Below are 56,189 nucleotides of genomic sequence, written 5' to 3' on the forward strand. Positions count from 1 at the left end.
CATCGCCGATCATCCGCCCCATGCGCTCCTTCATCTCGCGCGCGGCCTTGTTGGTGAAGGTGACCGCGAGGATTTCCGAAGGCCATGCCAACCGTTCGGCGATGATATGCGCGAGGCGCGCAGTTAGCGCCGCCGTCTTGCCCGTGCCTGCACCTGCGAGAACCAAAACGGGGCCCTCGGTGGTCAGTACGGCTTCTCGCTGCGGCGGATTTAATCCTTCGAGCCAGAGATATTGCGGGGCAGGCGGGTTGTGAGTCACGCGCGAACGATTAGGGAACATGGGCGGCGGGGGCAATGCACTTTTCCGCTTTCCTTTGCGTGCGGGCGATGCCAGCAATGGCGGCATGACACAGTGGACAATGCAGGGCGCATCGCATAAACGCATTCTCGGCGCGGCGATGGCAGGGACAGCGGTCGAATTTTACGACTTCTACATTTTCGCGACGGCGGCCTCGCTGGTTTTCGGGCCGTTGTTCTTCCCGACGTCCAGTCCCGAAGCGCAATTGCTGCAAAGCTGGCTGACCTTCGCGCTGGCCTTCATCGCAAGGCCGGTGGGGGCGCTGGTGTTTGGCCATTATGGAGACCGGATCGGACGCAAGGCGACGCTCGTCTGGTCGTTGATGATCATGGGGGTTTCGACCTTCCTCATTGCGTTCCTGCCCAGCTATGCCGTTGCTGGCTGGATCGCTCCCTTGCTGCTGTGCATCCTGCGCTTTGGCCAAGGCTTTGGGCTTGGCGGCGAATGGGGCGGGGCGGCGTTGCTCGCGGTTGAAAATGCGCCTGAGGGCAAGAAGGCACGCTATGGCATGTTCCCGCAACTGGGCGCGCCGGTAGGGTTCATTCTGTCGAATGGCTTGTTCCTGATATTGGGCCTGATCCTTTCGGACGCCGATTTCCGCGAATGGGGCTGGCGCATTCCTTTTCTGTTGAGCGCTGCGCTCGTGGGGATTGGCCTGTGGGTGAGGCTGAAGCTCACCGAGACTCCGGCTTTCGCCGCTTCCCTGGAAGAAGCCCCTCCGCCTAAAGTGCCGGTGGCCGAGGTGGTGCGCACGCATCCGTTGCAGCTTTTTGGCGGCACCTTTGCGGCCATAGCTTGTTTCGCGATCTTCTATCTCTCGACCGCCTTCGCGCTGGGCTACGGCACAACCAAGCTGGGCATGGCGCGTGAGGATTTCCTTGGCGTGCAGCTGGTCGCGATCCTGTTCATGGCAGCGGGCATCATCGTCTCAGGCTATTGGGCAGACCGGACACGCCCGGCTTTTGTGTTAAGCTGGGGTTGTGCTGCGATGTTTGTCGCCAGTTTCACCACCGCGCCATGGCTTGGCAGTGGTAACCTGTTCCTGACCGGTGTGTATCTGTCTCTGCTGCTGTTCGTGATGGGGCTGGTTTACGGCCCGCTGGGTGCATGGCTGCCAGGCCTGTTCCCGGCGCGGGTCCGCTATACCGGCGCGTCGATCTGCTTTAACGCGGCGGGGATACTTGGCGGGGCGCTGGCGCCCAATATCGCGCTCCAACTATCGGAGCAGGGCCTTGAATATGTGGGTTACTATCTCGCTGTGATTGCCGTGCTTAGCCTGTTCGGCTTGCTACTTCTGAAATCGCGCGACGAGGCGGCCGTCTAGTATAGCCAGACCAATTGCTATCAACGCTGCCCCGACAATCTGCCCGCCCGACAGGCTTTCGCCAAGGAAGGCGATGCCAAGGATAACGGCGAGGATTGGCATGAGGAATGCCACCAACTGTGCATTCGATGCCCCCGAACGGTCGATCAGCCGGAAGTAGAGCGTATAGGCCAGCGCTGTCGAAAATAGCGCCAGCGTCAATCCCGCCAAGGTGGAATCAAGGCGCGGCGTGGCCATTGTCCAGGGCTGGTCGACCAGCACGACGACCGGCACCATCATCAACGCAGCCATCATCGTTTGACCGGTTGCAACCGCCATCGGTGTCAATTCGGTCTGCGACAGGCGTCGGCCATAGATGGCGGCAAAGCTGTAGAAGATGGTCGAGATCATGCAGGCAATCTGCGCGAGCAGGTTATTCGAAAGCCCCTTCATTGCTTCCGGACCGACCATGACGACAATTCCCGCCATGCCAATGAGCACGCCAAGGATGCGGGCAGGGGTGGCCTTTTCATCGCTGGTCAGGAAATGTGCGGTGATCACGCCCCAAAGCGGGGTGGTGGCGTTGAGGATCGAGGCGTAGCCGCTGTCGAGATATTGCTGGCCCCAGAAGAACAGGATGAAGGGCAGGGCGCAATTGAGCGCACCCACCACCGCAAGCAAGCCCCAGACGCGCGCTTCGCTCGGCAGGCGTTGACCCATTAGCCGCATCGCAATCCACATCGGCGGAACGGCGAGCACCAGGCGCATGAACACAAGAGTGATGGGCGGATAGCTGCGCAAACCAACCTCGATCAGAAAGAAGGCGCCGCCCCAAAGGATCGAAAGGATTCCGATCAGCAGCCAGCCTGTGCCATCCAGTTTCGGGCTTTGCGTCATTCAACCGTGCTTTCAGGCCGCAGCAGGGTTATCCGCGCCTTGCCAATATCGCGGATGGTATCGATCTCGAAACCCTTCACTTCGGTGTCTTCGCGATTGCCGGTTTCGATGCTGATAAGCGCGCCCGGAGCAATCCAACCCAGCCTTGCAAGTTTGTCGAGGGCAACTGAACCGGCGCCGGTGCCATAAGGCGGATCCATAAGGATCAGATCAAATGGTTTGCGCGCCGGACCCAGCATCAATGCCGATCCACGGCGGACTTCGCTTTGCGAACCTGCCCCCAATTTGGCGATGTTGCTTTCCAGCGCCTCCAGCGCCGCACGGTCTTGCTCCACGAAAACGCAATAAGCCGCCCCACGCGAAAGCGCCTCCAGCCCCAGCGCGCCCGAACCAGAAAACAGGTCGAGCACTTGCAGGCCCTCGAACGACCCAAGGCGGCTGGTGAGCATCGAAAACAGCGTTTCGCGCGTTCGGTCTGCGGTTGGGCGCGTGGTATCGCCTTTGGGTGCAACCAAAGGTCGTGAACGCCATGTCCCCGAAATGATCCTCATGCTTTCAGTGTATTCCGGAAATTGATCAGGTCGACGCGGCGAATTTCGTGCACTGCTCCTACAGGAAGGTCGGCCAGTTCAAACGGGCCATAGCGGGTGCGGATCAGGCGGCTTACCTCCAGCCCGAAATGTTCGAGCACGCGGCGGACTTCCCGATTCTTGCCCTCGGTCAGCGTCATTTCCAGCCAGCCGTTGCGACCGGTGCGCCGTTCGAGATTGGCATCGATCTTGCCATAGCGGACGCCGTCAATCTCGATGCCGTGGATCAGTTCCTCGAGCTGCGCCTGGCTGATATCGCCAAATGCGCGCGCGCGGTAAGTGCGTTCCACGCCTGTCGAGGGAAGCTCCATCTGGCGTTTGAATTCACCATCATTGGTAAGCAGAAGCAACCCTTCGGTATTAAGGTCGAGCCGCCCGATCGGCATCAGGCGTGGCAGATCCTTGGGCAGGATATCGTAAATCGTCTTTCGGCCCGAAAAATCGCGTTCGGCGGTTAGGCAGTTGGCGGGCTTGTGGAACAAATAGAGCTTGGTCGGCTCTGGCTGTTTCACCGGCTGGCCATCGACTGCGACGCCATGCAGCGATTTGAGCAAGGTCGCCGGTGTTTCCACCTTTTCGCCGTTCAGCGTGATGCGTCCGTCGGCAATCATGCGCTCAATTTCGCGGCGCGATGCGACACCGGCGCGAGCGAGCAGTTTGGCAATGCGCTCTTCGCCGTCCTTGCGCTCCAGTGCGCCCTTTGATTGGGCATCGTCGCGCTGCGGTTTGGGCTTGCGCGGTTTATCCCATTTGAGGCGAACAGGCTTTGACGCCGCTGCGCGCGGGGCGGGCTTGCCCGATGCCGGACGCTTCGAAGGCGCGCCTTTTGCAGGCGGGCGTTTGGAGGGTGGTTGAGCCATAGGCGCGCCATGCCCGAGTTGGTTCCAAAAGTCACGAGGCGGTTGCATCGGGGCTGTTAAAGACATTGGCGGTTCAGGAATTTGGCGTTAGTCAGACGAGCAATATATTCGGGGAGGTCGCATGTCGGTTGATTTAATCCGCTTCATCATTTTTGCGGCCGTGCTGATTGGCTTGGTGGCGATTGCACTGACCAGCAAGACATTCCGTCCCTATATTCGCAAAGCCCCGCTCGTGGCATTCCTGCTTGGCATTTCGAGCGGGTTCCCCCTTACCTTGCTGGTCGCAACGATGACCTTCTGGTTGGCCAAGGTCGGGATTGATACCGCGACCATCGGCTTCGCCGTCGCGCTTGGCATTCCTTACACAATCAAATTTCTGTGGGCACCGCTTGTCGACAAACTGCATCTGCCGTTCCTGACCAAGACATTCGGCCAACGGCGTGGCTGGCTGTTCTTTATCCAGGCTTTGCTGTTCGTTTCGGTGTGGCAGCTGGGGGCAAGCAACCCGCAGCCAGGGCAGTTGGGAACCTTTGCCATTTGGGCGCTAATCACAGCATTTCTATCGGCGACACAGGATATCGTTATCGATGCGTATCGTATCGAAATCCTTGATGAAGAAGAGTTTGCGCACGGCACCGCGACCAATCAGTTCGGTTATCGCACTGGCAATCTGATTGCGGGCGCAGGCACAATCTATTTTGCCTCTGCTGAGGGGCTGGGGCTAGGCTGGGCAACCGCTTATGGCCTAACCGCATTCTGCATCATTCCGGCGATCATCGGCGCGCTCTGGATTGGGCCGGGGCGCTTCGTTGATCGGTTTGAGCATGTTTCAGGCATGAAGCCCGGCCAATGGCTGACCGAGGCTGTGGTCAATCCGTTCCGCGAGTTTCTGACGCGTCACGGTGCCTTTATCATTCTCGGCTTTGTATTGGTGTACAAGGTTGGCGATGCAATGGGGCAGGCCATGCTCAGCCCGATGATCGTCGATCTCGGCTTTGCCGATCTGGACTATATTTCCGCCAACAAGCTTTGGGGCTTTGGCGCGCTGATCGTCGGGTCGGCCCTTGGCGCGCCATTCATTCTGTGGCTTGGTATGGGAAGGGCACTGCTCATTTCCGGCCTGATGATGATGTTTTCGAACACCATGTTCATGATCCTTGCAGCGACCGGCAACAATTATTGGATGCTGGTTGCGGCCATCGTCACGGAGAACATGACAAGCGGCATCGGCCTGACTGTATTCACCACTTATCTCTCGGGCCTGTCCAGCATCGCCTATACCGCAACGCAGTTTGCGCTGCTGTCCTCTTTCGCCGGGGTAGGGCGCACCTTCATGGCGGGGCCAGCGGGCATCATCGCAGAAAAGGTTGGCTGGGTCGGCTTTTGGGGTTTCACAGTGGTCGCAGCGATACCGGGCATGATCCTGCTATGGGTGCTATGGAGCAAGGGATATGTCGTCCAGAATATTCGGCAGACCGAAGGCGTCGACGAAAAAGCACTGAAGGAACCGGTGGGTGGCTTGCGGATCGCAGGGTTCCTGTTGGTGGTTGTCGGGCTCGTCGGCGTGCTTCTGTCACAACCTCTGGAGCTGGCGAGCAACATCACCGCGATATTCGCCGCAGTATTGGTAGTTGGCGGATTGCTGGCGTGGAAAGGCAAGCCCGCGAAGGCGGCCTAATCCAGTTCCAGCGGATGAGCGAGGTCGGCAAAGGCCGATTGCACCGCCTGCGCCGCCCCTAAAGCGCCCAGGCTGTCGGCTGTTCCCAGTACGGTGCGCAGCTGCAGCGCGGCGTTCTGCATATCGCTTTCAGACGTGGCTATCGCATCGAGTAAGCGTGCCTCGTCGAGCGTCATGCGCGGGCAGCAACAGCCGGCAATGTTGATCCTGCGTTGTGATGTGCGCACTGTCTCCGCGATGAATGCGCGGAGCATCACCAGCGGCCGCATATAGGACATTCCAAACGTGCCCAGCATGGCGTTTGCAGCGTGCGCATCATGCATGCCATGGGCACCCATTCGACGGATGCAATAGAGCAGCAGCCGGCGGTTGTCGTCGACAGGGCAGGCGAAGGGCAGGGCGGCAGATGCGAGAGGCAGGATGGGTTGCACGGTGAATCTCCTTGTCACCGATGCAAGTCACCATAAATGCTATTGCAAGTCAATCGCAATAAAGTTGCTAATTCGGGATTTGCCCATTCGCTTTCAACACTTCGCCCGCAAGGTAAAGCGATCCGCAGATCAGCACCTTTCTGGGTTGGCGGTCCGTCGCCAAGTGATCGATGCAATCTGCAACAGAGGGTGATGAGCGAGTCTCGCTGATACCCACATCGGTGCGCACCCATGAACACAGGTCTTCGGGCGCATGATGTTCATGGCCGGGGATTGGCACCGCTTGGAAGGATGTAATTTTTGATGAAATGGGTTTCAGAAAACCCATCGCATCCTTGTTCTTGAGCATGCCGCAGATCACATCGACGTTGGCGACCTTGTCGAGTGCCTTGGCCAGCGCATTGCCTGCGTCAGGATTATGTCCGCCATCGAGCCAGACCTCACTGCCAACTGGCAGCCGATCAACCAATGGCCCCGGTGACAGCAATTGCATGCGCGCCGGCCAGCGGGTGGTTTGCATCGCCTTCGCCATGGCCTCGCGCGGGATCGATATAAGCGACTGATGCATGATCATCGCGATGGCCAAGGCGGCGTTATCCGATTGGTGCCGTCCGGCCATGGTCGGTAACGGCACCCAGACTTGTTCAAAACCATCCTGGTAATGAAGCTGGCCATCCGAAATTTCGGCCTCCCAATCCTTGCGCCTGATCGTCGGAATGGCGCCTGCGCGGTTAGCCTGCTCGACAACGCTTTGTTGCATCGATGGCGAATAAGCCTGGGTAACCAGCGGCACACCATATTTGGCAATCCCGGCCTTTTCGAACGCAATTCGATCAAGCGGCTCCATTTGCGGAATGCCCTCTTCGGGCGCCAACAGGAACCCTTCATGGTCCAGACCCAGTGATGCGATTCCGCAAACGGCGGGCTTGCGGATGATGTTGGTGGCATCGAGCCGACCGCCAAGGCCAACCTCGATCACGCAAGCATCGGCAGGCGTTCGCGAGAAGGCGAGGAAAGCGGCTGCGCTTGTCACCTCAAAAAAACTCGCCTGCAAGCCTTCGGCATGGTCGAGCACTTCGGATAGCAATGCAGCGAGCGCGTCGTCCCCGATCAGCTTGCCCGCAACCCTGATGCGCTCGTTAAAGCGGACGAGGTGGGGGCTCGAATAGACATGGCATTTCAGCCCTGCTGCTTCAATCGCGCCACGCAGGAAGGCGCAGGTCGATCCCTTGCCGTTGGTCCCTGCGACATGGAATACAGGCGGCAGATTGTCTTGCGGATTCCCCAATCGCGCGCACAGCGCACTGATCCGCTCCAGCCCCAGCGTATCGCGCCCGGGCGAGAGCGCCGTCAGTCGGTCAAGTTGCGCCTGGACGGCCGGGTGATCGGACTTTGCGTGGTCAGCCAAGGTCGCGAACTAGGCCGCCTTTTTGCCAGCGGTCAGGTAATCGATTAGGCGCGCCAGCGTCGCTTTCAACTCATGCCGGTGCGTCACCATGTCGACCATGCCATGGTCAAGGAGGTACTCGGCACGCTGGAAACCTTCGGGCAGCTTTTCACGGATCGTCTGTTCGATCACGCGCTGGCCAGCAAAGCCAATAAGCGCGCCGGGTTCGGCAATCTGGATATCGCCGAGCATCGCATAGCTTGCGGTGACGCCTCCCGTGGTCGGGTCAGTCAGCACGACGATATAAGGCAGCCCAGCCTCGCGCAGCATCTGAATGGCGACGGTGGTGCGCGGCATCTGCATCAGGCTGAGAATGCCTTCCTGCATGCGGGCGCCGCCGGCAGCGGTGAAGATGATATAAGGGCATTTGGCCTTCAGCGCTTCCTGCGCGGCGGCGATGAAGGCTTCGCCCACCGCCATGCCCATCGATCCGCCCATGAAGGCGAAATCCTGCACGCTGACGACAGCGGTGTGGCCGTTGATCTTGCCCCGCGCGCTAACCATCGCGTCTTGCTCACCTGTTGCAGCGCGGGCGGCCTTGATGCGGTCGGGATATTTCTTGCTGTCCTTGAACTTCAGCGGATCGTCAACCACGCGCGGCATGGGCAGGACGGTGAAGCTGTCGGCATCGAAAATCGCAGCAAAACGCTCCGCCGGACCGATGCGGCCGTGGAAATCACATTTGGGGCAGACCGACTGGTTTTCCTCATATTCCTTAAGGAAAATCATCGTGTTGCAGCCCTTGCACTTGTGCCACAATGTTTCCGCCGTCTCGCGCTTGGCGATGAAGGGGATGGCGTTGCGGACGCGGGTGACCCAGTTCATGGTTTAGCCTCTTGCTGCTTTGATTGCGTTCGCCAAGCTTGCCACATAATCGCGCACCGGGCCAGCGGCATCGCGGCCATGTTCGGCGATGATTTCGACGATGGCAGAGCCGACCACGACCCCATCGGCAACCTTGGCGATCGCGGCGGCCTGTTCGGGGGTGCGCACACCGAAGCCAACAGCGACGGGGATGTCGGTTGCGGCCTTGAAGCGCGCGACGGCATCCTCGATGCTCGCTTGCGCGGCCTGTTGCAGCCCGGTGATGCCCGCGACCGAGACATAATAGAGAAAGCCGCTGGAGCCATCGAGCACGGCAGGCAGGCGCGCCGCATCGGTGGTGGGGGTGGCGAGGCGGATCAGGTCAACACCCGCGGCGCGCAGCGCAGGGCCGAGCTCGACATCTTCCTCTGGCGGGATATCGACGCAAATCACGCCATCCACGCCTGCCTTGACGCATTGGTCCGCAAACCATTCGGGCCCGCGGATCGTCATCGGATTGGCATAGCCCATCAACACCAGCGGTACGTTCGGGTGCCGCGCGCGGAAGGCGGTGGCGATGGCGAAGATATCCGCCGTCGTCGTTCCCGCCTCAAGACTGCGGATATTGGCCTTCTGGATCGCGGGACCATCGGCCATCGGATCGGTAAAGGGCATGCCGAGTTCGATGACATCTGCGCCACCCGCCACGAGCGCGTCGAGATTGGCGGCGGTATCGCCATCGCCCGCGGTGATGAAGGTGACGAGGGCTGCGCGATCGGCAGGGAAGGCGGAACTAAGTCGGCTCACATCTTCTCTCCGAGAGCCTCAGCCACGGTGAAGATATCCTTGTCTCCACGTCCGCAAAGATTGGCGAGGATGATCCGGTCGCGGTCCATCTTTGCTGCCTCGCGTGCCACAGCGGCAATCGCGTGCGAAGGCTCCAGCGCGGGAATGATGCCTTCGGTACGGCAGAGCAACTGAAAGCCTTCGAGTGCCTCGGTGTCGGTCACGCTGTCATAGCGCACACGGCCGATTTCCTTCAGCCAGCTATGCTCCGGCCCGATGCCGGGATAGTCGAGACCGGCGCTGATCGAATGCGCCTCGGCGATCTGGCCGTCTTCGTCCTGCAGCAAATAGGTTTTGTTGCCGTGGAGGATGCCGGGGCGTCCGCCTGCAAGGCTGGCGGCATGCTCCTTTGTCAAGCCATGCCCCGCCGCTTCAATGCCCAGCATTTCGACGCTGGCATCGTCGAGGAAGGGGTGGAACAGCCCGATGGCATTCGACCCACCACCGATCGCTGCGACCAGCATGTCGGGCAGGCGACCAGTGCGTTCGAGCATTTGCGCACGCGCTTCCTTGCCGATCACGCTTTGGAAATCACGGACCAGTTCGGGATAGGGATGCGGGCCTGCGGCGGTGCCGATGATGTAGAAAGTGTCGTGCACATTGGCGACCCAATCGCGCAGCGCCTCATTCATCGCATCTTTAAGCGTGTTTGCCCCGCTGGTGACCGGGATCACCTCGGCGCCGAGCAGCTTCATGCGGAACACATTGGGTTGCTGCCGTTCGACATCCTTTGCGCCCATATAGATGACGCAAGGCAGGCCAAAGCGCGCGCAGACAGTGGCCGTCGCAACGCCATGCTGCCCCGCGCCGGTCTCGGCAATGATCCGCGTTTTGCCCATACGGATGGCGAGCAGGATCTGGCCGATGCAATTGTTGATCTTGTGCGCGCCGGTATGGTTCAGTTCATCGCGCTTGAACCAGATTTGCGCGCCTTTCCCCGCGGGCGCATCCTTGCGCAGCTCTTCGGTCAGCCGCTCGGCATAATAAAGCGGGGAGGGGCGGCCGACATAATGTTTGAGTAGGTCGTCAAGCTGCGCGTGGAATTCGGGGTCGGCCTGCGCCGCACGATATTCCCGCTCCAGATCGAGGATCAGCGGCATCAGCGTTTCGGCGACATAGCGGCCGCCAAACTGGCCAAAATGCCCGCGCTCGTCAGGCTGGTTCATGAAGGAGTTCAGATTTGTATCAGGCTTTGTCATAATCGCGGACCGCTTGGCAGAAGGCCGCAATCTTGTCCACATCCTTGACACCGGGAGCGCTTTCGACACCTGAAGAAACATCAACCAACGGCGCGCGCGTAGTGCGAAGCGCCTCTGTGACATTGTCGGGCGCCAGCCCACCGGCGAGTCCCCAGGGCGTGCGATGTTCGAAATGGCTCAACAGCGACCAGTCGACGCGGGTGCCGGTGCCGCCAGGAAGCGCTTGCGCCGGGGCATCGAACAAAAACCGGTCGGTGACGCCCGCGAAGCGATCCAAATTCACAAGCGTCTGCCTGTCTTTCAGGCCGATCGCCTTCCAGATTTCGGCCTCGCTATGCTCGCGAACAAGCTTGAGCCACTCGGGCGTTTCGGTGCCATGAAATTGAACGACATCCGGGCGCACCATGTTCAGCGCCTTGTCGGTCAGTTCCGGATCGGCGTTGACCAAGAGCAGCACGACTTTGAGGCTCGGCGGCGTACGCATCCGAAGGGCCGCAGCGAGTTCAAGGCTCACATGGCGAGGGCTTTTTTCGAAATGCACAAGGCCGATATGCGTCGCCCCTGCCTTTGCAGCGGCATTGATGGCGGCCTCATTTGAAAGGCCGCAGATTTTGATCAGGGTTTGCATTGTGGACCGGCCTTAAAGCGTCCCCACAATCGCCCGCGCCGCTGCATCGGGATCCTCCGCCTTAGTGATCGGGCGACCTATCACCAACACGCTGGCACCATCGTCGCGCGCCTGGCGCGGCGTTACGATGCGTTTCTGGTCGGCGGTGCTGGCACCGGCAGGGCGTAGACCGGGGACGACGAAAAATCCGTCCTTCCATGCCTTGCGCGCCGATTTCACCTCATGGCCAGAGCAGACAATGCCATCGAGCCCTGCCTCCTGCGCCAATGCAGCGAGGCGTTCGACCTGCGTGTGTGGGTCGTCAGGCACGCCAACGCGATTGAGATCGTGATCGTCTAAGCTGGTCAGCACGGTCACCCCGACAACCTTTGTATGCGTTCCTGCCGCAGCCTTGGCATCTTCCATCATCGCGCGTCCGCCGCTGGCGTGAATGGTGACAATCGCCGGTTCCAGCGTTTTGATCGCCTGCATCGCCTTGGCTACGGTATTGGGAATGTCATGCAGTTTCAGGTCGAGGAAAATAGGAAGGCCCAGTTTCTGCACCTCATGTACGCCATGGTGCCCGTTGGCACAAAAGAATTCGAGGCCGAGTTTCACCCCGCCGACATGCGCCTTCACCTTGCGCACAAGATCGAGCGCATCATCAAGCAGGGGCGTGTCGATCGCGACATAGACCGGATTGCTCATAGCGCTTTCTCCGGTGTGGTGGTCGCGGTTGGGAAGTTGGCAGCCATCGTCTTGGCACCGCTTTCCAGCGTAGCGATCCGGCGCGTCAGTCGATATCGCATCGCACGGTGCCAGATCCACAGCGGAAAGAAACCGAGCAAAAAGCTCGCGCCAATAACCGCAGGCAGTTTGCTATCGAGCCAGAGGCCGTTCCACAATTTCATCGATACCGGATGCCAGTTGTTGACTGCGAATACCGCGAAGCCAACGAGGAAAATCACCCAGAACAAGGTTTTGAGGAACGACATTCGCAGCTTCTCCTTCGTCTGTTTGTTCGCAGCTTAAGGGAAGGGGGGCAAGGATTCCAGCCCCCTTGCAACCGAAATCGGTTTACCCAAAAACCCGCGCGAAAATCGTATCCACATGCTTCAGATGATAGCCGAGGTCGAACTTTTCTTCGATTTCCTGTGGGCTGAGCGCCTTGGTCACATCCGGATCGGCTTTGAGGAGTTCGAGCAGCGACAATTGCCCATCCGATTCCCAAACCTTCATCGCGTTGCGCTGGACGAGGACATAGCTGTCTTCGCGGCTTACGCCGGCTTGGGTGAGTGCAAGCAGCACGCGCTGCGAGTGGACAAGGCCGCCCATCTTGTCCAAATTCTTCTGCATGCGTTCCGGATAGACAAGCAGCTTGTCCACCACGCCAGTCAAACGACCGAGCGCAAAGTCGAGCGTGATCGTGGCATCTGGGCCGATATAACGCTCGACCGAGCTGTGGCTGATATCGCGTTCATGCCAAAGCGCGACATTTTCCATTGCAGGCACAGCATAGCTGCGTACCATGCGGGCAAGACCGGTGAGGTTTTCGGTCAGCACCGGGTTGCGCTTGTGCGGCATCGCCGAAGAGCCCTTTTGGCCGGGGGAGAAATATTCCTCCGCCTCCAATACTTCGGTACGCTGCAGGTGGCGGATTTCGACGGCGACACGCTCGATCGAGGAAGCAATCACGCCCAAAGTCGCAAAGAACATGGCGTGGCGGTCACGCGGGATCACCTGCGTTGAAACCGGCTCAACCGAAAGCCCCAACTTTGCCGCTACATGCTCTTCAACGCGCGGGTCGATATTGGCAAAGGTGCCAACCGCCCCCGAAATCGCACAGGTTGCGACATCCGTGCGCGCGGCGATCAGCCGATCCTTGCAGCGCGAAAATTCGGCATAGGCTTCGGCCATTTTCAACCCGAAGGTTACGGGTTCCGCGTGTATGCCATGGCTACGGCCAATGCAGGGCGTCATCTTATGTTCGAACGCGCGACGCTTGATGGCTTCCAGAAGCGCATCGAGATCAGCGAGCAGTATGTCAGACGCACGCGCCAACTGCACCGCAAGGCAGGTGTCTAGCACGTCGGAGCTGGTCATCCCCTGGTGCATGAAGCGGGCTTCATCGCCTACTTGCTCCGCTACCCAGGTCAGGAAGGCGATGACATCATGTTTGGTCACCGCTTCGATTGCGTCAATGGCTGCAACATCGATGGAGGGGTTTGTTGCCCACCATTTCCAAAGTGCATCCGCCGCCGATTTCGGAACAACGCCAAGATTGGCAAGCGCTTCGGTCGCATGCGCCTCAATCTCGAACCAGATCTTGAAGCGGTTTTCCGGTTCCCAAATGGCAACCATATCTGGGCGGGCGTAACGGGGGACCATGTGCGGACTTTCTGCGGCAAGAAGTGGAGTCGCCCGCGCCGTTAGCAGGCAGGCGGCATAGCGTCAAAAGCACAAAGAAAAAGGGCGGCGCAATCGCACCGCCCTTTTCCATGAACAATATGTTGCCGATCAGAAGTCGTACGAAACACGTCCGTACAGGAAACGACCGCTGAAGCCGAAGGGCGACTGCGAACTGTAAGGCAGGAACGAGTTGTTGAAGCCGTAATTCACCCCATCAACCGTACCGAAAGGCAGGCGATCGGGATAGACGTCGAACAGGTTGTTCGCACCAATGGCAAGCGAGAGCTTTTCCGTCGGTTTCACGCGAAGCTCGAGATCGGTAACCCATTTTGGCGAAAGGAAGATATCGCCTGGTACGTCACCCGGCTTGAGTGCGATGTTGTTGTTATTTGCTGCGGTCGAGAAGCTGCTTGGCAGGAACACCTCACCATAGCGGTTTGTACGCAGAGTCAGGCCGAACATGTCATAATCCCAATCGAGGCTGAAGTTCAGCTTGTTCTTGGGTTGGCCGTCGGTCAGGCGATAGCTTTCCTGACGGGCGAACAGGCGCTGCGCGGTGAAGCCCGAGAAGACACGGCGATCAGTTATTTTGGTATCATTCAGGTTGTAGCCGGCGCTCAATCGAACCGTGCCCATTCCAAAATCGGGGACACGATAACTTGCAACTATGTCGAGGCCTTCGGTTTTAGTGTCGATGCCGTTGATGAAAAAGCGGGCTGAGGTGACACCTGTAATGCCAGCCGCAGCTAAAGTATCGGTCACGTCACGAACTGTCGACGAGAGATTTTGCAGGTTCTCGGTCAGCGTGATGCGGTCTTCGATCTTGATGTTGTAATAGTCGACTGTCAGGCTCAGACCCTCAAGCATAGTGAAAGTAAAACCACCACCAATGTTGACCGATTTTTCAGGCTTGAGCGGTTCTGCTCCCAAGGCGATTGCAACAGGTGAGGAAACCGGGAACGTACCAATTTCAATCAGCACGCCGCCGACATTGTTCGTTGAGGTGGTTGCGAAAGACTGCTGCGCCAAGCTCGGCGCGCGAAATCCGGTCGAGATCGAGCCACGGAGTGCAAGGCCGTCAATTGGTTCGAAGCGAGCGGCTGCCTTGCCGTTCACTGTGTCCCCGAAATCGCTGTAATGCTCGTAACGACCAGCCAGCTGCAAAGTGAAGCTGCTGGTCAAGTCGGCATCAAGTTCGACATAAGCGGCGTAGCTGTCGCGTGATTCATCGGTTGCGTTGCTCGGGCGGAATCCCGGGAACACCTGAGAGCCGCCAGCGGCGCCAAACGGAGCAGCAGAGAAGGGCCCGTTTATGTAGCTTTGCACTTCACCTGCAACGATTTTGTAGTTCTCATCGCGATACTCGCCACCAAAAGCTAGAGATACACTGTCGCCGATTCCGAGATCAAGGTCGCGACGGAAATCGAGATTGACTGTCGTTTGTCCTGCGCGCATGCCCCCAGCGTTGAAGCGACGGGCGCTGTCGGTGCCGCCAAGCGAGGTGTTAACGCTGTTTTCGACATCATAATTTAAACGGTTCGATCCATAAGTGACCGACAGGTCATAGTCCCATGATCCCAATGCACCCCGTAAGCCGGCGGCAGCTGAAATATCGACGATTTCACTAACGATCAGCGGAAGGAAGCCATCAGCATAGATTGGATTGAACGCTCCTGAAAATCCTGCCCAGTTCTGGTTACGGATGTCGGAAGAACGGCGATAAAAACCTGCACCGTTGCCATCTCTTACGCCATAGCTCCCGAAGGTGTAGAATTCAGCCGCATCGGAAAATTCATATCCAGCGTTCAGGAAGAAGTTCATGTCCTTGGAAACGCCATCGCCATAACGGTGGGCGTAACGATTGAAAGTCGCCTCGCGTGGATCGCCTGCCGCAAAATAATTGCGGCGGATATCGGGGCCTGAGCGGTTAGTTGGAGACCGGTCCTTATACTCTGCTGTAAGATTTAGGTAACCGCTATCGCCGAGGGGAAGGCCAAAATTCGAAGCGAAGGTATAAGTATCACCATCACGCCGCTTGCGATCTTTGCCGGTGTAAGTGATAACAGGGTTGTCGCCGCCCGTTACGGCGTAGGCTCCACTGGAACCAATAGCGAGTGTCTGGCTAGTGGTCGTCAAGGCGACAGACGCCACTTGGCCGACATCTTCCATTTCGGTGACATATTTGCCGTAGGTCGCTTGCGCACGGCCTCCAATGCCCTTTTTCAGCTGGACGTTGATCACGCCCGCGATAGCGTCCGAACCATAAAGCGATGCCGCACCATCACGAAGGACTTCGATACGCTCGATTGCGAGCGGCGGGATGGTGTTCATATCGACGGCGGTCGAACCGCGCCCAACCGAACCGTTGAGGTTGATCAGCGACGATTGGTGACGGCGCTTGCCATTGACGAGAACGAGTACCTGGTCAGGCGCAAGGCCGCGCAGAGTTGCGGGGCGGAGCGAGTCCGTACCATCCGTAAGCGAGGGCTGCGGGAAGTTGAACGAGGGAACAAGCTGGTTGAGCAAGCGGTTGGTTTCGGTCGAACCGCTGTTCACCAGATCCTGTGCGGAAAGAACGTCGACCGGAACCGGGCTGTCAGCGACGGTGCGGTCGGTACGACGCGTGCCGGTAACGATGATTGCGGGTTGATCGGCGGTGTCCTCAGCCTGCGCATCTTGCGCATATGCGGGTGCCACTGTGCCAATCGAAAGCGCGGCAAATGATGCCGAAAGTGCGAGAAGCGATCCATGTTTTGTGTTTTTCATTGGTTTTTCCTTCGCCCTGTTTGTTGAAGTGACGGGAAAGTTGCCACTTATGAAAAGGTTTGACCAGAATCTGCGACATTTTCGCATATTTTGTGTCTTTGCTGTGTCATTATTGCAACGCAGCATGATTTCATCCGCAACGACAAATAGCTGTGGATTGCTGCACAAGGCGCTTTTCGCAGAGTCCTTGCATCGCTATCGGGGCAGGGATGGCTGATACCACCGACACCGATACCCCTGCGGAAGATCCGTTCGACCAGATCGTGAATGCGCCGTTCGATGCGGCGATTTCGGAACGTTATCTGATCTATGCGATGTCGACCATCACCGCCCGGTCGCTCCCCGATTTGCGTGATGGCTTGAAACCGGTGCACCGCCGCCTGCTGTGGGCGATGCGACAGCTGAAGCTTGACCCGGCAAGTGGATATAAGAAGTGCGCGCGCGTCGTCGGTGACGTAATCGGTAAGTACCACCCGCATGGCGACCAATCGGTCTATGATGCGATGGTCCGCCTCGCACAGACCTTTTCGCTGCGATATCCGTTGGTCGACGGGCAGGGAAATTTTGGTAATATCGACGGCGATAACGCCGCGGCATATCGTTATACCGAAGCAAGACTGACCAAGACCGCCATCGAATTGATGGCGGGGCTCGACGAAAATGCGGCCGACTTCCGCCCGACCTATAATGGTGAGGATGAAGAACCGGAAGTCATGCCCGGTCTGTTCCCGAACCTTCTCGCCAACGGCGCGAGCGGCATCGCGGTAGGCATGGCTACCAGCATTCCTTCGCACAACGCGGCAGAAATCATAGACGCCGCGATGCTGTTGATCGATGAACCCAAGGCGACACATGAGCAGTTGATGCAGATTGTGCAGGGGCCCGACTTTGCAACTGGCGGTGTTTTGGTCGACAGCCGGGAAACCATAAGCGCAGCTTATGAAACCGGTCGCGGCGCCTTGCGCGTGCGGGCCCGTTTCCATGCCGCTGATGCAAAGGACGCAGCGGATCGCGAAGCGGGTATAGAACGATTGCCGGGCGGAACCTGGCAACTGGTGATCACCGAAATTCCGTACCAGGTGCAAAAGGGCAAGCTGATCGAACAGATCGCGCAGTTGATTGCGGACAAAAAGCTGCCGATCCTCGACGATGTGCGCGATGAATCCGATGCCGATATCCGCATCGTACTTGTTCCCAAGAGCCGCAATGTTGATCCGGAAGACCTAAAGAACGCACTGTTCCGCCTGACCGATCTCGAAACCCGTTTTGGCCTCAACATGAATGTGCTTGATGCCAATCGCGTGCCCAAGGTTATGGGTTTGGGCGAAGTATTGCGTGAATGGCTGACGCACCAGATCGAGGTGTTGGTGCGCCGTTCGCAGCACCGGCTCGAAAAAATCGACGCGCGGCTTGAGCTGGTCGAGGGCTATATCATCGCCTATTTGAACCTCGACCGGATCATTGAGATTATCCGTACCGAAGACGAACCCAAGCCGGTGATGATGGAAGAATTCCAGCTTACTGACCGGCAGGCCGAAGCTATCCTCAACATGCGTTTGCGCTCGCTGCGCAAGCTTGAGGAAATGGAGTTGCGCCGCGAACGCGATGAGCTTCATGCCGAGCGTGAAGAACTGGTCAAACTGCTCGAAAGCCCGGCGCGTCAGCGCACGCGGTTGAAGAAAGACCTGACCAAGTTGCGAATTGGCTATGCCGAGGATACCGAACTTGGCCGGCGCCGCACATCGTTGGTCGAAGCGGCTCCGGCGCGAGAAATTTCGCTTGAGGCCTTTGTCGAACGCGAGCCGGTAACCGTAATCCTGTCAAAGCGCGGTTGGATCAAGGCGATGAAGGGCCATGCCGATCTATCAGCCAAGGCCGACTACAAATTCAAGGAAGGTGATGCGCTCGCACAGGTCTTCCACGCGCAGACCACCGACAAGATCTTGGTCGCAACGGCCAATGGGCGTTTCTACACGATTGGAGCAGACAAGCTCCCGGGTGCGCGCGGCTTTGGTGAACCGCTGGGAACGATGATTGATATCGAGGCGGGTAACGATATCGTCACCTTGCTGCCTGTCACGCCCGGCGGGCGCATGCTGCTTGCAGCTTCGACGGGCAAGGGCTTCATCTGCAAGATGGAAGATGTTGTGGCGGAAACGCGCAAGGGCAGGGGTGTGGTTACATTAAAGCCCGGTTCGCGCCTTCAGGTCGTGCGGTTGGCCCCCGCCGAAACTTCCGATGAATCCTCAGCAAAGGATCAATATGTCGCAGTGGTTGGCGAGAACCGCAAACTCGTCATCTTCCCGATGAACGAAATACCCGAAATGGCCAAAGGACAGGGTGTCACCCTGCAACGCTACAAGGACGGCGGGCTGTCGGATGCAATCTGTTTCAACCTCAGTGAAGGATTGAGCTGGACAATGGGTGGCGAGAGCGGGCGGATGCGTACCGAAACCGACCTCACCCAATGGAGGGTCGCACGCGGCGCGGCTGGACGTTTGCCACCTCAAGGCTTTCCCCGGAACAACCGTTTCGACTGAATTTGTTTACTACGCCGGTAGAGCTTTTGTTCTCCGAGCGCCGTGAAGCAATTTTTTACACCTTGAGCCTAGGCCGTCCCTATGAAAATGTGGGACATAAACCAGAATTCCCACGGGTCGCCCGCCTCGCTGACGTCGAAACTCGTCCAGAGGACCGCGCCCGGAGGCGATGCAGCCAGTCATGCCTGGCTGAACTCGCTTCCCATTGCTGCATCAATCTACCGCGTGGATTTAAGCGGTGCCAAGCGGATCGCGACCAATCCGCTATTCGATTATCTCGCGCTGTCGCGTGCCAGCGCAGCGGGCTTTGATACATGTTGTTTCAATGATTTAATCCTTGAAATGATCGCGCAGGATCGCCAGGAACATTTTTATCGCTGGCGTTCGGATGATAAGGTCCAGCCGCTTGATCTTGAAATCAGTGTCTCTCGTTTTGGCGGTGACGAGCCTTATGCTCTCGTCTCGCTGGTCGATCGCACGGCAGAAGTTCAAGGCAAGGTAAATCTGCGCCGCGAAATGATGAATGACAGCCTTACCGGCTTTGCGAATCGGATAGGTTTCGAGGAACGCATCGGCGAAGCGGTCGACAATTTTCGGAAATCCGAGGTCGAGCGTGAATTCGCGCTGGTTGTATTCGATCTTGCCCGTTTCAGTCGCATCAATGAATCGGTTGGCGTCTTGGCGGGTGACGAACTTATCATCACCGTTGCCAAAAGGCTGATGTCGAGACTGCGCAACAGTGAAATAATCGGTCGGCTCGGCGGCAATGAATTCGCGCTTTTCGCCCCGGTTGAAAACGGCCGTGGCGCAGGATCGATTGCCGAGCGGATCGTCAGAGCGTTCGACGATCCCTGCAAACTTTCAAACCTGGAAATCAAGATTGATTGTGCTGTTGCTGCCGCGCTTGGCAATGCAGTTGATGATGATCCGATGGACGTGCTACGGCACGCCCAGATCGCGCTAAAACGGGCGAAACAGACGAAAAAATTTGAGCTGTTTTCAAGTGACAACCTCGACCGTGCCTTGCATCGCTTCTCGCTAGAAACCGATTTGAGGCGAGCGCTTGAGCGCGATGAACTGGAACTGCATTACCAGCCGCTGATCGATCTGGAGAGCGGCAAGCTAAATGGTTTTGAGGCGCTGGCGCGTTGGAACCATCCTTTGCTGGGGATGGTGTCCCCACTCGATTTCATCCCGGTTGCCGAGGAGAGCGGGTTGATCGTTCCATTGGGTCGCTGGGTTTTGCAAAAAGCGTCAGCCACCATTGCCCTGTGGGAACGTGAGAGTGGAAGCGATTTGCCGATCAGGGTTTCGGTAAACTTGTCCGCCGTGCAACTGCTGCGGGATGATGTTCCCAGCGCTGTGGAACATGCCATAAAAGCCGCCGGCATCGATGGTGATCGCTTGACGCTGGAATTGACCGAAAGTGCGTTTGTCGACGATCCGGAAGGCGCGAAAACGGTCTTGGACGCGCTCAAGGCGCTCAACACCAATTTGGCGATGGATGATTTCGGAACCGGCTATTCAAACCTTGCCTATCTACAAAAACTGCCGATCGACGTCTTGAAGATAGACCGCAGTTTCGTCTCCGACATGCTGGCCAACAAGGACAATCGGGCCATTGTCAGCACCATATTGTCACTGGCTTCGGCACTGGGGATGAAGACGACCGCCGAAGGCATCGAGACGCAGGCGGTTTCAGACGAACTTAAAGGGTTGGGCTGCACCAACGGTCAGGGCTACTATTACGCTCGGCCATTGACTGCGGACGCCGCTTACGAGTTTCTCTCGGCGCGCAAGGCTTCCGCTACCAATTGATCAGCGATTTCTGCAGCGCGCGGCCCTGCTGGAAACAGTTCAGCAATCCATTGCCTCTCAGCCGCCTGAAGAGTCTTTGCAACAACCGGCCCGGCACGCAGGCCTTTCTGTATCAAATCGCCGCCCTTGATCGGGAATTCTGGCACATCCCATCCTTGCAAAGACGAGAATTCATCGCGCCAGTAATCTTCCGCACAACTGAGCAGGACCAGGTCGCGCGCATTTTCAATGCCGATACTGTACGCGAGTTGCCGGGCAGATTGCGCTGATCCGTGATGCGCGGCCAATTGGATCAGTTCGGTTCGCAAACGGTTTGATAGCTTAAGCCTTGCGGCAATTTTTTCGACCAAAGCGGAATCATTGGGCAAAACGGCGCCCAGTCTGCGTGCCACCGATGGCGTTGCCGCAACGGCCATTTCGCGATCAATCAGGCGTGCTAGTTTGTGTCCCGCATCAGGTACAATTTCGGGTAGGAAGGAATTGAATATCCCGGCATCGAGCATTGTCTGCACAGCCTGCGATGGATTGGCGACCGACAACAATTTGCGAAGTTCGTCCGCGATACGCTCGCGGGATAATGCCATCAATTTGCTGGAATGCTTCGCTGCTGCGGCCAATGCCTCGGCATCGATTGCGCCTTGCCCGAACCGAGCGTGAAATCGAAACAGGCGCAAGATGCGCAGATGATCTTCGGCGATACGCTGTTCGGCATCGCCAATGAAGCGGACATGATGGTCGGCAAGATCAGCAAGGCCACCGAAATAATCGAATATTTCCCGGGTTTCGGGGTCTGCATACAGCGCATTGATCGTGAAATCGCGGCGGGCGGCGTCTTCCATCCAGTCGGTCGCAAATTCGACTGTCGCACGACGCCCGTCGGTCGATACATCGCGGCGCAAGGTCGTGATTTCAAAAGTACGGCCATCGGCAACGGCTGTTACCGTACCATGGTCAATACCGGTAGGAACGGCTTTTATCCCTGCAGCTTCCAGTCGGCGGCTGACTTCCAGTGGTTCCAGCGGCGTTGCCAAATCGACGTCTGCAACCTCGATACCCAGCAGAGCGTCGCGCACCGCGCCGCCAACGACACGCGGTGGTTGTTCATCTACCCGCAAGGCCTTCACCACAGTGGCCAATGCGGGGTCGTGCAACCAGGATGAATCGGGCAATTGCATCAACGCTCACCCAACAGACGGCGTGATAGATTTGCAATGATTCCGGCAGTGACGCCCCAGATGCGACGACCTTCCCAGTCCATGTCGTAATATTCGCGCATCTGCCCCTGCCATTCGACTTGCCTGCGAGCGTACTTGGCACGATCGAACAATATCTCAAGCGGTACCTCAAACCATTCCTCAACTTCGCTGGGGTTGGGAATAAGGGGCAAGTCGGGCGTGACCACGCCGACCACGGGCGTGATCTGGTATCCGCTTCCCGAATAATAGTCGTCTGCCGGTCCAAGGATTTCGACATGTTGGCGGGGAAGGGCAATTTCCTCTTCCGCCTCGCGCAAGGCAGCGATGATTGCGCTTTCATCTTCCGGATCCACCTTGCCACCGGGGAAAGCGACTTGGCCGGCATGGCTGCGCAGCCAGGCGGGGCGCCGCGTCAGGATGACGCCGGGGTCTGGCCTGTCGGTAATGGGGACCAGCACCGCAGCGTGGCGATAGTCTCCGCTATGGCGAGGATAGGCGCGCTCGTCTTCAATCTCTATGGCACGCGAAGGATGCAGCGCGTCAATGAACTGCTTTTTCCAACTCATTCCGCGGCACCCAATGCGAAGAATACACCCTCGCTCCAGAGGCCGGGATTATCCGGATCAGCTTCAAGTGCGCGTTCGGCAAGGTCATAATATACGGGCCGCGCGCAACGCGCCCAAAGGCCGGAGCGAACCAAAAGATATGGAACTTGCGCACCATCATAACTGCGCATTTCGATTGGATGATCGTTGCCGGCAATCACAAGATCGTCGGTGTTTATGCGAAAGGCGATGCTGCCACCCCGGATTTGTGCTTCGACTGCGATGAAAGGCACGTCTTCGACTTCGATTGAAAGCCGCTCCTGCGGTGTGACCAACGCGTAGCCTCCATCGGTTTCGATCCGCAGCAGGCTGGAAAAGGCGCGCACCATCGCGGGGCGCGTAATCTCTCCGCCCTGATGGAACCAGCGCCCATCGGCTGCGATCCGCATATCGCTATTGCCGGATTTGGCCGGAGACCAATTCTCGACCGGGGGCAGTTTTCGTTGAGCAACCAGATCAGCTATCTGGGCCAGACTGAGATCGGCGAGATGGGGAGGGGGATCATAGGGCACGGTCGTCCTCCTCCAACATTCCAGATGTGGGAACCGCCAGGCCCTTGGCATTTCGGGCGAGCAAGCGGCGGGGTTCCCAAGGTCCGGGAAGCGTCCATCCACCGGTTTGCGAAGAATTGAAGCCGAAACGTTCATAATATTCGGGATCGCCTATCATCACCATGACAGGCTCCCCCATTTTTCCTGCGGCTTCAAGCATTGCATGCATCAATTGATGGCCGATCCCTTTTCCCTGCTGGTTGGGGGTAACGGCGACGGGACCGACCAGCACTATGGGAAAATCGCCAATGCGAACCGGCCAGCATTGGATGCTGCCAATGGGGACGCCGTTTTCCACCAACGCAAATGACAAAGCTGAAATCGCCTTGCTGCGCTTGCGCAACAAATAGGCTGTGCGACCGAAACGATCGGTTCCAAAGGCATCGTCGAGCAATTGTTCCAATTGTTTGGATGCAACCCGTTCCAGAGGGACCAGTTCAGGCATCGGGTATTGCCTCTGGCAATTGGCGCCTGCGCAACATGGTCAATGCGACAAATGCGCCAAGCCCCGCAATCGCCGCCAAGAGATAAGGGGCCCCGGGGAAGCGGATTGCTGCGCCTGCTTCGGTAAAGGCCGCTAGCGCGTAATTGTAGGAGAATTGCCCGATCATCAGGCTGAAGGCAGCGAGTGATCCGATCAGTCCCTGCAATTCGCCCTGCTGCGACGCCGGGGCGCGTTGCGACATCATCGCGTTCAGTGCCGGCATCACCATGCCCGAAAAACCGTTTACCAACAGCAACACCAAAATGATGCCCGCATAGGGCACGAAAGCGACGATAAGATAGCTGCTGATCCCCGAAATCATGCCGATATAGGCAGTTTTCCGCTCGCCAAAACGCGAAATGAAACGGCGGATAACAACCGCTTGGAACACTGCCATCGATATGCCAACCAATCCAAGTGATACACCCACCATTCCGCTATCCCAGCCATATTGGATGGGCGCAAAAAAGGACCAACTAGCGGGGTACACGTTACCCGCCAGCGACCACAGGAAATAAATCAGCGCGACCGGAACAATGCCGGGTATCTTGCCGAGCGAAGCGAAAGCTCCAAGCGGATTGGCGCGTTTCCATTCAAAGGGTCGCCGCTTTTCTTCGGGCATGGTTTCCGGAAAGACGAGAAAGCCATAAATGCCGTTTGCGATGGCCAATGCGCCCGCAACGTAAAACGGAACACGCGGCCCGAAATCGCTTAGCAAACCGCCGATAACGGGGCCGAAAATGAAGCCTAAGCCGAAGGCTGCGCCCACCTTGCCAAAGCTAGCCGCACGTTCTTCCGGCGAAGACATGTCCGCCATCGCAGCGTTGGCCGGCCCGAAAACCGCTCCAAGGCCGCCGGCAACCGCACGTCCGACGAAAAGCCAGCCAATGTTGGGGGCGAGGCCCATCAACAGGAAGTCGAAACCGAAAGCGAAAAGCGACACAAGAAACACCGGTCGCCTTCCGAAACGGTCACCCAAATTGCCGACAGCCGGCATCAACAGGATCTGGAAAAGGCCGTAGGTCGCACCGATCCAGGCACCGATGCGAGCTGCCTCTGCAGAGTCCACATGCGCCAAATGTTTGATCAGGTCGGGCAGGACAGGCATGATGATGCCGAAACCCATCGAATAGATGAGCACGGTCAGCAGCACGAAACGCGTCGCGCGTCGTTTCAGGGCGGGGTCCATCGTCATCGCGGGCGGCCTTGTCAGCCGACTGCACTTTTGTCCATGTTTTTTGCCGGGATGCGGCGCAACATCATGATTGGATTTACTTTGGCATTCGATCGATTTGCGCTAGCTTACCACGCAGATATTTTGGGGAGCCGGCAAAATGCAGAATGACGAACAACCGCAATCCAACCAGAATGCAGCCCCGGCGCCAGTCGCCGACGCGACGCCGGCACCCACTTTGGCTGAAGAGTTGACAGCTGTTGCGCCCGCAACCGGTTCGGGAACCCCTTCCAACTGGGGTGGTAAGCTGATCTTCGGGCTGGGATTGGGCTCTGTTCTAATTGCGCTTTTTGCAGGGCTTGGTTCCGGTTGGGGGCTTTGGGAATTCGGTTTCGGTTTCCAGCTGCTGATGATTGCATTTGGTGCTGGTCTGCTTGCAGTATTTGGCGGATTGTTTGCCGGCTGGTGGGCGAAACGCAAAGGCCGGAAGGCCGCTCGACCGCTGCGATGGGCGGGAATGGTGTTGGGCGGTGCGCTGGCACTGTGGCTCCTCAGCTTTGTTTATACCGCTCGCTCGGTTCCGGCCATTCATGACATCTCGACCGACCTAGCCGATCCACCGCAATTCCGGATGCTGGCCGTGCGTGCAGACAATCTCGATCAAATTCCGGGTGAAGATGATCCCGAAATGAAAGGTATGAACCCGCTGCAACGCTGGGCGGCCATTCATGGCAAAGCATATGGCGATATTCGTTCCGTCCGTATTGCCATGCCCGTCGCAGAGGTGATTGCGAAAGCAGAGCGGCTCGCAAAAGTCCGCGGTTGGGAGATTGCGGTCGCCGACCCGATCGAGGGTCGGATGGAAGCGACCGACACCACCCGCTTCTTTCGTTTCAAGGATGATGTTGTTATTCGTGTTCGCCCGACCGAGGACGGCACCGGAAGCATCGTTGATATGCGCTCCATCAGCCGGGTGGGCGTCAGCGATCTTGGCGTGAATGCCAAGCGGGTCCGCAGTTTCATTGCGGACCTCGCCGGAACAAATCCTGCCAGTTAGGGCTTGGGCGTCAGCTTCAGCAGGCGCCCTTCGCCGCCATCTTCAAGCAGCCAGACTGCACCGTCGGGCCCCTGTTCGACTTCGCGGATGCGCGCGTCCATGGGCCAGTGATCGGCTTTCTCGACAGTTTCACCATTCACCCTCACGCGGATAAGCGCCTCGCCGCCAAGTCCGCCGATGAACAACGACCCCTTCCAGGCTGGGAACAAGTCGCCATTGTAGAACATCAGGCCGCCGGGTGAAATCGCAGGCACCCAAAAGGCCTTGGGTGCTTCAAAACCATCGCTGGGCGTATGATCGGGGATGTCGCGCCCGTCATAATGGTCGCCATTGGACGCCTTGGGATAGCCGTAATTCGCGCCGGGTTTGACGAGGTTAAGCTCGTCACCATGGCGAGGACCCATCTCCTGGTTCCAAAGCTGCCCTTTGTCATCAAAGGTAAGCCCCAGCGGATTGCGATGGCCCAGCGACCAGATCTGAGATTTCACCGGGTTGGCAGAATCGTAAAAGGGATTGTCCTTCGGCACGCTTCCATCGGGGAATATCCGCAGCACCTTGCCCAAATTGCCGTTCATATCCTGTGCCGGATCGAACTTCTGACGTTCGCCCGAAGCGATGAAGAGATATTTCCCGTCAGGCGAGAAAGCGAGGCGATGTCCATAATGGCCGCGCCCGGTAACTTTCGGGTTCTGCTCCCAGATTTTCTGCAGCCCGACCAGTTTCGGCTGGCTGCCTTGATACTCCAGCTTTGCCCGGCCAACGACCGCACCGCGCGTATCGTTCGTGCCTGCCTCTACCCAACTGAGGTACACCATGTTCGAACTGGCGAAATCAGGTGCAACAACCACATCGCCGAAGCCGCCCTGGCCGCCATAATCAACCGCAGGAACACCAGCAACGTCACGAACCGGACCATCAGCTTGCCATAACTTCAGCTTGCCGCTCTTTTCCGTAATCAGCGCATAAGGCGTTCCGGGAACGAATGTCATCGCCCAAGGTTCGTTAAAGGTTGCCACCGGAGTAGCCTCAAAGGGTTTGGCACTGTTCGAGGCTTCGGCATTTCCGGATGAAGGCGCACAGGCAACGGCGATGAAGCTGGCGACGGTCAAACTCAAGGCACGCATCATGGGGAGATCTCCTCTATATCTGTCAGCATTAGATGTTCATGCAGGGCTATATTGGCAAGAGGGTTGCATTTGGCAGCGTATCCGCCTAGATGGGGTTTATCCCGACATTGCGAAACACTGGAGGGGCTGGCGCCGAAAGGGGCCGGCGCAATCGGTCATTCGCAATGCCATATCATATTTGGAACACCATGCCCGATTTGAAAAAACTTGCTGAGATCATCGAGCCAGAGGCCAAAGCCTTGGGGTTTGATCTCGTGCGCGTGGCGTGGTTTGATCGCGGTGCAGAAGGTTCGGACGAGCCGACGTTGCAGGTGATGGCAGAGCGCCCGGATACGCGGCAGCTGGTCATCGACGATTGCGCGGCGCTGTCGCACCGTATTTCGGATCTGTTTGATGAGCTTGACCCCATAGAAGAGGCCTATCGGCTAGAAGTCAGCTCGCCCGGAATAGACCGTCCGCTGACCCGCCTGAAGGATTTCGCCGATTGGGCAGGGCATGAGGCAAAGATTGAGGCCCTAGAGCCCATTGAAAACCAGAAGCGGTTTCGTGGTGAACTCGCAGGTGTGAATGGTGAGGATGTTTCGATCACCGACCGCACCGGCGCCACACACAATATTGCCTTTTCCAACATCCATTCCGCCAAGCTGGTCTTGACAGACCGGCTGATTGCGTCGACTGCGCCGCTCAACAGCGCCGGGGCCGACGAAATCGACGAAGACAACCCCGACGTAGAACAGGAAGACTAAAGTCATGGCCAGTCCGATTGCAGCCAACAAGGCCGAACTGCTTGCAATTGCCAATGCTGTTGCCAGCGAAAAGATGATCGACAAGGCGATCGTCGTCGAAGCGCTTGAAGAAGCCATCCAGCGCGCTGCGCGCGCCCGTTATGGCGCTGAAAACGATATTCGTGCCAAGCTGGACACTCAGACCGGCGACCTTCGCCTGTGGCGTGTTGTCGAGGTTGTCGAAGCGGTCGACGATTATTTCAAGCAGGTCGACCTGAAGCAGGCCGAAAAGCTGCAGCCCGGTTCCAAGGTTGGCGACTTCATCGTCGATCCGCTGCCCCCGGTTGATCTGGGTCGCATCGACGCACAGTCGGCAAAGCAGGTTATCTTCCAGAAGGTGCGCGATGCTGAGCGTGAGCGCCAATATGAAGAATTCAAGGATCGCGCTGGTGAAATCATCACCGGTGTCGTGAAGTCGGTCGAGTTCGGCCATGTCGTGGTTGATCTGGGCCGTGCAGAAGGCGTTATCCGCCGCGACCAGCAGATCCCGCGCGAAGTGGTTCGCCCCGGTGATCGCGTCCGCGCGTTGATCATGAAGGTGGTCCGTGAAAATCGCGGCCCGCAAATCTTGCTCAGCCGTGCGCATCCCGATTTCATGAAAAAGCTGTTCGCGCAGGAAGTACCCGAAATTTACGATGGTATCATCGAAATCAAGGCCGCAGCCCGCGATCCGGGCAGCCGTGCGAAGATCGGCGTCATCAGCTATGACAGCTCGATTGACCCGGTTGGCGCTTGCGTCGGCATGAAGGGCAGCCGCGTTCAGGCGGTTGTCCAGGAAATGCAGGGCGAAAAGATCGATATCATCCCCTGGTCGGATGATGCCGCAACCTTCATCGTCAACGCATTGCAACCGGCAACGGTCAGCCGCGTTGTCATCGACGAAGAAGAAAGCCGCATCGAAGTGGTCGTTCCCGATGACCAGCTCAGCCTCGCCATCGGCCGTCGCGGGCAGAATGTCCGCCTTGCCAGCCAGCTGACTGGCCGTGCGATCGACATCATGACCGAGGCGGAATCGAGCGAGAAGCGCCAGAAGGAATTTGTCGAGCGTTCGGAAATGTTCCAGCAGGAACTCGACGTTGACGAAACACTGGCTCAGTTGCTCGTCGCTGAAGGCTTTAGCGAACTCGAAGAAGTCGCCTATGTCGCGATGGAAGAAATCGCAGCGATCGAAGGTCTTGATGACGAGTTGGCAGAAGAACTGCAGAGCCGCGCGGTCGAAGCCTTGGAGCGCAAGGAGGAAGCATCACGCACCGAACGTCGCGAACTGGGCGTCGAAGATGCGCTTGCCGAACTGCCGCACCTGACCGAAGCAATGCTGGTCACGCTGGGCAAGGCTGGCATCAAGACGCTTGACGATCTTGCCGACCTTGCAACCGACGAACTGATCCAGAAGGGTCGTACCGAACAACGCCGTGGCGATAACCGTCGTCACCGTGTCGAAGACAAGCCCGGTATCCTGGCGGTCTATGGCCTGAATGAAGAGCAGGGCAACGAGATCATCATGGCGGCCCGCGCGCACTGGTTTGATGAGGAGGACGCCGTTGCCGCGGAAGACTCCCAATGAGGACCGTAATAGCCCTGTAAGAAGGTGCATTCTGACGGGAGAGCGGGCGGACCAACGCCTGCTCATCCGGCTTGCGCTCGGCCCGGATGGCCAGGTGGCCCCCGATATTCACGGGAAGGCGCCCGGTCGCGGAGCATGGATTGGCGTGCCTGCCGAAGAACTGGAAGCTGCCCGTGCAAAGGGCAAGCTTGCCGGTCTTTTGAAGCGCGCGTTCAAGGTTTCGGAACTTTCGGTTTCAGACGATATTGTCACGCGCATCCGCGATGGCCTCGAAAAGGCGACGCTGGATCGGCTGGGGCTGGAAGCTCGGGCGAGCAATCTGCTTTCCGGCGCGGAAAAGGTCGATGCTGCGGCCCGTGGCGGGGCTGTTGAGCTGCTGCTTCACGCATCCGATGCCAGTGATGATGGTGCTGCAAAGCGTGATCAGAGCTGGCGTGTCGGCCTTGAAGAGGAAGGCAGTGGGCGAAAAGGAATGCGACTGCCGGTCGATCGCGACCGGTTGTCAGCGGCGCTCGGAAGAGCAAACTCGGTGCATGTGGCGATCACCGATGCAAAAGCGGCGGAACGGGTAAAACATCACCTCGAACGCTGGCTTTATTTCATTGGATGCAGTAACGCGCGCGGCGACGCCAAGGCGGACCGCCGCGCACAAACTGCACCGGACGGTAATTGATTGAAGGCAAGGTCTGTAGAAAAATGAGTGACGAAGGCGAAAACAAACCGACATTGGGACGCAAGCCCCTTGGGCTGAAGCCGCGTATCGAGTCGGGCGAGGTAAAACAGACCTTCAGCCATGGCCGCACCAACAAGGTCGTGGTCGAGGTGAAGCGCAAGAAGCTGGTCGGCAAGCCCGGCTATGCGCCCGAACCAGAAGTTGCTGCTCCGCCACCCCCTCCACCCCCTCCGCCACCGCCTCCTCCGCCGGCTCCTGCCCGTGCGGCCGCTCCCGGCGGTGAAACTCCGCAAGAGCGCGTTGCTCGCCTGCAGCGTGAGGCGGAAGAGGAACGTCTGCGGCTCGCAGAAGAAGCTAATCGCCGCGAACAGGAAGAACGCCTGCGTGCTGCCGAGGAAGAGCGCCGTCGCGCGGAAGAAAATCGCAAGGCTGAGGCAGAGGCCGCAAAGGCTCCGCCGCCTCCGGTGCAGGTAGAAGAACAGGTTATTGAAGAAACGACCGACGGTGCATCGCCGCCGCCGGCACGTCGTTTCACGCCAGTGGAATCGCCAAAGCGACCAGCACCTGCCGCACCGCGCGAGGAAGTCCGTGGCGCAGATACGCGTCGTGAAGAGCTGCGTCGTGAGGATCCGAAAAAGGCACCGCACAAACCGAGCCGCGACCGTGCAGGCGATAACCGCCGCCAGTCGGGCAAGCTGACTGTTACCCGTGCTCTCGATGACGATGAAGGCGCACGCGCCCGTTCGCTCGCTGCACTGAAGCGTGCACGCGAAAAGGAACGCCGTTCGCACATGTCAGGTATGCAGCGCGATGCACAGCCCAAGCAGGTACGTGACGTCGTCGTTCCCGAAGCGATTACCGTTCAGGAACTCGCTATTCGTATGGCCGAAAAGGGCAGTGACCTTGTGAAGGCGCTGTTCAAGATGGGCATGCCTGTCACCCTGACGCAGAGCATTGACCAGGATACGGCCGAACTGCTGGTCACCGAATTTGGCCACAACATCACCCGCGTTTCGGACGCCGATGTCGATATCGCCCATGACGAGGATGTCGATGCACCCGAAACGCTGAAGGCTCGTCCGCCGGTTGTGACCGTGATGGGCCATGTCGACCACGGTAAAACGTCGCTGCTCGATGCGTTGCGTGGCGCCAATGTACAGGCCGGCGAGGCTGGCGGCATTACGCAGCATATCGGTGCCTATCAGGTGAAGACCAAGGGCGGTGACCTGATCACCTTCCTCGATACACCGGGCCACGAAGCTTTCTCGGAAATGCGCGCACGCGGTGCGATGGTGACCGATATCGTCATCCTCGTCGTCGCTGCTGATGACGGCATCATGCCGCAGACGATCGAGGCTATCAATCATGCCCGTTCGGCCAATGTGCCGATGATCATTGCGATCAACAAGTGCGACAAGGACGGTGCTAACCCGCAACGTATCCGTGAGCGCCTGCTCGAGCACGAAGTCATCGTCGAAAAGATGGGTGGCGAAGTGCAGGATGTCGAAATCTCTGCTCTGAAGAAGACCGGGCTCGATGATCTGCTGGAAAAGCTTGCGCTTCAGGCTGAACTGATGGAGCTCAAAGCTAATCCGGATCGCGCTGCTGAAGCTGTTGTGGTAGAGGCGAAGCTCGACAAGGGCAGGGGCGCCGTTGCGACGCTGCTTATCCGTCGCGGTACGCTGAAGACCGGCGATGTCTTCGTCGTGGGTGAGGAATCGGGCAAAGTCCGCGCGCTCATCAACGACAAGGGTCAGCAGGTTAAGCAGGCAACACCATCGATGCCGGTCGAAGTCCTTGGCCTCACCGGTGTGCCGGGGGCAGGTGAAATACTGACCGTCGTTGAAAACGAAGCTCGCGCCCGCGAAGTCGCTGCCTTCCGCAAGGAACAGGCGAAGCTCAAGCGCACCACACAGGCGCCGGTTTCAGTAGACAACATGTTCTCTGCGCTTTCGGCCAATCGGGCGAAGGAATATGCGGTTGTCGTCAAGGCCGATGTCCAGGGTTCGGTCGAGGCGATCGTCAATGCGCTGCACAAGATTTCGACCGACGAAATCAAGGTGCGCGTGCTGCAATCGGGTGTTGGCGCAATCACCGAAAGCGATGTGAACCTCGCCAACGCCTCAAAGGCGCCGATCATCGGCTTCAACGTCCGCCCGAACGCCAAGGCGCGTGAAATTGCGGAGCGTGAAAAGACCCGGTTCAAATATTTCGATGTGATTTATCACCTCACCGAAGATGTCGCCAAGGAAATGGCGGGTATTCTTGGTCCAGAAATCATCGAAACCGTCGTCGGACGTGCGAAGATCCAGGAGGTTTTCAACGCAGGCAAGAAGGACAAGGCCGCGGGGCTGCTCGTCCTCGAAGGCCATATCCGCAAGGGATACCATACGCGCCTTACCCGCGAAGACGTTATCGTATCAAAGACCGTTATCGCTTCGCTGCGTCGTTTCAAGGACGATGTCGACGAAGTGCGTGCCGGCCTCGAATGCGGTGTCGTGCTTCAGGATACCAACGACATCAAACCGGGCGACATGCTTGAAATCTTTGAAGTCGAGGAGCGTGAACGCACGCTGTGACGGAATTTGCTGGCACAAGGGGTTCACATGTCGAGTTGATGGGGGCGGAGTTTCTAGACTTCGACCCCGTCACCGAAACCATAACCATGCGTTTCGTCGCGCCGGATAGTTTCATCACCCAGCGCGGCGGTGTGCAGGGCGGGCTCGTTGCCGGCTTTCTTGACGAAGCGATGGGCTGGGCGCATGTTCAGGCGACAGGTGGTGCAGAAGCGCCGCTAAACCTCGAGATTTCGATGACCCTGCTCAAGCTCATCCCTGCTGGTCCGCTAATGGGCAAAGGGCGTGTCGTCCGCCGGGGGCGTCGTGTGATTTTCCTCGAAGGCGAATTGTGGGACGAGAATTGGACCACATTATATGCCCGTTCCACCTCGACCGCGATTCCAACGCCCGTGCCGGGCAGGGGCAACGATGGCGCGGCATAACGAAACGCCCGAAGGCCGCTCGGTCAGATTGCTCCGAGTAGGCGAGCAAGTGCGCCATGTGCTTTCCGACCTTCTGGCGCGTGGCACTGTGCATGATGATGTGCTCACCAGCCACAGCGTCAGCATAACCGAAGTGCGCATGTCCCCCGACTTGCGTCACGCCACGGTGTTCGTGAAATCGCTGCTTGGTGCGGATGAGTCTGAAGTGATCAAGGCCTTGCGCACCAATACTGCCTTTTTGCAGCGGGAAGTCGCCAGCAAAGTGCGCATGAAATATGCGGCCAAGCTCAAGTTCCTGCCCGATGAAAGCTTTGATGAAGCAAGTCACATCGAAAAGCTGTTGTCTAATCCGCACGTCACGCAGGATCTGAAGCCGGACGAGGAATGACGGCTTAGCCCGGCACCAATTTTGTCTTGATCGTGATTGTTACCTTTTTCCCGACGACCAGCGAATAGGCCGTCATCCCAAAATCGCGGCGGTTGATTGTGGTTACCCCGGTCAACCTGATGGTATCTTTGCCGTCCGCCTGCGCCGGAGGGGCGGAAAAGCTGAGGTTGAGGTTTACCGGACGCGTCACACCCCGGGCGGTTAACTCACCCGATACAGTACCTGCAGTTGGGCTTGTCATCGACAATACTTTACCTTCAAACCGAACGACCGGGTATTTCGCGACGTAGAAGAAATCCTTTCCCTTCAACCGCCCGGTGGTCAGGCCATCTTCTGCCTTCAACTGAGTTGCGTCGATGGAAACATCGAGGTCGATTTCGTTCATTCGCTCGGGAGACAAAACAACTTTCCCGCGCATTGCCGGAAAATAGGCTTTCCGGTTGCCAATTCCCATGAAGGCAACTTTTGCATCGACCGAGCTGGACTCTGGATCCAGGTTAAATCGATAGGTAGATGCGGTGCTGCCTAGACTAGAGGCGCACAGTAACCCAACAGCGACCATCCATTTTGCAGTTTTCCACTGCATTATCTTTTCTCCCACAGCGACCGAGCGCCACACTGCCAGATAGGGCTTGGACTCGTCCAGTAGGCAAAGTTATGACGACTATATGGCTAAGCTGTATTTCTATTACTCCTCGATGAACGCAGGCAAATCGACCACGCTGCTGCAGGCCGATTTCAACTATCGCGAACGCGGTATGGAGACGATGTTGTGGACCGCCGCTCTCGATGACCGTTACGGCCAAGGCTATGTCACCTCGCGCATCGGGTTGAAGGCAGACGCGCACAAATTTGATCCTGAAACCGATTTGTGGGGCGCAATCAGCCACGAGAACGATCAGCGAAAACTCGCATGCGTCATGGTCGATGAGGCGCAGTTCCTGTCGCGTGAGCAGGTTTTGCAGCTGGCCCGTATCGCGGATGAGGCCGGTATCCCGGTGCTTTGCTATGGCTTGCGTACCGACTTTGCCGCCGAATTGTTTCCAGGATCGGCTGCGCTCCTCGGTCTGGCGGATTCATTGGTCGAGTTGAAAGCGGTCTGCCATTGCGGGCGCAAGTCGACGATGAACCTGCGCGTCGACGGCGAGGGGCGGGCAGTCATAGACGGGCAGCAGACCGAAATCGGGGGCAATGATCGTTATATTGCAATGTGTCGCCGACATTTCATGGAAGCGCGCAAGGAATCCGCTGCTCATGCCGCGTTAAGCTTGACGACGGCATAAGTGGTTGCATGAGGAAGATTTTAATCTCGGCAACATTCATTGCTGGCGCGTTCACCGCTTGTCAGTCGCTCGCGGCGTCGCCGAAAGAATGGTCCGAATACGGCATCGAAGCGAGTATCCCCTTTGCCAATCATGGTGGAATTCGGAATTTCGAAGCCAATGGTGACCGCGGTTTGTGGATCGAAGATCGCCAGCGCCGCTGGTATTATGCGCGCATCGTCGGCCCCTGCCGTGACCTGGATTATGCAAACGGGATTGCATTCGATACGCGCGGAACCTCAACCCTCGACAAATTTGGCGGCATTTTCGTGCGTGGCGATTTCTGCCAGTTTGAAAGCCTGGTGACGGCGGCCAAACCGCTGCCGCGCAAGGAAAGGCTCAAGCTTCGCAAGGAAACCCGGCTCGAAGCTCGCAAGGCCGTTGCCCCGAAGGATTGACAGCCGTCAACTTGGCTGCGCATGGCGGCGCGATGCATGGCTGGATCATTCTCGACAAGCCGGTTGGGTTGGGCTCGACCCAGGCCGTAGCTGCGGTCAAACGCAATATGCGGGAAGCGGGATATGGCAAAGTGAAAGTGGGGCATGGCGGAACGCTTGATCCACTTGCAACCGGCGTGCTGCCAATAGCTTTGGGGGAAGCGACAAAGCTGTGCGGTCGCATGCTCGACGCCTCCAAGGTTTACGAGTTCACGATAGCCTTTGGAACTGAAACAAGCGGGCTTGATGCTGAGGGCGAAGTCGTATCGACCTCAGAGGTGCGGCCAACTTTGCCGCAAGTGCGCGCTGTGCTCCCGCATTTCACAGGGGCGATAGATCAAATTCCACCGGCCTATTCCGCGATAAAGATCGACGGGAAGCGTGCCTATGAGCGCGCACGTTCCGGGGAACAGGTGGAAATGGCGAGCCGCCAGGTGCAGATTTATGGGCTGGAACTTTCGCATTCTGATGTTGTTTCAGGAAATGCCCCGATTGATAGCGTTACACTGACAGTTCATGTTTCCAAGGGCACCTATATCCGTTCACTCGCTCGCGATATCGCTTATGCCTTGGGCACCGTTGGCCATGTCACAATGCTGAGGCGGAAAAAAGCCGGGCCCTTTGGCCTCAAACAGGCGATTTCGCTGGACAAACTCAACGAAATCGGTAAAGGCGCGCCCGCAAAGGACATTATCTTGCCGTTGGAGGCAGGGCTGGTCGACATCCCGGCTCTTGATCTCTCCCCGGATGCGGCAATGGCGATCCGACAGGGTCGCGTCTTGGCCGGGGTTGCCACGAAAGATGGGCTATATTGGGCGCGAGACGCAGAAATGCGTGCCTTGGCGCTGGTAGAGCAAATCGGCGGGGAATTAAGAACCGTTCGTGGCTTCAACCTTTAAAACACGATGTTCGAAGGAAAAAAATGTCTATTACTGCTGAACGCAAAGCCGAAGTGATCAAGGAAAATGCCCGTGAAAAGGGCGATACCGGTTCGCCGGAAGTGCAGGTTGCGATCCTGACCGACCGCATCAACACCCTGACCGCTCACTTCAAGAGCCATCACAAGGACAACCACTCGCGTCGTGGTCTGCTCCAGATGGTCAACAAGCGTCGCTCGCTTCTCGATTATCTGAAGAAAAAAGATGTCGCGCGTTACAATGCGCTGATTTCCAAACTCGGACTGCGTAAATAAGAAATTGCGAGGCGGCCCCCTGCGGGCCGCTTCTGCTATATGGGGTGGGTCCGCATTTCGGTGGACCCCGCCATGGGGCGCAAAATGCCTCGACCGGTCCGGGCCGGAGATCCCGGAAAAAAGGAGGCCCCTTTGCGCAATAGGGCGCGAAGGCATCTCAAGGAAAATCTATGTTTAATGTGAAGAATGTATCGATCGAGTGGGGCGGAAAAACCCTGACACTCGAAACGGGCAAGGTTGCCCGTCAGGCTGACGGCGCTGTGATGGCGACCCTCGGTGAAACAGTAGTACTTTGCGCGGTTACTGCGGCAAAGTCGGTGAAGGAAGGGCAGGATTTCTTCCCGCTCACCGTTCACTATCAGGAAAAATATTCGGCTGCAGGCCGCATCCCCGGTGGCTTTTTCAAGCGTGAACGTGGCGCCACCGAAAAGGAAACGCTGGTTTCGCGCCTTATCGACCGTCCGGTCCGTCCGCTTTTCCCAGAAGGTTTCTATAACGAAATCAATGCTATCGCTCAGGTGCTGAGCTATGATGGCGAAAACGAGCCCGATATCCTCGCGATGATCGCTGCATCGGCAGCACTCACCATTTCGGGTGTTCCCTTCATGGGCCCGATCGGCGCAGCGCGCGTCGGTTATCTCAATGGCGAGTATATCCTCAACCCGACTGACGAGCAGGTTGCCGAAGGCGATCTCGACCTTGTCGTCGCCGCTACCTACGATGCAGTGATGATGGTTGAATCCGAAGCCAACGAGCTTTCGGAAGAAGTCATGCTCGGCGCCGTCATGTTCGCGCATGATGCTTGCCGCGAAGTCATCAAGGCGATCGTCAAGCTGGCTGAACAGGCTGCCAAGGATCCTTGGGAACTTGACGCCGGTGAAGACAATGCCGCGCTGAAAGACAAGCTCAAGAAGCTGATCGGCAAGGATATCGAAGCTGCTTACAAGCTGACCGACAAGTCGGCCCGTTCGAATGCGCTCAACGCAGCGCGCGACAAGGCCAAGGCGATGTTGGCTGCTGACGGTCTGGAGCCGCAGCAGGTGATGGCTGGCATCAAGCTGACCAAAAAGCTTGAAGCCGAAATCGTTCGTACCGCGATCCTGAAGACCGGCAAGCGCATCGATGGTCGCACGACCACCCAGATCCGCCCGATTGTTGCGGAAACGCATTTCCTGCCGCGTGCGCATGGTTCGGCGCTGTTCACCCGTGGTGAAACGCAAACCATCGCAACCTGCACTTTGGGTACCAAGGACGCGGAGCAGATGATCGATGGCCTCAACGGCCTGCATTATGAAAGCTTCATGCTGCACTACAACTTCCCGCCTTATTCGGTCGGTGAAGTTGGCCGCTTTGGTGCGCCGGGCCGTCGTGAAGTTGGCCATGGCAAGCTTGCATGGCGTGCGCTGCACCCCGTGCTGCCCAGCAAGGAAGACTTTCCTTACACCATCCGTCTGACCAGCGACATCACCGAATCCAATGGTTCGTCGTCGATGGCGTCGGTCTGCGGCGGTTCGCTTGCGATGATGGATGCCGGCGTTCCGATCAAGCGTCCGGTCTCGGGTATCGCAATGGGCCTGATCCTTGAAGGCAAGGAATATTCGATCCTGTCGGATATTCTTGGCGACGAAGATCATCTCGGCGACATGGATTTCAAGGTTGGCGGAACCGAAGTCGGCATCACCACGATGCAGATGGACATCAAGATTGCTGGTATCACCCGCGAAATCTTTGAAGCTGCACTCAACCAAGCGAAGGAAGGCCGTGCGCACATCCTTGGCGAAATGAACAAGGCCCTCGGTGCAACCCGCAGCGAACTTTCGGCGCACGCTCCGCGTATCGAAACGATGCAGATCGACAAGGCGAAGATCCGCGACGTTATCGGTACTGGCGGCAAGGTGATCCGCGAGATCGTCGCCACCACTGGTGCCAAGGTCGATATCGATGACGAAGGCGTGATCAAGATCTCGTCCAGCGATCTTTCGCAGATCGAAGCTGCTCGCAAGTGGATTGCAGGTATCGTCGAAGAAGCAGAAGTCGGAAAGATTTATGACGGCAAGGTCGTCAATATCGTCGATTTCGGTGCGTTCGTGAACTTCATGGGTGGCAAGGACGGCCTCGTCCACGTCTCCGAAATGAAGAATGAGCGCGTAGAAAAGCCGACCGATGTCGTTTCGGAAGGCATGGACGTTAAGGTCAAGGTCCTCGAAATCGATCCGCGCGGCAAGGTTCGCCTTTCGATGCGTCTCGTTGACCAGGAAACCGGTGAAGAACTGGAAGACACCCGTCCGCCGCGCGAACCCCGGGGTGACCGCGGTGAGCGTTCCGATCGCGGTGACCGTGGTGACCGTGGTCCGCGCCGAGACCGTGGTGGTCGCGATGGTGGCCGTGGCGGCCGCGATCGTGGCCCGCGCCGCGAGCGTTCAGAAGGTGGTGAGGGCGGCGACCCGAACCATGTTCCGGATTTCCTCAAGGATTGATCCTACAGGACAGATTTACAGGAAAAGGGCTGCTTCGGCGGCCCTTTTTCATTTGTGAATTACGGGTTTGCCGGCTTGGTTCATCCACGATACAGCCCGACGAATAAAGAAAGCGCAAAAGCCTTGGCGAGTGGACCAAGTGCCATTAAGGGATGCCCATGCAGAAAAAGCTTATTGCACCGCTCGCGCTTGGTTTGTCGGCCATGTTGCTTTCAGGATGTTCTTCGCTGGGACTTGGCGGAGGACGTGATGGTACGGATACCCGTTATGTCGCGCGCGACGTAAATACGCTTTATCTGGCTGCAAAAGACAGGCTCGACCGCGGGCAGTATCAGATGGCTGCCGCCCTGTTTGACGAGGTGGAGCGCCAGCATCCTTACTCGCCTTGGGCCCGCCGTGCGCAGTTGATGAGCGCCTTCAGCTATTACATGGCGCAGAAATACAACGAATCGATTTCATCTGCCCGCCGCTTCCTGTCTATCCACCCGGGTAACAAGGATGCGCCTTACGCTTATTACCTGATCGCGCTTTGCTATTACGAGCAGATCAGCGACGTAACCCGCGACCAGAAGATTACTGAACAGGCTCTTTCGGCTTTGGGTGAAGTGCAGCGCCGCTATCCCAATACGCGCTACGCTGCCGATGCCGGATTGAAGATTGACCTTGTTCGCGACCATTTGGCAGGCAAGGAAATGGAAATCGGGCGCTTTTACCAGCGCCGTGCACTTTGGCTGGCTGCTTCTTTGCGCTTCAAGGAAGTGGTTCAGAAATATGAAACCACCACCCATGCGCCAGAGGCGTTGTACCGGATGACCGAAAGCTATCTGGCGATGGGAATCCCTGAAGAAGCCAAGCGGTCGGCAGCGGTTCTGGGTGCAAACTATCCGGGCAGCAAATGGTACAGCCGAGCCTACGAACTGATGCAGAAGCACGCTCCGGGAGCGTGATATTGCAGCCATGCTGACGGGCCTTTCGATCCGCGACGTGGTGCTGATCGAGGCGCTTGACCTCGAATTCGACGCTGGCCTTGGTGTCCTCACCGGCGAAACCGGTGCCGGCAAATCCATTTTGCTTGATGCCCTGGGTTTGGCGCTTGGAGCCCGCGCCGATAGCGGGCTGGTACGGTCAGGCGCGGAAAAGGCCCAAGTTACAGCCAGTTTTGATGCCCCTGCCAATGTCGTCGCGTTGCTTACCGAGAACGATATTTCGATCGAGAACGGAGAGGCGTTGATGATCCGCCGCTCGGTTCGTGCCGATAGCGGAAGCAAGGCGTTTATCAACGATCAGCCCTGTTCGGCCGCGTTGCTGCGTGATGTGGGCCTGCATCTGGTTGAGATCCACGGCCAGCATGATGATCGCGGCCTTCTGAACCCGCGCGGCCACCGGGCGCTGCTCGATGCTTTTGGCCGCTGCGACACTGCGTCTGTGTCTGGACTTTTTGCTGCATGGCAGGATGCCAAGGCAAAACTGGAAAGCGCCCGTGAAGCGCTCGAAAATGCGGCTCGTGATCGGGAATGGCTGGAGCACGCGGTCACTGAATTGCGGCGATTTGCGCCGCAGGAAGGCGAGGAAGAATCACTCGCAGGCGAACGCGCAGATATGCAGAAGGGCGAACGCATCGCCGAAGATTTACGCGCAGTTCTTGAGGCTTTTGAAGGTTCGGAAAGCGGATTGGCAAAGCTGCGCAGTGCCGCGCGCAAGCTTGACCGCGTGGCAACCGAGCATCCGCTTCTCGCCGAAGCCCTTACTGCATTGGATCGTGCGGTAATCGAGGCCAGCGAGGCGGAAGACAAGCTAATCGCAGCAACACAAGCGTTGAGTTTCGATCCCGAGCGTCTCGATGCCATCGAAGTGCGCTTGTTCGATCTGCGCGGATTGGCACGCAAGCATAATGTGCGCCCCGAAGAACTGGCCCAACTGACAGAAGAATTGGCGGCAAAGCTTGATGCCATCGAGGCAGGCGGAGAGGGGCTCGCTAAGTTGGAGGCAGAAGTCGCCCGGCATGGAGAGGCCTATCGCAAGGCAGCATCTGCTCTGTCGGCGCAACGCAAGGAAGCGGCAAAGCGCCTTGATGCAGCTGTTGCTGGCGAGTTGGCCCCGCTCAAGCTTGACGCCGCAAAGTTCCAGACGGCGGTGGAAGAACTGCCGGAAGATCGCTGGACAGCGACCGGCATGGACCGGGTGGAGTTCCTGATTTCAACAAATCCGGGCGCTCCATTCGCCCCGCTCGCAAAGATTGCCTCAGGTGGGGAGTTGTCTCGCTTCATACTCGCTCTCAAGGTGGCGCTCGCAGAAGAAGGCGGCGCAGCAACGATTATTTTCGACGAAATAGATCGCGGCGTTGGTGGTGCTGTCGCTTCAGCGATTGGAGAGCGGCTCGCGCGCCTGGCGGGTGCTGGCAAGCAACTGCTTGCTGTAACGCACAGCCCGCAGGTCGCGGCCAAGGGGCAGTCGCATTATTTCATCGCCAAATCGAGCGAAGGTACCGTTACCCGCACGGGCGTCACCCGTCTAGATTCGGATGGCCGCCGTCAGGAAATTGCGCGCATGCTCTCCGGTGCGGAGATTACCGATGAGGCACGGGCGCAAGCTGCGCGGCTGATGGAGGATGTGTGAGCGAGGTTGAAAACCTCTCCGAAGCCGAAGCTGCCAATGAACTGATGCGTCTGGCGAAGGCGATTGCGCATCATAACAAGCTCTATCATGCACATGATGCGCCCGAGATATCCGACGCGGAGTTTGATGCTCTGGTGCGGCGGAACAATGAGCTTGAGGCAGCTTTTCCGCAGCTGGTGCGGGCCGACAGCCCCAATGCGCAGGTGGGTGCTGTGGTAGAGGCGTCGCCGCTGAGCAAGGTCACCCATGCCAAGCGCATGATGAGCCTCGACAACGCATTTGCCGATGAGGATGTCGAGGATTTCGTGGCGCGGGTTCGCCGCTTTCTGAACCTGCCGTCCGATGTACAGATCGCGTTGACAGCAGAGGACAAGATTGACGGCCTGTCCTGCTCGCTGCGCTATGAAAATGGCGAGTTGGTGCAGGCAGCCACGCGCGGTGACGGGCAGGTAGGCGAGGATGTCACCGCCAATGTCCGCACCATCGCCGATATTCCGCATCGACTGTCTGGCGATGCGCCTGCTGTTTTTGAAGTCCGCGGCGAAGTCTTCATGGCCAAGGCCGATTTCGAAGCACTCAACGCGCGCCTGTTGGCTGAAGCAGAAGACCCGGAAAAGGCCCGCCAATTTGCAAATCCGCGCAATGCGGCGGCAGGATCGCTGCGGCAGAAAGATCCGGGTGTGACGGCATCCCGGCTCTTGCGTTTCTTGGCGCATGGCTGGGGTGAGGCAAGCGCCATGCCTTCGGACAGCCAATTTGGCGTCATGCAAGCAATCGCTGCATGGGGCATTCCGGTTTCGCCTTTTCTGAAGCAAGTGGACGGTGCGTCGGGCGCGCTGGCGCAGTATCGCGAGATTGAGCGGCTACGCGCAGACCTGCCTTATGACATCGATGGCGTGGTCTATAAGGTCGACCGCCTCGATTGGCAGGAGCGTTTGGGCTTTGTCGCGAAGGCGCCGCGTTGGGCGATTGCGCACAAATTCCCGGCGGAGCAGGCCGAAACGACGCTCGAAGCGATCGACATCCAGGTGGGGCGCACGGGCAAGCTGACGCCGGTTGGCCGGTTGAAGCCGGTGACGGTGGGCGGTGTGGTTGTCTCAAACGTGACGCTGCACAATCGCGACGAGATTGCTCGCCTTGGCGTGCGACCTGGCGACCGCGTGAAGGTGCAGCGGGCAGGGGATGTCATCCCGCAGATTGTCGAAAACCTGACCCGCGATGCGGCGCTACCCGATTACCATTTTCCCGATCACTGCCCCGAATGCGGCAGCGAAGCAGTCGCCGAGGAAGGCGAAGTTGATGTCCGCTGCACCGGCGGGCTGATCTGCCCGGCACAGCGGGTTGAACGGCTGAAGCATTTCGTCAGCCGCGCCGCGCTCGATATCGAAGGGTTGGGCGAAAAGACCATCCAGGAGTTTTTCGACCTCGGCTGGTTGCATTCACCCGCAGATATCTATCGTCTTCGAGAGCATCGCGCCGAGATATTGGGCCGTGAGGGTTGGCAGGAAAAGTCTGTGGACAACCTGTTGAATGCGATTGAAGCGAAAAGAGCGCCAGATGCAGCACGTTTGCTGTTCGGCTTGGGTATCCGGCATGTAGGCGCGGTCACCGCGCGAGACCTGCTCAAGAATTTCCAGACCTTGCCGCGCCTACGCGAGATTGCTTCGTCGGATGCCGGCGAAGCTGATCTCACACAAATTGACGGGATTGGCCCGGTTGTAGCGGAAGCGTTGCGCGAATTTTTCCACGAACCGCATAATGTAGAGGTGTGGGAAGACCTGCTGAAGCAGGTCTCGCCGCCCGATTATGTCGTTGCGGTAAAGGCATCGTCGGTTTCGGGTAAGACCATAGTCTTCACCGGCGCGCTCGAAACGATGAGCCGCGACGAGGCGAAGGCGCAGGCCGAAGCATTGGGCGCGAAGGCCGCCGGCTCGGTTTCTGCAAAAACCGATCTGGTCGTGGCAGGCCCCGGCGCCGGTTCGAAACTTAAAAAAGCGCAGGAACTGGGGATCGAAGTGATCGACGAGGCCGCATGGGCAGCGATCGTCGCCGCCGCTGGTTAGTCGAACCAGCGCATCACGCCGCCGGGCATTGGCGTCCATATACCCATGCGAATACCCGCTTTGCGCAACACGGCGCCGGTCCACTCATTACAGGTGGTATATGCCGAGTAATGTCCGACACTGTCATAGAACAGGTTGTTCTCGCTATAGGCCGGATAGGCCGTGCTCCGGCCATCGGCGGTTAGACGGAATGTCGACCGGATGGAGGACATGATGCTGTGAAATTGCGCTTGCGTGACGAGGAAGCGCTTGCGGTGCGGGGCAGGGCGCGGGTCGACCAAATGGTAGATGTGCAGCGTCGTTTCGTCGGAGCCAATGATAGCGGATGCAACGTCTGCGACTTTGACATCACCCCAGGTGCGCGCATTGCGATAGACGCGGCGGTGGCCCCAGCCGATCATGGCGTGCGTGCCGTAAAGATTGCTATCTGCAAGATGCTCCGGTCGGATCAGGTCCGACAGATCCTCACCCGCAGCCGACATTGGCACAATCAGGCTGACATGCACGCCGTTGGTCTCGACAAAAATGGGTATACCCCGATCGGGCTCTCGCCAATTATCATTGGCGGGAATGACGCTGCCCCCAAGGGCGGCAAGGAAAAACACGCCGATAACTAGCGATGGCCAACCTACCAAAGCCCGCAGGGCACTGCCTGCGCTGTTGATGTGAAACAGTTTCAAGTGTAACTATCTTCCATGGCCGATTTCACTCATGTCTATGATGCCCCGCCACCGGGTGCAAATGCGGATTGGACAGTCCCGCAAAAATGGGACGCGTTCTCCGCCGATGAACATGCGATGTGGGATCGGCTCTTTGCACGCCAATCCGAAATGCTGCCGGGGAGGGCATGCGACGCCTTCATGCGCGGCATCGACGTACTGAAACTGGAAAAGCCCGGAATTCCCGACTATCGCGAACTGAACGAACGCCTGAAATCGGCAACGGGTTGGCAAGTCGTCGCGGTGCCGGGGCTTGTTCCCGACGATGTGTTTTTCGATCATCTTGCCAACCGGCGTTTTCCGGCAGGCAATTTCATCCGTACACCCGAACAACTCGATTACCTTCAGGAACCCGATGTGTTCCACGATGTTTTCGGCCATGTCCCGATGCTCGCGGACCCGGTTTTCGCCGATTATATGGTCGCTTATGGGAAGGGCGGATTGCGCAGCCTTGGCTTTGGCGCATTGCATAAGCTTGCGCGGCTGTACTGGTATACGGTCGAGTTTGGTTTGATCGAGGAACCAGCGGGGCTGCGTATTTACGGCGCGGGTATCGTATCCAGCTATGGTGAGAGCATTTTCTGCCTCGACGATCCCAGCCCCAATCGTATCCGTTTTGATTTGTTGCGCTTGATGCGCACGGAGTATCGGATTGACGATTACCAGCAGAATTATTTCGTGATTCCCTCGCTCGAACATCTGTTGAAGGTCACGATCGAAACCGATTTTGCGCCGCTCTATGCGCAACTTGAATCGCTGCCAGATATCCCAATCGCCGACATCCTTCCCGACGATGATGTCATCACCCGAGGTACGCAGGCTTACGCCTACGCAAAGGCCAAATAAAAGGCCCCTTCCCGCGAAAGGAAGGGGCCACCGGCAACCAGGCGATGGGAGGGGGGATCGGAATGCCCGGTCGCCAATATCGCTTAGGGCATCAAAACACTGTCGATGACGTGTACGACGCCGTTCTTCTGGCGCAGATCCGCAAGTGCAACGGTCGATTTGCCGCCTTTGGCGTCGGTAACGATCAGCTTGTCACCATACATCGAAGCAGTCAGTTTCTGGCCCTGGACGGTCGTCAGCGTGGCTTTGCCATTCCCGCTCTTGATCGCTGCCGCGATCGCCTTGCTGTCAAAGGTGCCGGCCACAACATGGTAGGTCAGCACTGTGGTCAGCGTGCCCTTGTTTTCAGGCTTCACCAAGGTTTCGACAGTGCCAGCCGGAAGCTTGCCAAAGGCTGCATTGGTCGGCGCGAATACCGTGAACGGGCCCGGGCTGGCGAGTGTATCGACAAGGCCAGCAGCTTTGACTGCGGTGACGAGGGTTGAGAGATCGGGCGTTGCAACTGCGGCTTCAACGATATTGGTTTTGGGAGCCGCCATGCCATGATGGCTATGCCCATGGTTGTGGGCATAGCCGATGGTGGCGGTTGAAGCCAGTGCTGCGGAGGCGAGTGCAATCTTGAAAAGGTTCTTTTTCATGGTTTTTCCTTCTGCAAGACATGTGGGGGAATACATGTCGGACGCAGTTACGGATCGCTGCACCAGACGGATGCATCCCCGGTGAAAAAAAATTTCAGATTGTGTCTATCGCGCCTTTGGCGATCACCGGGCCGGTCGCTTTGCCACCGGGGGCGCCGCCTGCAGGCTCGGGCGTGATTGCGAACAAGGCGCCCTTGTGTAGATGCGGCCGCATCTCTTCAGGAACGGAATGGAGCGCAGGTTTTAACGGATCAATCATGCCAAGTGAACGGGCAATACCGTCTTCAGGGATGATCCACAGTTCGGGATATAGCTTCCCAGTTTCGAGCGAGATCGGGATGATCTGCAAAGCCCCGGTTTGGGGATTGTAATTGGCGGCAACGCTTTCGCGTCCATCTTCGGCACCTATGGCCGCCACCAGGATTTGCGGTTGTTGCGGCGCAGAAGTGACCTCTGGCTGACGCCACAACATTGTGGCGAGCACCAACATTATTGCAAAGGACGCTGCCGTCAGTCCTTGCCAGACGCGCACATTGCCAATGTAGTTGTCCTGACTTGGCTTTTCCGAAATGGCAGCATCGATCTTGGTCCAAAGCGCAGGCGAGGGCGCTTCTTCTTCGATCACTTCCATGGCGAGCATCCGGTCATTCCATTTGGCATGCTCCGCCGCAAAATCGGGTTCACTCGCCATTCGAGCACGAGCTTGCGCCGCTTCCGCCTTATCGAGCAAGCCAAGGGCAAGTTCGCCCGCAGTGGCGATATCATCATCTGTCAGGCGCATCACTCGCTGCCTTCCAGGCAATGGCGCAGCTTTATCAGTGCGCGCCGGATCCTGCTTTTTATGGTCGGAAGGGGTGTGGATTCTGCAACGGCAAGATCCGCATAGGTACGTCCGTTCCAAAATGCCGCCCGGATGAAATTCGCATCCCGATCATCGAGCCGATCGATACAACGATCCATCACCTTGGCATCATCTTTTTCAGCAAGTCGCGCCTCGGCGTTGGGTGAGGTATCAGCGGTACCCAGCGCTTCATCCAGGTCCACGGCCTTGCCTTTGTCGCGGGCGCGCAAGCGATCAATCGCCTTGTTGCGCGTGACTGCAACCAGCCAACTGATCGGGCTCGCCTTGTCACGATCGAACGCGGCGGCACGGTTCCAAATGGTCAGATAGGCGTCTTGCAATGCTTCCTCGGCTTCATTCCGGTTGCCGAAGATACGAAGGCAAACACCAAAAAGTTTCGCTGACGTTCGACGATATAGAAATTCGAACGCTTTCCGATCGCCGATACCCACACGTGCAAGCGCATCGCTCAGCAATTCGCGTTCACGATTGGCGCGTGCGATGGCCATCTGGCTTGCGTCGGGTTGCGCATTCATGTCCCGAATATCGGCTCGAAACCATGGCAGCGCAAAACGGGATTTGGCCGGTAGTCACTACCAGGTGCCGAAATCCCCCGGTGGCTGGCTGGTCCGGCCGGATGCGCGGATTGGCCGACGATGACCATAACGTCGGCGCTTGACCAGACGCAGGCAAGGCCAATCGCCATTATCCTTGCGTTCGACCAGCACGAAACCATTGCGACGGTAAGCGGCAACTACCGTTTGGGCTTGGGTGTTCAGCAACCCGGCAAGTATCAGGCTGCCCCCTTCGGCGATGACCGATGCAAAGCTCGGCGCAAGTTCAACCAAAGGCCCGGCAAGTATGTTGGCAATCAGCAAGTCATAGGGAGCGCGTGCATTTATCGCAGGATGATCGGTTCCGGTGGCGACAAAGAGCGCCACCTGACCCTGTTTCCGTCCCAAAGGCACAGCATTAGCGGCCGCATTGTCGTGGGTCACATCAATGCTCACGGGGTCGATGTCGGATGCTGTTACGGACGCCCGCGGCCAAAGGTGCAAGGCGGCAAATGCCAGCAAGCCGGTTCCAGTGCCAATATCGGCGATGTGATGAAATCGGTGGCCAGCCGAAGCCATTCGATCGATCATGGCGAGGCAACCGCTGGTTGTTTCATGCCCGCCGGTGCCAAAGGCTTGCCCCGCCTCAATCAGGAATGTCCTTGCGTGCTTGGGAACGGCTCCCTTGTTGGTCGACGTATGGACATAAAACCGGCCTGCTTCGACCGGTGCAATGCTCTGCTGGCTAAGGGTCAGCCAGTCTACATCGGGCAGTTTTTCCAGTTGTGCTTTGGTGCCCAGCCGTGTTTCAAGCAAGGCAATGTCGTGTTTGCCCGGCTTGGCATTGAAATAAGCCTGGATTGACCATTTTGCATCGTTGAACGCTTCCAGTTCGTCCGCCACGAGCGTGGGCAGGTTTTCGAACTGTTCAAGCCAGTCGTCATCCTCATGCAGCATTTCGGCCATCGCACGTGTGCAGGGCAGGGTGGCTTTCCAGTTCATTTGCCTGCTTCTTTGGCTAGCCGGTTTTCAAGTCGCCTCATCGCGCCTGCGGCATATTCGGAACATCCTGTCGAACTGACCAATGGTTCCTTGCCGGACAACCTTTCAAAAAATGCGCTCGCCGACGGGTGCGGCGTGATCAAGATGTCGCAAGGCTTATACGCTCCAATTTTGGCAATCGATCGGCGGAGTGGCGCAACATATTCCGGATGGTCAATGAACCTGTAATCGTCAGCGGAGACGGCACTGATGCTGTCGGCAAATACGATCTGACGGCAGGTCTTGCCTTCGCACGATTTCCACGTCCAGCTGGTGCCGCCGGGGGAATGACCGGGCGTTGCGATTGCGGCCAATGATTGCCGTCCGATCTTCAGGGTTTCGCCATCGCCAATCAATTGATCGACCTTCACGCCTTCGACCGGATCGAACAACCCCTTTTGGGGATCGGAGGGGTGCACTGTGCCGGTTTCGAGTGCAACCTTTGCCTCGGCGCGCGCAACCATCTTCGCACCAGTAATCCGCTTCAGGCCCGCCAACCCGCCTGAATGATCAATATGTTCATGCGTGTTGAGAAGAAAACGGACATCTTTTGGGTCAAAGCCTAGTTCACGAATATTTGCCTCGATTTCGGTTGCGGCTTCGGGAACCGCCCCATCGATCAGGAAATGACCTTGCGGAGTAGTAATCAGCAGCGAAACAATACCGCAGGTGCCCACCATATAAGTGTCGCCGAAAACATGCGCAGGCGGAGCGGGATCGCCCCAGCCGTCCCGACCCTCGCAGGCCTTTGCGATCGATTCGGATTTTGCGACCGGAGTGGCAGCGCTGGGACCGTCTGTTGCGCATCCCGACAAAGTTGCTGCAATCAAAAAGTATGCAGCGACCGATTTAGCGGACATAGCTGGCGCCATTGATGTCGAGGACGGCTCCGGTCATAGATGGAGGTGCCTCCAATGCGCAGAAACGGACCAGAGTGGCCACTTCCTCCGGCATGGCAACGCGCCCAAGCGGTATATCGGCGAGCAATTTGTCTCCACCACGACTGGCGAGATAATCTTCCGCCATTCCTGTCATTGTGAAACCGGGGCAAATCGCAAAAGCATAAATTTGCTGCGCCGCATAACCACGCGCGATGCTTTTGGTCATCGAGACCATTCCGCCCTTCGATGCGGCATAATGCCAATGTGCGGGGCTGTCGCCGCGATACGCAGCGCGGCTGGCGACATTGATGATCCGGCCTTCTTGGCCCAGCGCCTGCCAATGCAGGATAGCGAGCCTGCATAGCTGCGCAGACGCTGTCAGGTTGATGGCCATGGTCCGTTCCCAGCCATCGAGCCATTCAATATCGCTGCGATCAATCGGATTGGGTTCGAAAACACCGGCATTGTTGACCAGCACATCGATTCTGCCGCCCATTTCCTGGAGTGCATTATGCCAAATGGCAGAGGGCACGGTAGGATCGCTTAAATCGCCATCGGCGCTGGAGGTCGCGTAAACCAGCACATTGTCGTCGCTGAGTTCGTCAACAATTGCTGCGCCGATACCGCGCGACCCACCGGTTACAAGAATATGTAAAGTCATGTCCGCTGCCTTCCACAGCGGACGATGAAATTCAACTATGCTTAGCGGTGGAGTGCTTTACCGGACCAGATTGGCCGCAAATTTTCCGGCATTGGCCTGCAACGCGGAAATCTTGCCCTCGACGTCTCCAAAACCGGCTTCAAGTTGAGCGATTTCCGAAACCACATTTTCGGTGTCGGAACGGATCGCTGCGATGGTGTTGGACATGAGGTCGGCCGCCAATGCGGTTTCATCGACCGAAGCCGTGATCATCGTGACTGTCTGTGCTTGTTCCTCCATCGCATGGCGGATGCGCTCGGCACTGTGCTGCACATCCTCCACCGCAGTCTTGATCGCGACGTTCGATTCGACCGATGCCTTGGTGGCATTCTGGATTGCGGTAATCTTGCCGGCGATTTCATCGGTCGCTTCGGCGGTTTGGTTGGCCAGGCTTTTCACCTCCTGCGCAACAACTGCAAAACCGCGACCGGCATCACCTGCGCGGGCCGCCTCGATGGTGGCGTTGAGGGCGAGCAGATTGGTCTGCCCGGCAATATCGCGGATTAGGCCGAGTATCGATTCGATCGATTTGGATTGTTCAGACAAAGTGTCCGTTGCTTCGACCGCTTCCTGCGCCCGTTCGGTTGCGCGATTGGCAACATCGGCTGCGGTTTCGACCTCGGTTCGCGTATCTTCAATTGCGCGAATGAGGCCGGCAGCTGTCTGTGCGGCTTCACGCATTGCAACCGCGGATTGTTCGGATGCGGTTGCAACTTCAGATGCCTTGCTCAGCATTCCTTGCGCCACGGCCGTGCTCGCGGCGGCCTGTCGACGCAGGATATTCGCCTGTTCGGATATGTCGGCTGTGCTGGAAGCAATGTCGTTTTCGAACTGGTTGGTGAAGCCTTCTTTTTTCGTGTGCTCCACGATCCGCTGATAATGCACATAGCAGGCGGATGTGACGGCCAACTCCATCGAGGTGAAGTCATGAACGGTCTTGGTCAACCGGTCGCGCGTTGCAGCCGATCCGTCCAATTTCGCATCGAAAATGTCGAAATAGCGCAAGCTGGCGCGGGTCGATGCTGCAAGCAGGTGTCCCAGCGGTACGCGATCCTTGCATGCAGTGATGATCTGCGATTTCAGATATTCGCGCCATTCGCCGCTATGGATGTCGCGCATGCGGTTGCGAATATAGCCAGCGGTCGATTTGACCATTCGGTCGATATATTCTGGATCGCGCAGCTGGGCGGTCGATCCATATTTAGTCCAATATTCCCAATAATGGGCCGAGAATGATTCCATTTCGCTGTCGACAACAGCGAGCAAATCCCGGCATCTTTCCGCCATGCAGCCATCGAAATCGAACGCTTTGACAATTGTGTCAAATTCCGCCGATAGCGATTTTTCCATGTCTGACATTGAGAACCCCCGAAATCCGATCTTCGCGTTTACATTTTGGCTATGTGTGCATTCCTAACCGGGAATGGTTAATGCCGTCTTTCCCATGGCAGGGAAAATTCCGTATCCCATACCCTTGCGTAGTCGGTTCAAAGCGGTAAAGAGCGACGCAAACTCGAACAGGGAAGCTTAGCCAATGGCGCAAAATCCGAACCGGCCAATTTCGCCGCATTTGCAGATTTACCGTTGGGGTCCGCACATGGCGGTGTCCATTTTTCACCGGGCGACCGGTTTCGTGATGGCAACTGCAGGAATGCTGACGCTGTTGTGGTGGCTTGCTTCTATTGCGGGCGGTCCGGAAAGTTATGCGACCTTCCAATCCTATGTCGTTTCGGCTGGCGAGGAAGCTACGGGGGCGCAGGTTGCAATCAACTGGTTCTTCCGCCTGCTGGCGCTTGGCATCACCTACAGCTTTTTCCAGCATATGTTCTCCGGCATCCGTCACCTTTTGATGGATCTTGGCGCCGGTTATGAGCTGAAGACGGTACGCACCTGGTCGATCGCCGTTTATATCGCAGCGCTGACCGCAACCGCATTGGTTGCGATGCTCGTCGCAGCACGTTTCATGGGGGCTTGAGATGGGTAACGGAACCAAATTGGGGCGCGTTCGCGGGCTTGGTTCAGCCAAACATGGCGGCAAGCTCTGGCTTGATCAACGGTTGACCGCTGTCGGAAACCTTTTGCTGACCACCTGGCTGGTGCTGTCGCTGTTGTGGCTTCCCAACTTCGATTATGAAACCGTCGCTGCCTGGCTTGCCCAGCCCTCGGTCGCGGTGCCGATGATCCTGATGCTGGCAAACATTTTCTGGCATGTCCGCCTCGGCCTGCAAGTGCTGATCGAAGACTATGTCCATGACGAGGGCAACAAATTTGCCACGCTTACCCTTTTGAACTTTTACGTAATTGGCGGCGCCGCATTCGGCATTTTCATGGTCGCCAAGCATGCATTTACAGGAGCTCCCGCCTGATGTCCGAAGCTTACAAGATCATCGACCACACTTATGACGTTGTCGTCGTCGGGGCAGGGGGATCGGGCCTTCGCGCAACGATGGGCGCTGCTGAAGCCGGTCTCAAGACTGCATGCATCACCAAGGTCTTTCCGACGCGTTCGCACACCGTAGCGGCGCAAGGTGGCATCGCGGCCTCGTTGCAGAACAACTCGCCCGATCACTGGACCTGGCACATGTACGATACCGTGAAGGGATCGGACTGGTTGGGTGACCAAGACGCTATCGAATATATGGTGCGTGAAGCGCCCGCTGCGGTTTACGAATTGGAACATGCTGGTGTTCCCTTCAGCCGCAACCCCGATGGCACCATCTATCAGCGGCCCTTTGGCGGACATATGCAGAATATGGGCGAAGGCCCTCCGGTGCAGCGCACTTGCGCTGCAGCCGACCGTACCGGCCACGCCATGCTGCACGCGCTGTACCAGCAGAGCCTGAAATATGACGCTGACTTTTTCATCGAATATTTCGCGCTCGACCTGATCATGGAAAATGGCGAGTGCCGGGGCGTGATTGCTCTGTGCATGGACGATGGCAGCATTCATCGTTTCAAAAGCCAGTCCGTTGTCCTGGCTACTGGCGGCTATGGCCGCGCTTATTACAGCGCAACGTCTGCCCACACTTGCACCGGCGATGGCGGCGGCATGGTGCTGCGTGCAGGCCTTCCGCTGCAAGACCTTGAATTCGTCCAATTCCACCCGACCGGCATTTACGGCGCAGGCGTGCTCATCACCGAAGGTGCGCGTGGTGAAGGCGGTTACTTGACCAACAGCGAAGGCGAGCGTTTCATGGAACGCTATGCCCCGTCCGCCAAGGACCTTGCGTCGCGCGATGTCGTCTCGCGCTCGATGGCGCTTGAAATCCGCGAAGGCCGCGGCGTTGGGCCGAACAAGGATCATATCTACCTGCACCTCGACCATATCGATCCCAAGGTGTTGGCGGAGCGTCTGCCGGGCATCACCGAAAGCGGCAAGATTTTCGCAGGTGTCGACCTGACGCGCCAGCCGCTGCCTGTCTGCCCGACGGTCCACTACAATATGGGCGGCATTCCGTGTAATTATCATGGCCAAGTCGTCACCAAGAAGGGTGATGATCCGGAAGTCGTGGTCCCCGGCCTCTATGCGGTTGGTGAAGCGGCGTGCGTTTCGGTCCATGGCGCTAACCGCCTTGGCTCCAACTCGCTGATCGACCTTGTCGTGTTCGGCCGCGCAACCGGCCTGCACCTCAAGGAAACGCTGAAACCCAACGCGGCGCAAAAGGCGCTGCCCAAGGATTCGGCTGACCTCGCGCTGGCCCGTGTCGACCATTATCGCAATGCAAAGGGTGGATCGCCGACGGCTGCGGTGCGCCTAGAGATGCAACAGACGATGCAGAAGCATGCGGCGGTCTTCCGCGACAGTGCGCTTCTTGCTGAGGGTTGCGAACTGATGCAGAAGGTCAACCAGCGAATGCAGGACATCTCGGTCAACGACCGCAGCATGATCTGGAACACTGACCTTATCGAAACGCTCGAACTCGACAATTTGATGAGCCAGGCGATCTGCACCATCGAAGGCGCCAATGCGCGCAAGGAAAGCCGCGGCGCGCACGCGCATGAGGATTTCCCCGATCGTGACGATGCGAACTGGATGAAGCACACCGTTTCCTGGTTCGAAGGTTGGGGCGGCAAGGGTGGTAAGGTCACCCTCGATTACCGTCCGGTGCACGATTACACGCTGACCGACGAGGTCGAGTATATCAAGCCCAAGGCGCGCGTTTACTAAAGCGATTTGAAGGCCTGGGCCGTAAGGTCCAGGCTGCGCTTGCGCATCTCATGCGAATAGACCGAGCAGGAGACGATGATTTCGTCGGCCTGCGTGCGTTCGATGAATTTTGAAATGCCGTCCCGAATTGTTTCGGGTGCGCCGATGGCACTGCAGGAAAGCACCTCGTCGAGCATTGCAGCTATATGCGGCGGCAGGCTGGCCTTATAACCCTCTACTGGGGGCTGCATCTGGCGCGGATTGCCAGTGCGCAGGCCAACGAAGCTTTGCTGGATCGAACTCGCCAAAAACTCCGCTTCGGCATCGGTGTCTGCGGCGATGACATTCATCGCTGCCATGGCGTGAGGTTTGTCAAGAAATTCGGATGGTTTGAAACTGCTGCGATAGACGTGGAGTGCCTCATCGAGCAGCTGCGGTGCAAAATGGCTGGCAAAGGCATAAGGCAGACCGAGCAAGGCGGCGACCTGCGCGCCATATAGGCTGCTGCCCAAGATATAGAGTTGCACATCCGCACCTGCGCCGGGGGTGGCGCTGATGCCGGTGCGGCCATCATCGGCAAAATAGCTTTGCAGTTCGACTATGTCGCGAACAAAGGCGTTTGGGTCGCTGTCGAGCGTGCGGCGAATTGCATGCGCAACGCGTTGGTCGCTGCCCGGTGCACGGCCAAGACCCAGGTCGATCCTACCCGGATAGAGCGCATCGAGGGTGCCGAATTGCTCCGCTATGACCAGCGGCGCATGGTTAGGCAGCATGATACCGCCAGCGCCAATACGGATGATCTTGGTTGCAGCCGCGATGTGCCCGATCACCACCGATGTCGCGGCGCTGGCGATGCCCTTCATTCCGTGATGCTCGGCAACCCAATAGCGTGTGAAGCCTAAAGCTTCGGCATGGGCCGCCAGATCGGCTGCGTTCGCAAGCGCTTGCGCCACCGATCCGCCTTCAACAACTGGCACGAGATCAAGGATTGAATAATGGGTCATCCAAACCATCTAGTCACGGTACAGCTGGGTTGCCAAGCAGCAATCGACAGCGCCCGACTTGGCTGCCATAGGGAAGGCGGATGCTGACCGAAAACTTCCTGCCCTTCCTGCTGACGGCGATCCTGATCGAACTGACTCCGGGGCCAAACATGGCATGGTTGGCATTGACCGGTGCCGCATCGGGCAGACGGGCTGCGCTTTCAGCAACAGCGGGCATTGCATTGGGGCTTGCGATTGTTGCCGCGTTGGCGGCTTTGGGGCTGGCTGAACTGGCGCAAGCTTCTCCAGAGCTGTTTGCCGTCCTTCGCTATGCGGGTGCAGCCTATTTACTGTGGCTCGCGTGGGAAGCGTGGACTGGGACAGGTGATGTCTCGCCCGAACATGCCCATAATGGTAATGTTCGCTGGTTCCGGCATGGATTGATGCTGAACCTGCTCAATCCAAAGGCGGCACTTTTTTTCATCGCAATATTGCCCAACTATGTGGACAGCAAACAATCGATAATGCCGCAGACTTTGCTGCTGTCAGCTACCTATGTTGCAGTGGCCACTAGCGTGCATCTGATACTCGCGCTGTTGTCAGCTCGTTCGCAAAACTGGTTCGGGCGCAATGGGCATGAGGCGCTTTTTCGACGTATCTGTGCATTGTTGATCGCAGGGGTGGCGCTCTGGTTCCTGCTCAGCACCACGCGCTGAACGACATTCACTCGGCGTTCAGGTGAAGCGGCGCAGTTGAAACGTGCATTTCTATCGACAAAGCGAGTGGAAGAGGAGCAATGCGATGGCAGTCGAACGATCACCGGGATTCAAACTTCTCTTCGCAGGACTGGTGGCTGCCGTTTTGGTCATCCCGCTGCTGATGGTGTATGCGCTTTCATCGGATCGCCAATCGCAAGCAGCAACCGCACGCGCATCGATAGCCGCTGGATGGGGTGGCCCACAGGTAATAGTCGGCCCCGTTCTTGTCATACCCTACACGTCGACCAGCGTTGAGACTGTAACCGAAAACGGACGCGCATCGACTCGTTCGGTCGAAGTGAAAAGGGAGTTGTTCCTCGCGCCCGAAACCAATGTCGTGGCCACCGAGCTGAAACCGGATCGCAAAAAGAAATCGATCTACGAAAGCGTGCTGTTTGTTGCACGCAACAGCGGCAAGGCGCGCTTTGCATTACCGGACGATTTCGCACGATACGGCATTCCACTTGAAAATCTTGACCTGAAAGGGGCGGAGCTTCGCTTTGGCGTGTCAGATGCGAGGGGTCTGCAAAAGGACAGCAAGGTGGTGGTCAATGGACAGCAAATTGCGTTGCAGCCGGGCAAGGGGCTTGCCGCTTCGAACAACTCAGGCTTTTTCACCTTTGTTGACTGGACTGGGGCACAGCCGATTGAGGTTCAGTATGATTATGCCATTCGCGGCAATGAGTCGCTTACGCTGGTACCGCGCGGCGGGGAAACCAGCTGGGATGTCAAATCGACATGGCCAAGCCCGAGCTTTGCGGGGGATTTCCTGCCGGTGAAACGGACGGTGAAGTCCGATGGATTCACCTCCAGCCACGCAATCACCAATCTGGCGCTAGGTCAGTCGATTGTGGCAACCGATGACAATGCCCCGCC

The 56,189-nt window shown here is 57.9% G+C and carries 55 protein-coding genes (2 of these 55 only partly in view); 25 read left to right on the forward strand and 30 right to left on the reverse strand.

Annotated features, from left to right (window positions below):
- Positions 1-280, reverse strand: the 5' end (the start) of a protein-coding gene (locus ACFSAG_RS01805) for an ATP-dependent helicase (protein ID WP_381510894.1). It extends 2,030 nt beyond the left edge of the window; only the first 280 of its 2,310 coding nucleotides appear in the window; the start codon lies at positions 278-280; its stop codon lies beyond the left edge, outside the window.
- A gap of 64 nt (positions 281-344) precedes the next feature.
- Between ACFSAG_RS01805 and ACFSAG_RS01810 the strand changes: the two genes are divergently transcribed.
- The gene (locus ACFSAG_RS01810; RefSeq protein ID WP_381510896.1) at positions 345-1,622 is read left to right on the forward strand and encodes an MFS transporter; all 1,278 of its coding nucleotides are present in this window, start codon (positions 345-347) and stop codon (positions 1,620-1,622) included.
- On the opposite strand, the gene ACFSAG_RS01815 is transcribed toward ACFSAG_RS01810, so the two are convergent.
- The 3 genes from ACFSAG_RS01815 to ACFSAG_RS01825 are packed head-to-tail and all read right to left on the reverse strand — an operon-like array spanning position 1,587 to position 3,948.
- Positions 1,587-2,498 (reverse strand): DMT family transporter, encoded by a 912-nt coding sequence (locus tag ACFSAG_RS01815; RefSeq protein WP_381510898.1) that lies wholly within the window; start codon positions 2,496-2,498, stop codon positions 1,587-1,589. The two genes, ACFSAG_RS01810 and ACFSAG_RS01815, sit on opposite strands and share 36 nt — an antisense overlap.
- Positions 2,495-3,049, reverse strand: a complete 555-nt coding sequence (rsmD, locus tag ACFSAG_RS01820) for a 16S rRNA (guanine(966)-N(2))-methyltransferase RsmD (RefSeq protein ID WP_381510900.1) — start codon at positions 3,047-3,049, stop codon at positions 2,495-2,497. Before rsmD ends, ACFSAG_RS01815 begins: the two co-directional genes overlap by 4 nt.
- Positions 3,046-3,948, reverse strand: a complete 903-nt coding sequence (locus tag ACFSAG_RS01825) for a pseudouridine synthase (protein ID WP_381510902.1) — start codon at positions 3,946-3,948, stop codon at positions 3,046-3,048. Before ACFSAG_RS01825 ends, rsmD begins: the two co-directional genes overlap by 4 nt.
- Before the next feature lie 121 nt (positions 3,949-4,069).
- Between ACFSAG_RS01825 and ACFSAG_RS01830 the strand changes: the two genes are divergently transcribed.
- On the forward strand, positions 4,070-5,626 hold the full coding sequence (locus tag ACFSAG_RS01830; protein ID WP_381510904.1) for an AmpG family muropeptide MFS transporter: 1,557 nt from the start codon (positions 4,070-4,072) through the stop codon (positions 5,624-5,626).
- Here ACFSAG_RS01830 and ACFSAG_RS01835 read toward each other — a convergent pair.
- The 10 genes from ACFSAG_RS01835 to ACFSAG_RS01880 form a co-directional block, all read right to left on the reverse strand.
- Positions 5,623-6,075: a DUF6628 family protein gene (locus ACFSAG_RS01835; RefSeq protein ID WP_381510906.1), complete on the reverse strand. Its 453-nt coding sequence runs from the start codon at positions 6,073-6,075 to the stop codon at positions 5,623-5,625. The genes ACFSAG_RS01830 and ACFSAG_RS01835 overlap by 4 nt on opposite strands.
- A gap of 49 nt (positions 6,076-6,124) precedes the next feature.
- The gene (locus ACFSAG_RS01840) at positions 6,125-7,465 is read right to left on the reverse strand and encodes a bifunctional folylpolyglutamate synthase/dihydrofolate synthase (RefSeq protein WP_381510907.1); all 1,341 of its coding nucleotides are present in this window, start codon (positions 7,463-7,465) and stop codon (positions 6,125-6,127) included.
- A 9-nt stretch (positions 7,466-7,474) separates the two neighbouring features.
- On the reverse strand, positions 7,475-8,329 hold the full coding sequence (accD, locus tag ACFSAG_RS01845) for an acetyl-CoA carboxylase, carboxyltransferase subunit beta (RefSeq protein ID WP_381510909.1): 855 nt from the start codon (positions 8,327-8,329) through the stop codon (positions 7,475-7,477).
- Positions 8,330-8,332: 3 nt separating this feature from the next.
- Positions 8,333-9,115 (reverse strand): tryptophan synthase subunit alpha, encoded by a 783-nt coding sequence (trpA, locus tag ACFSAG_RS01850; RefSeq protein ID WP_381510911.1) that lies wholly within the window; start codon positions 9,113-9,115, stop codon positions 8,333-8,335.
- Entirely contained in the window at positions 9,112-10,353 is a 1,242-nt protein-coding gene (gene trpB / locus ACFSAG_RS01855; protein ID WP_381510913.1) for a tryptophan synthase subunit beta, read from the reverse strand. Before trpB ends, trpA begins: the two co-directional genes overlap by 4 nt.
- Positions 10,340-10,981 carry a phosphoribosylanthranilate isomerase gene (locus ACFSAG_RS01860; protein WP_381510914.1) on the reverse strand — a complete coding sequence of 214 codons (642 nt, stop codon included), beginning with the start codon at positions 10,979-10,981 and terminating at the stop codon, positions 10,340-10,342. The genes trpB and ACFSAG_RS01860 overlap by 14 nt, the downstream gene beginning before the upstream one ends.
- 12 nt (positions 10,982-10,993) lie before the next feature.
- Positions 10,994-11,668, reverse strand: coding sequence for an orotidine-5'-phosphate decarboxylase (gene pyrF, locus ACFSAG_RS01865; RefSeq protein ID WP_381510915.1), 675 nt, complete (start codon positions 11,666-11,668; stop codon positions 10,994-10,996).
- Positions 11,665-11,955 (reverse strand): LapA family protein, encoded by a 291-nt coding sequence (locus ACFSAG_RS01870; protein WP_381510917.1) that lies wholly within the window; start codon positions 11,953-11,955, stop codon positions 11,665-11,667. Before ACFSAG_RS01870 ends, pyrF begins: the two co-directional genes overlap by 4 nt.
- 82 nt (positions 11,956-12,037) lie before the next feature.
- A complete protein-coding gene (purB, locus tag ACFSAG_RS01875; RefSeq protein WP_381510919.1) occupies positions 12,038-13,348 on the reverse strand; it encodes an adenylosuccinate lyase in 1,311 nt (436 codons plus the stop codon).
- Positions 13,349-13,477: 129 nt separating this feature from the next.
- Entirely contained in the window at positions 13,478-16,135 is a 2,658-nt protein-coding gene (locus tag ACFSAG_RS01880) for a TonB-dependent receptor plug domain-containing protein (protein WP_381510921.1), read from the reverse strand.
- Positions 16,136-16,344: 209 nt separating this feature from the next.
- Here ACFSAG_RS01880 and parC point away from each other — a divergent pair, with 209 nt between their 5' ends.
- The gene (gene parC / locus ACFSAG_RS01885) at positions 16,345-18,675 is read left to right on the forward strand and encodes a DNA topoisomerase IV subunit A (protein ID WP_381510923.1); all 2,331 of its coding nucleotides are present in this window, start codon (positions 16,345-16,347) and stop codon (positions 18,673-18,675) included.
- Positions 18,676-18,756: 81 nt separating this feature from the next.
- Positions 18,757-20,493 carry a putative bifunctional diguanylate cyclase/phosphodiesterase gene (locus ACFSAG_RS01890; RefSeq protein WP_381510924.1) on the forward strand — a complete coding sequence of 579 codons (1,737 nt, stop codon included), beginning with the start codon at positions 18,757-18,759 and terminating at the stop codon, positions 20,491-20,493.
- Here the strand turns inward: ACFSAG_RS01890 and ACFSAG_RS01895 are convergent.
- The 5 genes from ACFSAG_RS01895 to ACFSAG_RS01915 are packed head-to-tail and all read right to left on the reverse strand — an operon-like array spanning position 20,451 to position 24,524.
- Positions 20,451-21,668, reverse strand: a complete 1,218-nt coding sequence (locus tag ACFSAG_RS01895) for a CCA tRNA nucleotidyltransferase (protein ID WP_381510926.1) — start codon at positions 21,666-21,668, stop codon at positions 20,451-20,453. The two genes, ACFSAG_RS01890 and ACFSAG_RS01895, sit on opposite strands and share 43 nt — an antisense overlap.
- Positions 21,668-22,255 (reverse strand): CoA pyrophosphatase, encoded by a 588-nt coding sequence (locus ACFSAG_RS01900; protein ID WP_381510928.1) that lies wholly within the window; start codon positions 22,253-22,255, stop codon positions 21,668-21,670. Before ACFSAG_RS01900 ends, ACFSAG_RS01895 begins: the two co-directional genes overlap by 1 nt.
- Positions 22,252-22,806 carry a DUF1285 domain-containing protein gene (locus ACFSAG_RS01905; protein ID WP_374610696.1) on the reverse strand — a complete coding sequence of 185 codons (555 nt, stop codon included), beginning with the start codon at positions 22,804-22,806 and terminating at the stop codon, positions 22,252-22,254. Before ACFSAG_RS01905 ends, ACFSAG_RS01900 begins: the two co-directional genes overlap by 4 nt.
- The gene (locus ACFSAG_RS01910) at positions 22,796-23,290 is read right to left on the reverse strand and encodes a GNAT family N-acetyltransferase (RefSeq protein WP_381510930.1); all 495 of its coding nucleotides are present in this window, start codon (positions 23,288-23,290) and stop codon (positions 22,796-22,798) included. Before ACFSAG_RS01910 ends, ACFSAG_RS01905 begins: the two co-directional genes overlap by 11 nt.
- Complete coding sequence (locus tag ACFSAG_RS01915; RefSeq protein WP_381510932.1) at positions 23,283-24,524, reverse strand: TCR/Tet family MFS transporter; 1,242 nt, start codon at positions 24,522-24,524, stop codon at positions 23,283-23,285. Before ACFSAG_RS01915 ends, ACFSAG_RS01910 begins: the two co-directional genes overlap by 8 nt.
- A gap of 139 nt (positions 24,525-24,663) precedes the next feature.
- Here ACFSAG_RS01915 and ACFSAG_RS01920 point away from each other — a divergent pair, with 139 nt between their 5' ends.
- Positions 24,664-25,560 carry a DUF1499 domain-containing protein gene (locus ACFSAG_RS01920; protein ID WP_381510934.1) on the forward strand — a complete coding sequence of 299 codons (897 nt, stop codon included), beginning with the start codon at positions 24,664-24,666 and terminating at the stop codon, positions 25,558-25,560.
- Here ACFSAG_RS01920 and ACFSAG_RS01925 read toward each other — a convergent pair.
- Positions 25,557-26,687 (reverse strand): PQQ-dependent sugar dehydrogenase, encoded by a 1,131-nt coding sequence (locus ACFSAG_RS01925; protein WP_374610703.1) that lies wholly within the window; start codon positions 26,685-26,687, stop codon positions 25,557-25,559. The two genes, ACFSAG_RS01920 and ACFSAG_RS01925, sit on opposite strands and share 4 nt — an antisense overlap.
- A gap of 188 nt (positions 26,688-26,875) precedes the next feature.
- Between ACFSAG_RS01925 and rimP the strand changes: the two genes are divergently transcribed.
- Genes rimP through rbfA form a run of 6 tightly spaced genes read left to right on the forward strand, consistent with a single transcriptional unit; the run spans position 26,876 to position 33,098 of the window.
- A complete protein-coding gene (rimP, locus tag ACFSAG_RS01930; protein WP_381511264.1) occupies positions 26,876-27,433 on the forward strand; it encodes a ribosome maturation protein RimP in 558 nt (185 codons plus the stop codon).
- Between the two features lie 4 nt (positions 27,434-27,437).
- Positions 27,438-29,036, forward strand: a complete 1,599-nt coding sequence (gene nusA, locus ACFSAG_RS01935) for a transcription termination factor NusA (RefSeq protein WP_374610707.1) — start codon at positions 27,438-27,440, stop codon at positions 29,034-29,036.
- On the forward strand, positions 29,014-29,709 hold the full coding sequence (locus ACFSAG_RS01940) for a DUF448 domain-containing protein (protein WP_374610709.1): 696 nt from the start codon (positions 29,014-29,016) through the stop codon (positions 29,707-29,709). The genes nusA and ACFSAG_RS01940 overlap by 23 nt, the downstream gene beginning before the upstream one ends.
- Positions 29,710-29,732: 23 nt before the next feature.
- Complete coding sequence (gene infB, locus ACFSAG_RS01945) at positions 29,733-32,288, forward strand: translation initiation factor IF-2 (RefSeq protein WP_381510937.1); 2,556 nt, start codon at positions 29,733-29,735, stop codon at positions 32,286-32,288.
- A complete protein-coding gene (locus ACFSAG_RS01950) occupies positions 32,285-32,710 on the forward strand; it encodes a PaaI family thioesterase (protein WP_374610713.1) in 426 nt (141 codons plus the stop codon). The genes infB and ACFSAG_RS01950 overlap by 4 nt, the downstream gene beginning before the upstream one ends.
- On the forward strand, positions 32,697-33,098 hold the full coding sequence (gene rbfA / locus ACFSAG_RS01955) for a 30S ribosome-binding factor RbfA (protein WP_381510939.1): 402 nt from the start codon (positions 32,697-32,699) through the stop codon (positions 33,096-33,098). Before ACFSAG_RS01950 ends, rbfA begins: the two co-directional genes overlap by 14 nt.
- 4 nt (positions 33,099-33,102) lie before the next feature.
- Here the strand turns inward: rbfA and ACFSAG_RS01960 are convergent, their stop codons facing one another.
- Positions 33,103-33,684 (reverse strand): YceI family protein, encoded by a 582-nt coding sequence (locus ACFSAG_RS01960; RefSeq protein ID WP_381510941.1) that lies wholly within the window; start codon positions 33,682-33,684, stop codon positions 33,103-33,105.
- A gap of 82 nt (positions 33,685-33,766) precedes the next feature.
- Between ACFSAG_RS01960 and ACFSAG_RS01965 the strand changes: the two genes are divergently transcribed.
- From ACFSAG_RS01965 to ligA, 8 genes are all read left to right on the forward strand, one after another.
- Complete coding sequence (locus ACFSAG_RS01965; protein ID WP_381510943.1) at positions 33,767-34,381, forward strand: thymidine kinase; 615 nt, start codon at positions 33,767-33,769, stop codon at positions 34,379-34,381.
- An 8-nt stretch (positions 34,382-34,389) separates the two neighbouring features.
- Complete coding sequence (locus tag ACFSAG_RS01970; RefSeq protein WP_374610720.1) at positions 34,390-34,818, forward strand: DUF6491 family protein; 429 nt, start codon at positions 34,390-34,392, stop codon at positions 34,816-34,818.
- A gap of 32 nt (positions 34,819-34,850) precedes the next feature.
- Positions 34,851-35,756, forward strand: coding sequence for a tRNA pseudouridine(55) synthase TruB (gene truB, locus ACFSAG_RS01975; protein ID WP_381511266.1), 906 nt, complete (start codon positions 34,851-34,853; stop codon positions 35,754-35,756).
- Between the two features lie 23 nt (positions 35,757-35,779).
- Positions 35,780-36,049, forward strand: coding sequence for a 30S ribosomal protein S15 (gene rpsO / locus ACFSAG_RS01980; protein WP_374610721.1), 270 nt, complete (start codon positions 35,780-35,782; stop codon positions 36,047-36,049).
- Positions 36,050-36,219: 170 nt separating this feature from the next.
- Positions 36,220-38,526: a polyribonucleotide nucleotidyltransferase gene (pnp, locus tag ACFSAG_RS01985; protein WP_374610724.1), complete on the forward strand. Its 2,307-nt coding sequence runs from the start codon at positions 36,220-36,222 to the stop codon at positions 38,524-38,526.
- A 158-nt stretch (positions 38,527-38,684) separates the two neighbouring features.
- Complete coding sequence (locus ACFSAG_RS01990) at positions 38,685-39,473, forward strand: outer membrane protein assembly factor BamD (protein WP_381510946.1); 789 nt, start codon at positions 38,685-38,687, stop codon at positions 39,471-39,473.
- Positions 39,474-39,483: 10 nt separating this feature from the next.
- Positions 39,484-41,142, forward strand: a complete 1,659-nt coding sequence (recN, locus tag ACFSAG_RS01995) for a DNA repair protein RecN (RefSeq protein WP_381510947.1) — start codon at positions 39,484-39,486, stop codon at positions 41,140-41,142.
- Positions 41,143-41,186: 44 nt separating this feature from the next.
- A complete protein-coding gene (ligA, locus tag ACFSAG_RS02000) occupies positions 41,187-43,205 on the forward strand; it encodes an NAD-dependent DNA ligase LigA (protein WP_381511268.1) in 2,019 nt (672 codons plus the stop codon).
- Here ligA and ACFSAG_RS02005 read toward each other — a convergent pair.
- Complete coding sequence (locus ACFSAG_RS02005) at positions 43,202-43,885, reverse strand: DUF2459 domain-containing protein (protein WP_381510949.1); 684 nt, start codon at positions 43,883-43,885, stop codon at positions 43,202-43,204. The genes ligA and ACFSAG_RS02005 overlap by 4 nt on opposite strands.
- Positions 43,886-43,900: 15 nt before the next feature.
- On the opposite strand from ACFSAG_RS02005, the gene phhA reads away from it, so the two are divergent.
- Complete coding sequence (phhA, locus tag ACFSAG_RS02010) at positions 43,901-44,770, forward strand: phenylalanine 4-monooxygenase (RefSeq protein ID WP_381510951.1); 870 nt, start codon at positions 43,901-43,903, stop codon at positions 44,768-44,770.
- 83 nt (positions 44,771-44,853) lie between these two features.
- On the opposite strand, the gene ACFSAG_RS02015 is transcribed toward phhA, so the two are convergent.
- The 7 genes from ACFSAG_RS02015 to ACFSAG_RS02045 form a co-directional block, all read right to left on the reverse strand.
- On the reverse strand, positions 44,854-45,408 hold the full coding sequence (locus ACFSAG_RS02015; protein WP_381510953.1) for a fasciclin domain-containing protein: 555 nt from the start codon (positions 45,406-45,408) through the stop codon (positions 44,854-44,856).
- 94 nt (positions 45,409-45,502) lie between these two features.
- Positions 45,503-46,189 (reverse strand): anti-sigma factor, encoded by a 687-nt coding sequence (locus ACFSAG_RS02020; RefSeq protein ID WP_381510954.1) that lies wholly within the window; start codon positions 46,187-46,189, stop codon positions 45,503-45,505.
- Positions 46,189-46,785, reverse strand: a complete 597-nt coding sequence (locus tag ACFSAG_RS02025) for a sigma-70 family RNA polymerase sigma factor (RefSeq protein ID WP_381510956.1) — start codon at positions 46,783-46,785, stop codon at positions 46,189-46,191. The genes ACFSAG_RS02020 and ACFSAG_RS02025 overlap by 1 nt, the downstream gene beginning before the upstream one ends.
- A 57-nt stretch (positions 46,786-46,842) precedes the next feature.
- Positions 46,843-47,805 carry a 50S ribosomal protein L11 methyltransferase gene (locus ACFSAG_RS02030; RefSeq protein WP_381510958.1) on the reverse strand — a complete coding sequence of 321 codons (963 nt, stop codon included), beginning with the start codon at positions 47,803-47,805 and terminating at the stop codon, positions 46,843-46,845.
- The gene (bla, locus tag ACFSAG_RS02035) at positions 47,802-48,659 is read right to left on the reverse strand and encodes a subclass B3 metallo-beta-lactamase (protein ID WP_381510960.1); all 858 of its coding nucleotides are present in this window, start codon (positions 48,657-48,659) and stop codon (positions 47,802-47,804) included. The genes ACFSAG_RS02030 and bla overlap by 4 nt, the downstream gene beginning before the upstream one ends.
- 34 nt (positions 48,660-48,693) lie before the next feature.
- Entirely contained in the window at positions 48,694-49,386 is a 693-nt protein-coding gene (locus ACFSAG_RS02040) for an SDR family NAD(P)-dependent oxidoreductase (RefSeq protein ID WP_374610743.1), read from the reverse strand.
- A 57-nt stretch (positions 49,387-49,443) separates the two neighbouring features.
- Complete coding sequence (locus ACFSAG_RS02045; RefSeq protein WP_381510962.1) at positions 49,444-50,784, reverse strand: methyl-accepting chemotaxis protein; 1,341 nt, start codon at positions 50,782-50,784, stop codon at positions 49,444-49,446.
- 175 nt (positions 50,785-50,959) lie between these two features.
- Between ACFSAG_RS02045 and sdhC the strand changes: the two genes are divergently transcribed.
- Genes sdhC through sdhA form a run of 3 tightly spaced genes read left to right on the forward strand, consistent with a single transcriptional unit; the run spans position 50,960 to position 53,593 of the window.
- Complete coding sequence (gene sdhC, locus ACFSAG_RS02050) at positions 50,960-51,400, forward strand: succinate dehydrogenase, cytochrome b556 subunit (protein WP_381510964.1); 441 nt, start codon at positions 50,960-50,962, stop codon at positions 51,398-51,400.
- A gap of 1 nt (position 51,401) precedes the next feature.
- Complete coding sequence (gene sdhD / locus ACFSAG_RS02055; RefSeq protein WP_381510966.1) at positions 51,402-51,791, forward strand: succinate dehydrogenase, hydrophobic membrane anchor protein; 390 nt, start codon at positions 51,402-51,404, stop codon at positions 51,789-51,791.
- Positions 51,791-53,593: a succinate dehydrogenase flavoprotein subunit gene (gene sdhA, locus ACFSAG_RS02060; RefSeq protein WP_381510968.1), complete on the forward strand. Its 1,803-nt coding sequence runs from the start codon at positions 51,791-51,793 to the stop codon at positions 53,591-53,593. Before sdhD ends, sdhA begins: the two co-directional genes overlap by 1 nt.
- Here sdhA and ACFSAG_RS02065 read toward each other — a convergent pair.
- A complete protein-coding gene (locus tag ACFSAG_RS02065) occupies positions 53,590-54,576 on the reverse strand; it encodes an LLM class flavin-dependent oxidoreductase (RefSeq protein WP_381510970.1) in 987 nt (328 codons plus the stop codon). The two genes, sdhA and ACFSAG_RS02065, sit on opposite strands and share 4 nt — an antisense overlap.
- An 80-nt stretch (positions 54,577-54,656) precedes the next feature.
- Between ACFSAG_RS02065 and ACFSAG_RS02070 the strand changes: the two genes are divergently transcribed.
- Positions 54,657-55,271 (forward strand): LysE family translocator, encoded by a 615-nt coding sequence (locus ACFSAG_RS02070; RefSeq protein WP_381510972.1) that lies wholly within the window; start codon positions 54,657-54,659, stop codon positions 55,269-55,271.
- 85 nt (positions 55,272-55,356) lie between these two features.
- A protein-coding gene (gene creD / locus ACFSAG_RS02075) for a cell envelope integrity protein CreD (protein WP_381510974.1) crosses the window boundary here: on the forward strand, positions 55,357-56,189 show its 5' portion. It continues 574 nt past the right edge of the window; the window shows 833 of its 1,407 coding nt (coding positions 1-833); it begins with the start codon at positions 55,357-55,359; its stop codon lies off the right edge, out of view.

This window comes from Sphingorhabdus buctiana (assembly GCF_042680825.1).
GTDB lineage: Bacteria > Pseudomonadota > Alphaproteobacteria > Sphingomonadales > Sphingomonadaceae > Sphingorhabdus_B > Sphingorhabdus_B buctiana.

What these genes read in the sequence shown, in the direction of transcription:
- truB (WP_381511266.1), top strand. Translation starts at nt 34,851, where the DNA reads ATGCATGGCTGGATCATTCTCGACAAGCCGGTTGGGTTGGGCTCGACC.
- ACFSAG_RS01920 (WP_381510934.1), top strand. Translation starts at nt 24,664, where the DNA reads ATGCAGAATGACGAACAACCGCAATCCAACCAGAATGCAGCCCCGGCG.
- ACFSAG_RS02045 (WP_381510962.1), bottom strand. Translation starts at nt 50,784, where the DNA reads ATGTCAGACATGGAAAAATCGCTATCGGCGGAATTTGACACAATTGTC.
- rpsO (WP_374610721.1), top strand. Translation starts at nt 35,780, where the DNA reads ATGTCTATTACTGCTGAACGCAAAGCCGAAGTGATCAAGGAAAATGCC.
- ACFSAG_RS02025 (WP_381510956.1), bottom strand. Translation starts at nt 46,785, where the DNA reads ATGAATGCGCAACCCGACGCAAGCCAGATGGCCATCGCACGCGCCAAT.
- ACFSAG_RS01830 (WP_381510904.1), top strand. Translation starts at nt 4,070, where the DNA reads ATGTCGGTTGATTTAATCCGCTTCATCATTTTTGCGGCCGTGCTGATT.
- ACFSAG_RS02040 (WP_374610743.1), bottom strand. Translation starts at nt 49,386, where the DNA reads ATGACTTTACATATTCTTGTAACCGGTGGGTCGCGCGGTATCGGCGCA.
- purB (WP_381510919.1), bottom strand. Translation starts at nt 13,348, where the DNA reads ATGGTCCCCCGTTACGCCCGCCCAGATATGGTTGCCATTTGGGAACCG.
- sdhA (WP_381510968.1), top strand. Translation starts at nt 51,791, where the DNA reads ATGTCCGAAGCTTACAAGATCATCGACCACACTTATGACGTTGTCGTC.
- parC (WP_381510923.1), top strand. Translation starts at nt 16,345, where the DNA reads ATGGCTGATACCACCGACACCGATACCCCTGCGGAAGATCCGTTCGAC.
- trpB (WP_381510913.1), bottom strand. Translation starts at nt 10,353, where the DNA reads ATGACAAAGCCTGATACAAATCTGAACTCCTTCATGAACCAGCCTGAC.
- rbfA (WP_381510939.1), top strand. Translation starts at nt 32,697, where the DNA reads ATGGCGCGGCATAACGAAACGCCCGAAGGCCGCTCGGTCAGATTGCTC.
- ACFSAG_RS02030 (WP_381510958.1), bottom strand. Translation starts at nt 47,805, where the DNA reads ATGAACTGGAAAGCCACCCTGCCCTGCACACGTGCGATGGCCGAAATG.
- rsmD (WP_381510900.1), bottom strand. Translation starts at nt 3,049, where the DNA reads ATGAGGATCATTTCGGGGACATGGCGTTCACGACCTTTGGTTGCACCC.
- ACFSAG_RS01960 (WP_381510941.1), bottom strand. Translation starts at nt 33,684, where the DNA reads ATGCAGTGGAAAACTGCAAAATGGATGGTCGCTGTTGGGTTACTGTGC.
- ACFSAG_RS02070 (WP_381510972.1), top strand. Translation starts at nt 54,657, where the DNA reads ATGCTGACCGAAAACTTCCTGCCCTTCCTGCTGACGGCGATCCTGATC.
- ACFSAG_RS01810 (WP_381510896.1), top strand. Translation starts at nt 345, where the DNA reads ATGACACAGTGGACAATGCAGGGCGCATCGCATAAACGCATTCTCGGC.
- ACFSAG_RS01860 (WP_381510914.1), bottom strand. Translation starts at nt 10,981, where the DNA reads ATGCAAACCCTGATCAAAATCTGCGGCCTTTCAAATGAGGCCGCCATC.
- infB (WP_381510937.1), top strand. Translation starts at nt 29,733, where the DNA reads ATGAGTGACGAAGGCGAAAACAAACCGACATTGGGACGCAAGCCCCTT.
- pnp (WP_374610724.1), top strand. Translation starts at nt 36,220, where the DNA reads ATGTTTAATGTGAAGAATGTATCGATCGAGTGGGGCGGAAAAACCCTG.
- ACFSAG_RS01970 (WP_374610720.1), top strand. Translation starts at nt 34,390, where the DNA reads ATGAGGAAGATTTTAATCTCGGCAACATTCATTGCTGGCGCGTTCACC.
- ACFSAG_RS01910 (WP_381510930.1), bottom strand. Translation starts at nt 23,290, where the DNA reads ATGCCTGAACTGGTCCCTCTGGAACGGGTTGCATCCAAACAATTGGAA.
- ACFSAG_RS01965 (WP_381510943.1), top strand. Translation starts at nt 33,767, where the DNA reads ATGGCTAAGCTGTATTTCTATTACTCCTCGATGAACGCAGGCAAATCG.
- ACFSAG_RS01990 (WP_381510946.1), top strand. Translation starts at nt 38,685, where the DNA reads ATGCAGAAAAAGCTTATTGCACCGCTCGCGCTTGGTTTGTCGGCCATG.
- rimP (WP_381511264.1), top strand. Translation starts at nt 26,876, where the DNA reads ATGCCCGATTTGAAAAAACTTGCTGAGATCATCGAGCCAGAGGCCAAA.
- ACFSAG_RS01925 (WP_374610703.1), bottom strand. Translation starts at nt 26,687, where the DNA reads ATGATGCGTGCCTTGAGTTTGACCGTCGCCAGCTTCATCGCCGTTGCC.
- ACFSAG_RS01900 (WP_381510928.1), bottom strand. Translation starts at nt 22,255, where the DNA reads ATGAGTTGGAAAAAGCAGTTCATTGACGCGCTGCATCCTTCGCGTGCC.
- ligA (WP_381511268.1), top strand. Translation starts at nt 41,187, where the DNA reads ATGCGTCTGGCGAAGGCGATTGCGCATCATAACAAGCTCTATCATGCA.
- pyrF (WP_381510915.1), bottom strand. Translation starts at nt 11,668, where the DNA reads ATGAGCAATCCGGTCTATGTCGCGATCGACACGCCCCTGCTTGATGAT.
- ACFSAG_RS01880 (WP_381510921.1), bottom strand. Translation starts at nt 16,135, where the DNA reads ATGAAAAACACAAAACATGGATCGCTTCTCGCACTTTCGGCATCATTT.
- accD (WP_381510909.1), bottom strand. Translation starts at nt 8,329, where the DNA reads ATGAACTGGGTCACCCGCGTCCGCAACGCCATCCCCTTCATCGCCAAG.
- ACFSAG_RS01895 (WP_381510926.1), bottom strand. Translation starts at nt 21,668, where the DNA reads ATGCAATTGCCCGATTCATCCTGGTTGCACGACCCCGCATTGGCCACT.
- ACFSAG_RS01815 (WP_381510898.1), bottom strand. Translation starts at nt 2,498, where the DNA reads ATGACGCAAAGCCCGAAACTGGATGGCACAGGCTGGCTGCTGATCGGA.
- ACFSAG_RS02015 (WP_381510953.1), bottom strand. Translation starts at nt 45,408, where the DNA reads ATGAAAAAGAACCTTTTCAAGATTGCACTCGCCTCCGCAGCACTGGCT.
- sdhC (WP_381510964.1), top strand. Translation starts at nt 50,960, where the DNA reads ATGGCGCAAAATCCGAACCGGCCAATTTCGCCGCATTTGCAGATTTAC.
- ACFSAG_RS01890 (WP_381510924.1), top strand. Translation starts at nt 18,757, where the DNA reads ATGAAAATGTGGGACATAAACCAGAATTCCCACGGGTCGCCCGCCTCG.
- phhA (WP_381510951.1), top strand. Translation starts at nt 43,901, where the DNA reads ATGGCCGATTTCACTCATGTCTATGATGCCCCGCCACCGGGTGCAAAT.
- sdhD (WP_381510966.1), top strand. Translation starts at nt 51,402, where the DNA reads ATGGGTAACGGAACCAAATTGGGGCGCGTTCGCGGGCTTGGTTCAGCC.
- ACFSAG_RS02020 (WP_381510954.1), bottom strand. Translation starts at nt 46,189, where the DNA reads ATGCGCCTGACAGATGATGATATCGCCACTGCGGGCGAACTTGCCCTT.
- recN (WP_381510947.1), top strand. Translation starts at nt 39,484, where the DNA reads ATGCTGACGGGCCTTTCGATCCGCGACGTGGTGCTGATCGAGGCGCTT.
- ACFSAG_RS01825 (WP_381510902.1), bottom strand. Translation starts at nt 3,948, where the DNA reads ATGGCTCAACCACCCTCCAAACGCCCGCCTGCAAAAGGCGCGCCTTCG.
- ACFSAG_RS01915 (WP_381510932.1), bottom strand. Translation starts at nt 24,524, where the DNA reads ATGACGATGGACCCCGCCCTGAAACGACGCGCGACGCGTTTCGTGCTG.
- ACFSAG_RS01870 (WP_381510917.1), bottom strand. Translation starts at nt 11,955, where the DNA reads ATGTCGTTCCTCAAAACCTTGTTCTGGGTGATTTTCCTCGTTGGCTTC.
- nusA (WP_374610707.1), top strand. Translation starts at nt 27,438, where the DNA reads ATGGCCAGTCCGATTGCAGCCAACAAGGCCGAACTGCTTGCAATTGCC.
- ACFSAG_RS02065 (WP_381510970.1), bottom strand. Translation starts at nt 54,576, where the DNA reads ATGACCCATTATTCAATCCTTGATCTCGTGCCAGTTGTTGAAGGCGGA.